General features: G+C 66.2%; 50 protein-coding genes (2 of these 50 cut by a window edge). 27 read left to right on the top strand and 23 right to left on the bottom strand.

Annotation, left to right across the window (positions count from 1 at the left end):
- Positions 1-1277 carry the 5' portion of an AMP-dependent synthetase/ligase gene (locus KVP70_RS00465; RefSeq protein WP_217940064.1) on the bottom strand. It extends 592 nt beyond the left edge of the window, so only the first 1277 of its 1869 coding nucleotides appear in the window; it begins with the start codon at positions 1275-1277; its stop codon lies off the left edge, out of view.
- A 330-nt stretch (positions 1278-1607) separates the two neighbouring features.
- Between KVP70_RS00465 and KVP70_RS00470 the strand changes: the two genes are divergently transcribed.
- The 6 genes from KVP70_RS00470 (at position 1608) to KVP70_RS00495 (ending at position 7316) form a co-directional block, all read left to right on the top strand.
- Entirely contained in the window at positions 1608-2864 is a 1257-nt protein-coding gene (locus KVP70_RS00470; RefSeq protein ID WP_217940488.1) for an ABC transporter substrate-binding protein, read from the top strand.
- Between the two features lie 3 nt (positions 2865-2867).
- Positions 2868-4589, top strand: a complete 1722-nt coding sequence (locus KVP70_RS00475; RefSeq protein ID WP_217940065.1) for a diguanylate cyclase — start codon at positions 2868-2870, stop codon at positions 4587-4589.
- A gap of 180 nt (positions 4590-4769) precedes the next feature.
- A complete protein-coding gene (locus tag KVP70_RS34835; protein ID WP_217940066.1) occupies positions 4770-4994 on the top strand; it encodes a hypothetical protein in 225 nt (74 codons plus the stop codon).
- 117 nt (positions 4995-5111) lie between these two features.
- On the top strand, positions 5112-5504 hold the full coding sequence (locus KVP70_RS00485) for a nuclear transport factor 2 family protein (protein WP_217940067.1): 393 nt from the start codon (positions 5112-5114) through the stop codon (positions 5502-5504).
- A 114-nt stretch (positions 5505-5618) separates the two neighbouring features.
- Positions 5619-6461, top strand: a complete 843-nt coding sequence (locus KVP70_RS00490; protein ID WP_217940068.1) for a universal stress protein — start codon at positions 5619-5621, stop codon at positions 6459-6461.
- A 9-nt stretch (positions 6462-6470) separates the two neighbouring features.
- Complete coding sequence (locus KVP70_RS00495; RefSeq protein WP_217940069.1) at positions 6471-7316, top strand: universal stress protein; 846 nt, start codon at positions 6471-6473, stop codon at positions 7314-7316.
- Positions 7317-7329: 13 nt separating this feature from the next.
- Here KVP70_RS00495 and KVP70_RS00500 read toward each other — a convergent pair whose 3' ends face one another.
- Complete coding sequence (locus tag KVP70_RS00500) at positions 7330-9078, bottom strand: PHA/PHB synthase family protein (RefSeq protein WP_217940070.1); 1749 nt, start codon at positions 9076-9078, stop codon at positions 7330-7332.
- A gap of 127 nt (positions 9079-9205) precedes the next feature.
- On the opposite strand from KVP70_RS00500, the gene KVP70_RS00505 reads away from it, so the two are divergent.
- The 5 genes from KVP70_RS00505 (at position 9206) to KVP70_RS00525 (ending at position 17189) form a co-directional block, all read left to right on the top strand.
- On the top strand, positions 9206-10609 hold the full coding sequence (locus KVP70_RS00505) for a bifunctional enoyl-CoA hydratase/phosphate acetyltransferase (RefSeq protein ID WP_217940071.1): 1404 nt from the start codon (positions 9206-9208) through the stop codon (positions 10607-10609).
- Positions 10610-10757: 148 nt separating this feature from the next.
- Positions 10758-12245 (top strand): efflux transporter outer membrane subunit, encoded by a 1488-nt coding sequence (locus KVP70_RS00510; protein ID WP_217940072.1) that lies wholly within the window; start codon positions 10758-10760, stop codon positions 12243-12245.
- Positions 12242-13315, top strand: coding sequence for an HlyD family secretion protein (locus tag KVP70_RS00515; protein WP_217940073.1), 1074 nt, complete (start codon positions 12242-12244; stop codon positions 13313-13315). The genes KVP70_RS00510 and KVP70_RS00515 overlap by 4 nt, the downstream gene beginning before the upstream one ends.
- Positions 13312-16047, top strand: coding sequence for a ribosome-associated ATPase/putative transporter RbbA (gene rbbA, locus KVP70_RS00520; RefSeq protein ID WP_217940074.1), 2736 nt, complete (start codon positions 13312-13314; stop codon positions 16045-16047). Before KVP70_RS00515 ends, rbbA begins: the two co-directional genes overlap by 4 nt.
- A 2-nt stretch (positions 16048-16049) precedes the next feature.
- Positions 16050-17189 carry an ABC transporter permease gene (locus tag KVP70_RS00525; RefSeq protein ID WP_217940075.1) on the top strand — a complete coding sequence of 380 codons (1140 nt, stop codon included), beginning with the start codon at positions 16050-16052 and terminating at the stop codon, positions 17187-17189.
- Between the two features lie 6 nt (positions 17190-17195).
- On the opposite strand, the gene KVP70_RS00530 is transcribed toward KVP70_RS00525, so the two are convergent.
- The 4 genes from KVP70_RS00530 to KVP70_RS00545 form a co-directional block, all read right to left on the bottom strand.
- Positions 17196-18125 (bottom strand): Gfo/Idh/MocA family protein, encoded by a 930-nt coding sequence (locus tag KVP70_RS00530; protein ID WP_255575690.1) that lies wholly within the window; start codon positions 18123-18125, stop codon positions 17196-17198.
- Between the two features lie 111 nt (positions 18126-18236).
- Positions 18237-19748, bottom strand: coding sequence for an RICIN domain-containing protein (locus KVP70_RS00535; protein ID WP_217940076.1), 1512 nt, complete (start codon positions 19746-19748; stop codon positions 18237-18239).
- Positions 19749-19835: 87 nt separating this feature from the next.
- Positions 19836-22565 carry a TonB-dependent receptor gene (locus KVP70_RS00540; protein WP_217940077.1) on the bottom strand — a complete coding sequence of 910 codons (2730 nt, stop codon included), beginning with the start codon at positions 22563-22565 and terminating at the stop codon, positions 19836-19838.
- Between the two features lie 317 nt (positions 22566-22882).
- Positions 22883-23851 (bottom strand): ArsR/SmtB family transcription factor, encoded by a 969-nt coding sequence (locus tag KVP70_RS00545; RefSeq protein WP_217940078.1) that lies wholly within the window; start codon positions 23849-23851, stop codon positions 22883-22885.
- Positions 23852-24061: 210 nt separating this feature from the next.
- On the opposite strand from KVP70_RS00545, the gene KVP70_RS00550 reads away from it, so the two are divergent.
- Genes KVP70_RS00550 through KVP70_RS00590 form a run of 9 tightly spaced genes read left to right on the top strand, consistent with a single transcriptional unit; the run spans position 24062 to position 34129 of the window.
- Complete coding sequence (locus KVP70_RS00550; protein ID WP_217940079.1) at positions 24062-25087, top strand: galactose-1-epimerase; 1026 nt, start codon at positions 24062-24064, stop codon at positions 25085-25087.
- Positions 25088-25118: 31 nt separating this feature from the next.
- Positions 25119-26360 carry a sialidase family protein gene (locus KVP70_RS00555; RefSeq protein ID WP_217940080.1) on the top strand — a complete coding sequence of 414 codons (1242 nt, stop codon included), beginning with the start codon at positions 25119-25121 and terminating at the stop codon, positions 26358-26360.
- 46 nt (positions 26361-26406) lie between these two features.
- Positions 26407-27504: a glycoside hydrolase 5 family protein gene (locus KVP70_RS00560; protein WP_217940081.1), complete on the top strand. Its 1098-nt coding sequence runs from the start codon at positions 26407-26409 to the stop codon at positions 27502-27504.
- 26 nt (positions 27505-27530) lie between these two features.
- Positions 27531-28607: an ABC transporter ATP-binding protein gene (locus KVP70_RS00565; protein WP_262311690.1), complete on the top strand. Its 1077-nt coding sequence runs from the start codon at positions 27531-27533 to the stop codon at positions 28605-28607.
- The gene (locus tag KVP70_RS00570) at positions 28604-29521 is read left to right on the top strand and encodes a carbohydrate ABC transporter permease (RefSeq protein WP_229224497.1); all 918 of its coding nucleotides are present in this window, start codon (positions 28604-28606) and stop codon (positions 29519-29521) included. The genes KVP70_RS00565 and KVP70_RS00570 overlap by 4 nt, the downstream gene beginning before the upstream one ends.
- A complete protein-coding gene (locus KVP70_RS00575; protein ID WP_217940082.1) occupies positions 29518-30354 on the top strand; it encodes a carbohydrate ABC transporter permease in 837 nt (278 codons plus the stop codon). The genes KVP70_RS00570 and KVP70_RS00575 overlap by 4 nt, the downstream gene beginning before the upstream one ends.
- 2 nt (positions 30355-30356) lie before the next feature.
- The gene (locus KVP70_RS00580; RefSeq protein ID WP_217940083.1) at positions 30357-31724 is read left to right on the top strand and encodes an extracellular solute-binding protein; all 1368 of its coding nucleotides are present in this window, start codon (positions 30357-30359) and stop codon (positions 31722-31724) included.
- 10 nt (positions 31725-31734) lie between these two features.
- Positions 31735-32967, top strand: coding sequence for a glycoside hydrolase family protein (locus tag KVP70_RS00585; RefSeq protein ID WP_217940084.1), 1233 nt, complete (start codon positions 31735-31737; stop codon positions 32965-32967).
- Between the two features lie 52 nt (positions 32968-33019).
- Positions 33020-34129, top strand: coding sequence for an acyl-CoA dehydrogenase family protein (locus KVP70_RS00590; protein ID WP_217940085.1), 1110 nt, complete (start codon positions 33020-33022; stop codon positions 34127-34129).
- Here KVP70_RS00590 and KVP70_RS00595 read toward each other — a convergent pair.
- The 5 genes from KVP70_RS00595 to KVP70_RS00615 all read right to left on the bottom strand — a co-directional run bounded on the left by KVP70_RS00595 (position 34126) and on the right by KVP70_RS00615 (position 38781).
- Positions 34126-34572 carry a hypothetical protein gene (locus KVP70_RS00595; protein ID WP_217940086.1) on the bottom strand — a complete coding sequence of 149 codons (447 nt, stop codon included), beginning with the start codon at positions 34570-34572 and terminating at the stop codon, positions 34126-34128. The genes KVP70_RS00590 and KVP70_RS00595 overlap by 4 nt on opposite strands.
- Positions 34573-34585: 13 nt before the next feature.
- Positions 34586-35878 (bottom strand): ATP-binding protein, encoded by a 1293-nt coding sequence (locus KVP70_RS00600; RefSeq protein ID WP_217940087.1) that lies wholly within the window; start codon positions 35876-35878, stop codon positions 34586-34588.
- On the bottom strand, positions 35875-36537 hold the full coding sequence (locus KVP70_RS00605; RefSeq protein ID WP_217940088.1) for a response regulator: 663 nt from the start codon (positions 36535-36537) through the stop codon (positions 35875-35877). Before KVP70_RS00605 ends, KVP70_RS00600 begins: the two co-directional genes overlap by 4 nt.
- 11 nt (positions 36538-36548) lie before the next feature.
- A complete protein-coding gene (locus KVP70_RS00610) occupies positions 36549-37520 on the bottom strand; it encodes a beta-propeller fold lactonase family protein (RefSeq protein ID WP_217940089.1) in 972 nt (323 codons plus the stop codon).
- Positions 37521-37614: 94 nt separating this feature from the next.
- Positions 37615-38781, bottom strand: coding sequence for a 4-hydroxybenzoate 3-monooxygenase (locus KVP70_RS00615; RefSeq protein ID WP_217940090.1), 1167 nt, complete (start codon positions 38779-38781; stop codon positions 37615-37617).
- Positions 38782-38906: 125 nt separating this feature from the next.
- On the opposite strand from KVP70_RS00615, the gene KVP70_RS00620 reads away from it, so the two are divergent.
- Positions 38907-39788, top strand: a complete 882-nt coding sequence (locus KVP70_RS00620; protein ID WP_217940091.1) for a helix-turn-helix domain-containing protein — start codon at positions 38907-38909, stop codon at positions 39786-39788.
- A 1-nt stretch (position 39789) separates the two neighbouring features.
- On the opposite strand, the gene KVP70_RS00625 is transcribed toward KVP70_RS00620, so the two are convergent.
- Both KVP70_RS00625 and KVP70_RS00630 read right to left on the bottom strand, forming a co-directional pair.
- Positions 39790-42678, bottom strand: a complete 2889-nt coding sequence (locus tag KVP70_RS00625; RefSeq protein WP_217940092.1) for a ligand-binding sensor domain-containing diguanylate cyclase — start codon at positions 42676-42678, stop codon at positions 39790-39792.
- A gap of 91 nt (positions 42679-42769) precedes the next feature.
- Positions 42770-43543 (bottom strand): IclR family transcriptional regulator domain-containing protein, encoded by a 774-nt coding sequence (locus KVP70_RS00630; protein WP_217940093.1) that lies wholly within the window; start codon positions 43541-43543, stop codon positions 42770-42772.
- A gap of 144 nt (positions 43544-43687) precedes the next feature.
- On the opposite strand from KVP70_RS00630, the gene pcaH reads away from it, so the two are divergent.
- Genes pcaH through pcaCD form a run of 4 tightly spaced genes read left to right on the top strand, consistent with a single transcriptional unit; the run spans position 43688 to position 47596 of the window.
- Entirely contained in the window at positions 43688-44380 is a 693-nt protein-coding gene (pcaH, locus tag KVP70_RS00635) for a protocatechuate 3,4-dioxygenase subunit beta (protein WP_416053840.1), read from the top strand.
- Between the two features lie 13 nt (positions 44381-44393).
- Positions 44394-44915 (top strand): peptidase associated/transthyretin-like domain-containing protein, encoded by a 522-nt coding sequence (locus KVP70_RS00640; RefSeq protein WP_217940095.1) that lies wholly within the window; start codon positions 44394-44396, stop codon positions 44913-44915.
- 18 nt (positions 44916-44933) lie between these two features.
- Positions 44934-46337: a lyase family protein gene (locus KVP70_RS00645; RefSeq protein ID WP_217940096.1), complete on the top strand. Its 1404-nt coding sequence runs from the start codon at positions 44934-44936 to the stop codon at positions 46335-46337.
- Positions 46334-47596 carry a bifunctional 4-carboxymuconolactone decarboxylase/3-oxoadipate enol-lactonase PcaCD gene (gene pcaCD / locus KVP70_RS00650; protein WP_217940097.1) on the top strand — a complete coding sequence of 421 codons (1263 nt, stop codon included), beginning with the start codon at positions 46334-46336 and terminating at the stop codon, positions 47594-47596. Before KVP70_RS00645 ends, pcaCD begins: the two co-directional genes overlap by 4 nt.
- An 8-nt stretch (positions 47597-47604) precedes the next feature.
- On the opposite strand, the gene KVP70_RS00655 is transcribed toward pcaCD, so the two are convergent.
- The 3 genes from KVP70_RS00655 to KVP70_RS00665 are packed head-to-tail and all read right to left on the bottom strand — an operon-like array spanning position 47605 to position 50794.
- Entirely contained in the window at positions 47605-48792 is a 1188-nt protein-coding gene (locus KVP70_RS00655) for an ABC transporter substrate-binding protein (protein ID WP_217940098.1), read from the bottom strand.
- Positions 48793-48803: 11 nt separating this feature from the next.
- On the bottom strand, positions 48804-49766 hold the full coding sequence (locus KVP70_RS00660; RefSeq protein WP_217940099.1) for a PDR/VanB family oxidoreductase: 963 nt from the start codon (positions 49764-49766) through the stop codon (positions 48804-48806).
- Positions 49763-50794 (bottom strand): aromatic ring-hydroxylating dioxygenase subunit alpha, encoded by a 1032-nt coding sequence (locus tag KVP70_RS00665; protein WP_217940100.1) that lies wholly within the window; start codon positions 50792-50794, stop codon positions 49763-49765. Before KVP70_RS00665 ends, KVP70_RS00660 begins: the two co-directional genes overlap by 4 nt.
- Positions 50795-50934: 140 nt before the next feature.
- On the opposite strand from KVP70_RS00665, the gene KVP70_RS00670 reads away from it, so the two are divergent.
- A complete protein-coding gene (locus tag KVP70_RS00670) occupies positions 50935-51429 on the top strand; it encodes a MarR family winged helix-turn-helix transcriptional regulator (protein ID WP_217940101.1) in 495 nt (164 codons plus the stop codon).
- Positions 51430-51473: 44 nt separating this feature from the next.
- A complete protein-coding gene (locus KVP70_RS00675) occupies positions 51474-51935 on the top strand; it encodes a cache domain-containing protein (RefSeq protein ID WP_217940102.1) in 462 nt (153 codons plus the stop codon).
- Between the two features lie 6 nt (positions 51936-51941).
- Here the strand turns inward: KVP70_RS00675 and KVP70_RS00680 are convergent, their stop codons facing one another.
- From KVP70_RS00680 to KVP70_RS00710, 7 genes are all read right to left on the bottom strand, one after another.
- On the bottom strand, positions 51942-52643 hold the full coding sequence (locus KVP70_RS00680; RefSeq protein WP_217940103.1) for an ABC transporter ATP-binding protein: 702 nt from the start codon (positions 52641-52643) through the stop codon (positions 51942-51944).
- Positions 52636-53394: an ABC transporter ATP-binding protein gene (locus KVP70_RS00685; RefSeq protein ID WP_217940104.1), complete on the bottom strand. Its 759-nt coding sequence runs from the start codon at positions 53392-53394 to the stop codon at positions 52636-52638. The genes KVP70_RS00680 and KVP70_RS00685 overlap by 8 nt, the downstream gene beginning before the upstream one ends.
- Positions 53391-54362, bottom strand: coding sequence for a branched-chain amino acid ABC transporter permease (locus KVP70_RS00690; RefSeq protein ID WP_416053842.1), 972 nt, complete (start codon positions 54360-54362; stop codon positions 53391-53393). The genes KVP70_RS00685 and KVP70_RS00690 overlap by 4 nt, the downstream gene beginning before the upstream one ends.
- 59 nt (positions 54363-54421) lie before the next feature.
- Complete coding sequence (locus KVP70_RS00695; RefSeq protein WP_217940106.1) at positions 54422-55288, bottom strand: branched-chain amino acid ABC transporter permease; 867 nt, start codon at positions 55286-55288, stop codon at positions 54422-54424.
- 70 nt (positions 55289-55358) lie between these two features.
- A complete protein-coding gene (gene pcaF / locus KVP70_RS00700) occupies positions 55359-56561 on the bottom strand; it encodes a 3-oxoadipyl-CoA thiolase (protein WP_217940107.1) in 1203 nt (400 codons plus the stop codon).
- Between the two features lie 11 nt (positions 56562-56572).
- On the bottom strand, positions 56573-57217 hold the full coding sequence (locus KVP70_RS00705) for a CoA transferase subunit B (protein WP_217940108.1): 645 nt from the start codon (positions 57215-57217) through the stop codon (positions 56573-56575).
- A protein-coding gene (locus tag KVP70_RS00710) for a 3-oxoacid CoA-transferase subunit A (RefSeq protein ID WP_217940109.1) crosses the window boundary here: on the bottom strand, positions 57214-57460 show its final stretch. The gene runs 419 nt beyond the window's last position; the window shows 247 of its 666 coding nt (coding positions 420-666); its start codon lies beyond the right edge, outside the window — the gene reads right to left on this strand; it ends in the stop codon at positions 57214-57216. Before KVP70_RS00710 ends, KVP70_RS00705 begins: the two co-directional genes overlap by 4 nt.

Consider the following 57460-nt stretch of genomic DNA (forward strand, 5'->3'; position numbering starts at 1 on the left):
TCGCGCGCGCCCAGCCGAACCTCGCAACCATGCAGCGCGCGGCCGACGCTGGCCGGCCAGTTGTCGTCGATGCCGTTGGTCGCCACCACCGGCGAGCACTCGGTCATCCCATAGCCCTGCAGCAAAGGCAGTCCCATCGCCAGCAAGCCTTGCGCCGTAGCCTCCGGCAACGGCGCGCCGCCGCAGATGGCCGCGCGCAGGCGCGCGCCGAACCGCTCGCGGACGGCGCGGGCGAGCAGCCGCTCGAGCAACGGCCACAACAGCGCGTCCGCCATCGCCAGGCCGCCGGTGGGCAGGCGCTGGCGGCGGCAAAAACGCCGCCAGCCCACGCCCAGCGTCAGCGCATGGAGCGCGCGCCCGGCGGCGCCGGCGGCGGCACCCCGTTCGATCTGCGCGGCGTGGAATTTTTCGTAGATGCGCGGCACCGCGACCAGCACCGTCGGGCGGATCGCGCTCAGGTCCTCCGCCAGCAGCGCCATCGAACGCGCATAAGCCACGCTGGCGCCGGCCGCCAGCGGCAGGTAATACCCGACCGTGCGTTCGAATGTATGCGACAGCGGCAGCACCGACAGGAAGACATCGTCGGCGCGCACCGGCAGCCGCGCCATCAGCCCGCGCAGATTGGCCAACACATTGGCGTGGCTGAGCATGACGCCCTTGGGCCGGCCAGTGGTGCCGGAGGTGTAGACGATGGCGGCCAGGTCGGCGCCGGCGGCGCGGCAAGCGACGGCACCCGGCTCGCCAGTGCGTTCCAGCCAGGCGCCGAGCGACACCATGCTCGGCCGCTGTTCCGGCGGCGCCGGATCGCAGGCCTGCAGCGTCACCACCTGCCGCAGATGCTCCGGCACCAGACCGCAATCGGCGATGGCGCGCCATTGCAGTTGGCTCTCCACCAGCAGCAGCGCCACCTGGCAATCGTCAAGGATGTAGCGGATGCTGGCCGGATTGTCCAGCGCATGCATGGGCACCGCCACCAGCCCGAGCGACAGCAGCGCCTGGTCGGCACAGACCGCGTCCACGCCGTTGGGCAGCAGGACGCCGACCCGCGCGCCGGCGCCGAGCATCTGCGCACTGAGCGCGCGCTGCCAGCACGCGACCCGCAGCTGGATCTCGCGCCAGCTGTAGCTGCGCCAAGCGCCGGCCACGCTGTCGTACTGCCGGTAAGCCAGCGCCTGCGGCGACTGCCCCACGCGCCAGGCAAACAACTCGCCCAGCGTGCTGATGCCGCGCAGCGCCGTCGCGGCGGCGGTCGCTTCCATCGACGTGCCTGTTTCCATCAAGGTCTCCTGGCGGCGCCGCCCGTGCGGCCACCGTAGCCCCACCTTAACCGCCACGCCGGCGGAAGTCATCGCCGCCACTTGAGCCAGATCAAATAGCGCGTGGATATCCACGTGCGTCCACCTTCCAGCAGCCGAAATTGAGCGAATGTGTGCAATTTCGTGACTACCAAGCAGCAGTTTCACACCATGCGATTCCCTTATGGCAACATTTGTGATCTAATGGTATCTCAACGAAGGCCGATTGCTCACAGCGGCTGTAACGTAATGGAAATGCCAAGCAAGACTGCGACCGGACAATTGTTGAAACGACGTACCCTATGCCTTGCATTGCTGGCCCAAGCCCTGGCGGTCGCCGGCTGCGGCGATGGCAGTCCCGCGTCCGCCACGGCGGCGCCGCCGCCGACCGTCATCACGGCCTTGGTCTGGGCGCCGGACTGGCCGCAGGAAATGCACCACATCGCCGCCGCCTTCACGCGCGCCCATCCCGACATCAAGGTCAACGTCCAGTTCATGATCGGCAATTCGGTCGAAGAAAACCTGAAACCACGGGTCGCCTCGAACCAGCTGCCGGATTTAATCTCGGTCAATCCCAATGCCTACGCCGCCGGCCTCGCCGCGCAGGGCCTGCTGGCCGACGTCAGCGGCACCGCGGCGTGGTCCAATATGCTGGATCTGCTCAAGCCGGACTGGACCACCGCCAACGGCCAGCACTTCGGCATCGCCAGCGGTGTGGCGGCCACGCTGATCTACTACAACAAAGCCATGTTCCAGCAGGCCGGCGTGCACCGGCTGCCGACCAACTTCGACGAGTTCCTGGCCGCCTGCGCGCTGCTCAAGAAAGCCGGCCTGACGCCGCTGATCCTCGACGGCGGTTTTCCCAACATGCTGGGCAACGGGCCCTTCAGCTACGGCTTCGCCAACAATGTCGCGGCGGCCAGGCCGGACTGGCGCCGGCAACTGGCCAGCGGCCAGCTCGACCTTGACACCGCCGAGACCGCCGACATCTTCGCCAAGATCAAGCTGCTGGCCGCGCGCGGCTACGTGCAGCACGGCTATATGAACACCTCCTACGACCAGGGCATACGCCTGTTCGCGGAGGGCAAGGCAGCCATGGCCTTTGAAGGCAGCTGGGCCGCCGGCCGCCTGCTGGGCGGCAAAACGGTCGATGCCGGCGTCTTCATTCCGCCCTGGAACGCGGCCGGCAAGACGGTGGTGCCGGTGGTCGGCAGCGAGACCGGCTTCGCCGTCTGCAATACGCGCAACCGCGCGGCGGCCATGTTGCTGCTGGAGTTTATGGCCAACGCCGGCTATCCGATCCAGCAAAATGCCCGCCACAATATTTCGTCGATGAAGCGCGTCGATGGCCAGCTGCTGACCGACCCGCAACTGAGCGCCTATATGCAGCAAGTCAGCCAGTACGCCAGCGCGGTGCCGCCCTACTATGCCTTCCTGCCCGCCAACAGCATCGAAACGCTGCACCCGCTGCTGCAAGACGTTTTGTCCGGCAAGATCACGCCGCGCCAGGCCGCCCGCAAACTGGATGCCTCGGTGCGCAGCGCGTCCGCGGCGGGCCGCAAGGACTGAGCCATGCCAAAGCGACGCTACCTGCCGGCCGGCCTGCTGCGCCAGATCGCCATCCGCTACCGCCTGTTCGGCGCGCTGATCCTGATCTCGCTGCTGCCGCTGCTGGTGACCGGTTATATTTCCTGGGCCGAATCGAGCAACGCGATCCAGCAAAAGAGCCGCCTGTTCGCCACCGAGATCGTCAAGCAGGTCGCCAAGAATCTGCAGTTGCGCATGGCCGACATCGAGGCCGGCAGCGAAGCGCTGGTGTTGTCGGACCCGGTGCAAGCGGCGCTGGCGCGCTATGCCGGCGACAGCCCAGCCGAGCAAGGCCGCGCGCGCGCCGACCTGACCCACATCCTGCTGGCCAACTACGGCTCGTTCCAGGACGTCGACCAGAAATACTTCCTGACGCCGGACCACCAGGTACTCGATCCGCAGGTGTTCGCCCAGCTCGGCCAGGGCGTCGGCGACTTCAGCCGCGCGGCGGCATCGCGCAAGGGGCGGCCCTACTGGGGCACGCTGGATTTGTGGGACGGCCAGCAAAGCATCGCCATGGCGCGCCAGATTTACTTCAAGAGCGACAACCAGCTGGCCGGCAGCCTGTTCCTCGGCATGCGCTCGACCCGGTTTTCCACCATTTTCGACAACGTCAACCTCGGCGCCGGCAGCGAGATCTTCATCGTCGACCTGCGCGCCGGCCGCCGCCTGATCCAGAGCAACGAAGGCGCCGGCAACAGCGTCGCGCCGGCGCTGCTGAAGCAGATCGCCGCGGCCGCCCGGAACGGCGAGACCACCGGCCACCTGGCCTACAACGCCATCGCGTCCGGCGCCACGCGGGCGTCCGGCTACCTGGCTGTGTACACGCCGGTGCCGCGCACCAACTGGTATGTGGTCAGCACCTTGCCCAACGACCTGCTACTGGCCGAGGCCCAAGCGGTGCGCGACGACATCGTGCTGATCGGCGTGATCTCCTTTCTTTGCGCGCTGCTGATGGGCTATGGCATCGCCCGCAGCATCTCGTCGCCGCTGGAGAGGCTGGCCGGCATCATGCGCGAAATTAAGCCGGGCAACTACGCGCTGCGCATGCATGACGAAGGCAAGGACGAGATCGCGCTGCTGGCGCAAAAGTTCAACGAGATGGCGGCCAACATCGCCCAATCGCACGAACAGCTGGAACAGCGCGTGGCCGAGCGCACCCGCGACCTGGAGCAGGCCAACCTCAAGCTGTCGGCGCTGAGCATGACGGACGGCCTGACCGGCATCGCCAACCGTCGCCGCTTCGACGAAGTGCTGGCCGCGGAACTGGGGGCCACGCTGCAGCGGGCCGCCCAGCCGCTGGCGCTCTTGATGATCGATGTCGACTACTTCAAGGCCTACAACGACCACTACGGCCACCAAGCGGGCGACGCCTGCCTGCGCCAGGTGACAACGATGCTGCACCAGCACGCGCGCCGCGCCAGCGACCTGGCGGCCCGCTACGGCGGCGAGGAATTCGTCATGCTGGCGGCCGACACCGATGAAGCGACGGCGCTGGCCCTGGCCGAATCGATACGCGCCGCGCTGGAACAGCTGCAACTGCCACATGAAGGCTCGCCGCTAGGCCATATCGCCGTCAGCATCGGCGTGGCGGTATTGCCGGCCGGCGCCGCGTCCGGCGCGGAGGACTTTATCCGCGCGGCGGACCAGGCCCTGTACCAGGCCAAGAAGCAGGGCCGCAACCAGGTGGTGCTGGACCAGCACTAATCATCTTGTTTAATATTATTAAAAACGTTTACCTTGTTTTCGGCAATATGCGGTTGACTGGCCTCGGCGGCGCACACGCTCCAAGCCGGAGTAGTCCTACAAGCAGGCCGCAGTTGCGCTGATAGTTCGCGGACTCTGGAATGGCTACGATGAGGTTTGACCCAACCAACGGAGTAAGCTATGAAGCCATACACCCTGACCGGCAAGTTTGCCTTGGCCCTGATCCTGACCGCTGCGGCTATCACCGGATGCAAGAACAAGGATGCGGATGTGGTTCCACGTGACAATAGCGCGCCACCCGCCCCGGCCGCCACGACGCCCGCGCCGGCACCGGATGCGAACCAGTCCGCGCCGGCGCCTGAGCCTTCTACCCAACCGGCGCCTGCGCCTGCGCCGACTCGTTAAGCGGCAAACCAAATACGGGCGGTGCGATATGCGCCGCCCGCTATAAGCGTTATTGCCGTCGCCGCCGCACAGCGGGACAGCCCTCACGTAGGATGCGCTCTCAACAAGGAGACTCCCATGGATAACGCTCAGACGTCCGAACCACGTTTCAACGCCGAACAACTGGCGGTGCTGGAACCGATACAAAACTATTTCCGGGGCCATGCCCAGGACAACGCCGACTTCATGCGCCTGGCCTTCCTGCCGACCGCGCACATCGAATCGATGCGCGAAGGCGTGTTCACGTCGTGGCCGCTGGATGTGTATTGCGAACGTTTCAAGGGCACGCCGGCCGCCGACGAAGCGCAGCGCCGCCGCACCGCCGACTGGATCGAAGTCCATGGCAACGCCGCCTGCGCCCGCATCACGCTGGAGCATGGCGCCATGATCTTCGTTGATTACTTCGTGCTGCTCAAGACCGAACAAGGCTGGAAGATAGCCAACAAGGCCTTCCAGGGTCAGGCCAGCTGAAGCGCGTCAGCTGAGGGCGGGGCCAGCGGTGCAATGGGGTGATTTTGATCCACATCATATATTTTGCGAGGGGCGTTTGTTAGGCTGAGTTTTTCACTTGACCAGGAGAACGTCATGTCCTACAAAACCATACTCGTCCATGTTGACAACTCGGACCACGCCCCGGAACGCATCGATGTCGCAGCCCGTCTGGCCAGCCAGCAGGACGCGCACCTGATCGGCGCGGCCACCACCGGCATCGCGGGCGAGTACTACCGCAACAGCGCCATGATGTACGCAGGCATGGTGCCGCAGGAACAGCTCGATGAACTGATCAGCAACGCCGAGCAGGCGTTGACGAAATTTGAAGCCCAGGGCCGCGCCGCCGACGTGCGCTACGAGCGCCGCATCAGCGACGACGAAACCCAGAACGGCCTGGTGCTTCAGGCCCGCTATGCCGACCTGGTGGTGCTCAGCCAATGCGAACCGGGCGAAGAGGGCCTGCTGATGGGTCCCGGCCTGGCGGCCTACCTGGCGCTGCACGGCGGTCGTCCGGTGCTGGTGGTGCCCTACGCCGGCAGCTACCCGCATATCAACCGCCATGCGCTGATCGCCTGGGACGGCAGCCGTTCCGCCACCCGCGCCGTCACCGACGCGCTGCCGCTGCTGCGCCGCAGCGCCCGCGTGACGCTGGCGGTGTTCGATGCGGAACACCAATACGGCGTGCATGGCGCCGAGCCAGGCGCCGATATCGCGCTGTTCCTGGCCCGCCACGGCGTCAAGGTCGACGTGTCGCAACAGCCGAAACCGGACGGCGCCAGCGTGGGCGAAGCGCTGCTGTCGCTGTCGGCCGATCTCGGCGCCGACCTGCTGGTGATGGGCGCCTACGGCCACCTGCGCTGGCGCGAAACCGTGCTTGGCGGCGTCACCCGCACGCTGCTGGCGTCGATGACGCTGCCCGTACTGATGTCGCACTGAGGCCCGGCCATGAGCTACAAAAACATCGTCGTGCACTGCGACCAGTCGCCGCACGCGGCTGGCCGCTACGCGCTGGCGGCCAAGGTCGCCCTGCTCACCGGCGCCCACCTGACCGGGGTGGCGCTGACCGGCATTTCACGCTACGCCGAGTGGAACGACAGTCTCGGCGCCTGGCCGCTGCCGCCGCATGTGCTGGACCATCTGCGCCACCAGGGCGCCGCCGCGTTGGCCAGTTTCGAACGTGACATGGCGGCAGCGGACGTCAAGCTGTGGTCCAGCAACCTGTATGAGGACGACGCCGAAAGCGGCCTGCTGCTGCATGCCCGCTACGCCGACCTGCTGGTATTGAGCCAGACCGATCCCGACGACATCCAGTTCGGCGTCGGCCGCCCGTTGCCGCCGGAGCTGCTGCTGCAAAGCGGCCGTCCGCTGCTGCTGGCGCCGACCGAGGCCAGGGCCGGCAGTATGCCCGACACGGTCCGTCATCCGCTGCTGGCCTGGGATGGCAGCGCACAGGCGGCGCGGGCCTTCAGCGACGCCCTGCCCTTGCTGCGACTGGCGCAACGCGTGACGCTGCTGGTGCTCAATGCGGACCGCGATCCGGCCCGCCACGGCGCCGAGCCGGGCGCCGACATGGCGCTATTCCTGTCACGCCACGGCGTGCAGGTGGACGTGATGCGCGAGTTCACCACGGTGGAAATCGGCGCGGCGCTGTTGTGCGCCGCGGCCGAGCGCGGCTGCGACCTGCTGGTGATGGGCGGCTACGGCCACCACCGCCTGCGTGAAACCCTGCTCGGCGGCGCCACCCGCAGCATCCTGCGCGAGATGACGCTGCCGGTGCTGATCTCACACTGAGACCAGCCCTGCCTCAATGCTGCAACACGAAGTTGCCTGGCGCCGGACCCAACACCCGGCCCAGGCCCATCGCCGGCGGCGCCACGCGCTCCCGTCCCGCATGACGCACCAGCCATTGCTGCCAATGCGGCCACCATGAACCCTCGGTGCGCTCGGCGCTGTTCAACCACTCGTCCGGACTGCTGTAGCCCGCCGCCTGCGCCTGCGTGCTGGCGGGATGGCTGCGGTAGCTGCGGTTGGCATGCCCCGGTTCGGAAACAATGCCGGCGTTGTGGCCGCCGGACGCCAGCACGAAATCGATCGGCGCACCGCTCAGCAGGTGGATCTTGTACACCGACCGCCATGGCGACACGTGGTCGCGCTCGGTCCCGACGACAAACATCGGCGTGCGGATGTCGGACAGCGCGATCGGCTTGCCTTGCGCCGTGTAGCGTCCCTCCGCCAGGTCGTTGCGCAGGAACAGGCCGTGCAGGTACTCGCTGTGCATGCGGAACGGCAAGCGCGTGCTGTCGGCGTTCCAGGACATCAGGTCGTTCGGCGCGCTGCGCTCGCCCATCAGGTACTCGCGCATCATGCGCGACCACACCAGGTCACGCGCATGCAACAGTTGGAAGGACGCGGCCATCTGGTCGCCGTCCAGATAACCCTGGTCCCACATCAACGCGTCCAGGAAGGCCAGCTCGCTGTCGTCGATAAACAGGCCCAGTTCGCCCGGCTCGCTGAAATCGGTCTGCGCCGCCAGCAGCGAGATGGAGGCCAGCTTGGCGTGCTGGCCGTGCTCGCCCGAATCGATGGCGGCGGCGGCGATCGCCAGCAGCGTGCCGCCCAGGCAATAGCCCACCGCGTGCACCGGCGCGCCCCCGCCCAGCTGGTCGGCCTGCTCGAGCGCGGCAAACACGCCCAGTTGCAGGTAATCGTCCATGCCCATGTTGCGGTCATGCTGGTCGGGATTGCGCCAGGACAGCATCAGCACCGTATGGCCCTGCTGCACCAGATAACGCACCAGCGAATTGTGCGGCGACAGGTCGAGGATGTAGTACTTCATGATCCACGACGGCACGATCAGCACCGGCTCGCGGTAGACCTTTTCGGTTTGCGGCGAGTACTGGATCAGCTCGATCAACTCGTTGCTGTAGATGACCTGGCCCGGCGTGACCGCCACATCCTGCCCTGGCACATAACTGGAGCCGGTCGGTTCCGGCACGGCCATGTCCGGCGGCGCCAGGCGGCGGCACAGGTCGCGGCGCCAGTTGAGAGCGCCGTCGATCAGGCTGCGCCCGCCGCTGGCCGCCGCGGCCCGCAACACCTCCGGATTGGTCCACAGATAATTCGACGGCGAGTACATATCGAGTAGCTGGCGCGCGGTGAAGGCCACCACTTCGGCGTGGTGCGGCGCCACGCCGCGCACGCCGGTGGTGGCCTGGCCCCAAAACTGCTCGGCTTGCTTAAAGCTGTTCACGTACTGCGAAAACGGCCACTGGCGCCAGGCCGCGTTATCGAAGCGGCTATCTTCGACCACCGGCTTGGCGACGCCGGCCAAGGCCGCCAGGCTTTGCGCCGCCAGCTCGCTGCGCTTGCCCGGCGACGCCGCCAAGTGCTGCCACCAATCCTGGAACGCCAGCGACATCGCGATCGGCGACACGCCGCCGGTCAGCCGCGCCATCTGGCTGCGCAGGTACAGGTCGAGCGTATTGCCGGGTTGTTCGGATTCCGGCGACGGCGTCGCGGCGCCCGGAACAACTTTCAACTGTGCAGTCTTCACATACCCTCCCGATTTGACGATGCACCGATTATGGTTGGGGGGCGTCCCCGAAGTATTTGATCTGGATCAAATACTTCCCGGAGCGCGCTCTCTAGACTGCCCTGCATCGCCCAACTAAGCCACTACCATGAACGAATCCGACGACATTATTGAAAACATCACCTACGACGAATTGCAAGTAGGCCAATGCGCGCGCCTGAGCCGCACGCTGAGCAAGGACGATATCGCCGCCTTTGCCGCCGTCTCCGGCGACGTCAACCCGGCCCACGTCGATCCGGAATATGCCGGCCACACCCTGTTCCACGGCGTGATCGCGCACGGCATGTGGGGCGCGGCGCTGATCTCGCGCCTGCTGGGCACCTGCCTGCCCGGCCCCGGCACCATCTACCTGGCGCAAACGCTGCAGTTCCTCAAGCCGGTGCGCATCGGCGACGAGTTGCGCATCACCGCCACCGTGACAGCCAAGGAGCCGGTCAAGAAACACGTGCTGCTCGATTGCGAGATCAAGAACCAGACCGGCGCCGTGGTGCTGACCGGCGTCGCCACGGTGATCGCGCCGAGCGAGAAGGTGCGCCGCCCGCGGGTCCACATGCCGCCGCTGAGTCTGTCACAGGTGCACGCCAATTATGCCAGCCTGATGGAAGCGGCGGCGCCACTGTCGCCGGTGCGCTGCGCCGTGGTCCATCCCTGCGACGAAGCCTCGCTGCGCGGCGCCCTCGACGCCGCCAAACACGGCTTGATCGTGCCGGTGCTGGTCGGCCCGCAGGAGCGCCTGCGGGCGCTGGCCGAGAGCGCCGGCCTGTCGCTGGCCGGCGTCGAACTGGTCGATGTCCCACATAGCCATGCGGCAGCCGCGCGCGCCGCCGCCATGGCCGGCGCCGGCGAAGTGGAGATGCTGATGAAAGGCAGCCTGCATACCGATGAGCTGATGTCCGCCGTGCTGGAGACGCCGGCGCTGCGCACCGCGCGCCGCCTGTCGCACGTGTTCCGGCTCGAAGTGCCGCTGTACGACAAAGTGCTGCTGATTTCGGACGGCGCGCTCAACATCCAGCCGACGCTGGAGCACAAGGTCGACATCGTGCAGAACGCCATCGAACTGGCGCACGCGCTGGGCACGGCCGAACCCAAGGTCGCCATCCTGTCGGCGGTGGAAACGGTGACGCCGAAAATCCCGTCCACGCTGGACGCGGCGGCCCTGTGCAAGATGGCCGAGCGCGGCCAGATCAGCGGCGCGCTGCTGGACGGCCCGCTGGCCTTCGACAACGCCATCTCGCCGATGGCGGCGCGTGCCAAGGGCATCGTCTCGCAGGTGGCCGGCCATGCCGACATCCTGATCGCGCCCGATCTCGAAGCCGGCAACCTGCTGGCCAAGCAGCTCGAATACCTGGCCGGCGCCGCCGTCTGCGGCGTGGTGCTCGGCGCGGCCGTGCCGATCGCCCTGACCAGCCGCGCCGACGACGCCGCCGCCCGCACCGCCTCGGCGGCGCTGGCGCTGATGCTGGCCCATCGCTACCGGCAGCAGCGGCCTTAAGCACCGCTGCTTGGACGGCGGCCCCCGCTTGCCGCCGTCCACTTGTTGATTTTTGATCTACATCAATTACACGCGCTTGACTGTCGCCGTACACTGCGTTCGCCGCTTGACTTTCGGCATCACCCCGCACTTCTCAAGGAGTTTCACCATGTTCCAGCCTGCGCCATTCGCCAGGCCGCGCACCGCCGTGACAGCGGCCGCGCTCGCCGCGTCACTGCTGCTGCCGGGTTGCGGCTCGATGGCGCCCCAGTATGCGCGGCCTCCGCTGCCGGTGGCCGCCGAGTACGGCGCGCCCGCAGCCACCGCCACGGCCTCCGCCGCGCTGCCCGAATGGCGCGGCTATTTCTCGTCGCCGGCGCTGCAGGCGCTGATCGTCGAAGCGCTGGCGCAGAACCGCGACCTGCGCATCGCCGCCCTGCGGGTTGAGCAGGCGCGCGCCGCCTACGGCATCGAACGCGCCGCCCGCCTGCCGCTGCTGGCGGCCCAGGCCGGCGGACAGCGTCAACAGGTACCGGCCGACCTCAGCCTGACCCGCCACGAAATGATCACCAGCCAGTACCAGGCCGGCTTGGGCGTGAGCGCCTGGGAGATCGACCTGTGGGGCCGCCTGGCCAGCCTGCGCGACGCCGCGCTGCAAGACTACCTGGCCAGCGACGCCGCGCGCCGCGCCATCACCATGTCCCTGATCACCCACGTGGCCGAGGGCTATTTCGACGTGCGCGAAATCGACCAGCGCATCGCGCTGGCGCGCCGCACCTTGGCCACACGCCAGGAAAGCTTCCGCATCTACTCGCGCCGGGTGGCGGTGGGTTCGACCTCGCGCCTGAACCTGACGCAGGTCGAAACCCTGCTGTTGCAAGCGCAGGCGCTCACCGGCCAGCTGGAACAGGAACGCGAGCGCAAGCGCCACGCGCTGCAACTGCTGGTCGGCAGCCCCGCCGCGCTGGCGCCGCTGGACGCCGAGGCCGCCGGTTTGCCCGGCAATTTTGCCGAACAGCTGCCCGCGCTGGCCCCCGGCCTGCCGTCCGCGCTGCTGGAGCGGCGCGCCGACATCGTCGCCGCCGAGCACCAGCTCCAGTCCGCCAACGCCAGCATCGGCGCGGCGCGCGCCACCTTCTTCCCGCAGGTCAGCCTGACCGCCGCGCTGGGCACCGCCAGCGCCGAGCTGGGCGGCCTGTTCGCCGGCGGCAGCCGCTCGTGGACCTTCGCCCCCAGCATCACGCTGCCGCTGTTCGACGGCGACCGCCGGCGCCAGAACCTGAGCCTGACCGAAGCACGCCGCGACAGCGCCATCGCCAACTACGAAAAAACCATCCAGGGCGCCTTCCGCGACGTCGCCGACGCGCTGTCGGCGCAAGCCTGGCTGGGCCAGCAGGTGACCATCGCCGAACGCGCCCTGCAGGTGCAGCGCGAACGCGCCCGCCTGTCGCAGCTGCGCTACGACAGCGGCGCCGTCGCCTTCCTCGACGTGCTCGACGCCCAGCGCGACCTGCTCAGCGCCGAACAACAATTGATCCAGCTGCGCCGCGCCCTGCTGGGCGCCGGCATCGCCCTGTACAGCGCACTCGGCGGCGACCCGGTCGTCGCCGCGCCGCCGCTGGCCGCCTTCTCCTACCTGCCCCGACCCCGCACATGACTCCTGACCTGACACGCAAACTCGGCGCCGCCGCCGTCGCCCTGGCCCTGGTGGCCGGTGCAGCCTACGCCTGGCAACGCATGCATCCCACCGGCCCCGGCCCCGGATTCGCCAGCGGCAACGGCCGCATCGAAGCGACCGAAATCGACGTCGCCGCCAAGCTGCCCGGACGCCTGCAAGACATCGCCGTCAACGAAGGCGACTTCGTGACCGCCGGCCAGGTGCTGGCCCATATGCAGGCGACCTCGCTGCAAGCCCAGCGCGACGAAGCGGTGGCGCGCCAGGCGCAGGCGCAAACCGCCGTCGCCAGCGCCGACGCCATGATCGCCGTGCGCCAGAGCGACTACCAGGCCGCGCAAGCGCTGGTGGTGCAACGCGAAAGCGAACTCGACGCGGCCCAGCGCCGCCTCAAACGCTCGGAAACGCTGGTGCTGGAGGGGGCCTCGTCGGAACAGGAGCTGGACGACGACCGCAGCCGCGTGCGCTCCGTCAGCGCCGTGATCCGCGCCGCCAAGGCGCAGGCCGAAGCGGCCCGCAGCGGCATCGAGGCCGCGCGCACCCAGGCCGGCGGCGCCCGCGCCTCGTTGACGGCGGTGCAGGCCACGGTCGACCGCATCGACGTCGACCTGGTTGACAGCGCATTGACGGCCCCGCGCGCCGGCCGGGTGCAGTACCGCATCGCCCAGCCCGGCGAAGTGCTGGGCAGCGGCGGCAAGGTGCTCAACCTGGTCGACCTGGCCGACGTCTACATGACCTTCTTCGTGCCGGAACAGGCGGCCGGCAAGCTGGCGCTGGGCGCGCCGGTGCGCGTGGTGCTCGACGCCGCGCCGCAGTACGTGCTACCGGCGCGCGTGTCCTTCGTCGCCAGCACCGCGCAGTTCACGCCCAAGACGGTGGAAACGGCCAGCGAACGCCAGAAGCTGATGTTCCGCGTCAAGGCGCAGATCGATCCGGCGCTGCTGCAGAAGCACATGAAGCTGGTCAAGACCGGCCTGCCCGGCGTGGCCTGGGTGCAGCTTGACGCCAACACGCCGTGGCCCGCCAACCTGGAAATCAAGGTGCCGCAATGAGCGACACCGCGGCGGCCGGCGTTGCCGGCCTGCGCGGCGTGGCACTGCAATACGGCGACACCCGCGCGCTGCGCGCCATCGACCTGGACCTGCCGGCCGGCTGCATGATCGGTTTGATCGGGCCGGACGGCGTCGGCAAATCCAGCCTGCTGTCGCTGGTGGCCGGCGCCCGCGCGGTGCAGCAAGGCAGCGTGACGGTGCTGGGCGGCGACATGCGCAGCAAGCGCCATCGCGACGCCGTCTGCCCGCGCATCGCCTACATGCCGCAGGGCCTGGGCCGCAACCTGTATCCTACCCTGTCGGTGGAGGAAAACCTGCAATTCTTCGGCCGCCTGTTCGGCCACGACGCCGCCAGCCGCCGCCACCGCATCGACGAACTGACCGCCGGCACCGGCCTGGCGCCATTCCTGCAACGGCCGGCCGGCAAGCTGTCCGGCGGCATGAAGCAGAAGCTGGGCCTGTGCTGCGCGCTGATCCACGACCCCGACCTGCTGATCCTGGACGAGCCGACCACCGGCGTCGATCCGCTGTCGCGCGCGCAGTTCTGGGACCTGATTTCCCACATCCGCGGCCAGCGCCCCACCATGAGCGTGGTGGTGGCCACCGCCTACATGGAGGAAGCCGACCGCTTCGACTGGCTGGTGGCGATGGACGACGGCCAGGTGCTGGCCACCGGCACGCCGCATGAACTGCGCACGCGCACCGCCACGACGACGCTGGAGCAAGCCTTCATCGCGCTGCTGCCGGCCGAGAAGCGCGGCGACCACCAGGCGGTGACGGTGCCGCCGTTCCAGCCGGCCGAAGGCAACGACAGCATCGCCATCGAGGCGCAGGGCTTGACGATGGTGTTCGGCGATTTCACCGCGGTCGATCATGTGGACTTCCGCATCCGCCGCGGCGAGATCTTTGGCTTCCTCGGCTCCAACGGCTGCGGCAAGTCGACCACGATGAAAATGCTGACCGGCCTGCTGCCGGCCACCGAGGGCAGCGCCCTGCTGTTCGGCGGCGCTGTCGATGCCAACGACATGGCGACCCGGCGCCGCGTCGGCTACATGTCGCAGGCGTTCTCGCTGTACGGCGAGCTGACGGTGGAACAAAACCTGGTGCTGCACGCGCGCATGTTCAGCGTGCCGGAGGCCGAGATAGCGGGCCGCGTGGCCGACATGGCGCAGCGCTTCGGCTTGGCCGGCGCGCTCGACACGCTGCCCGAACAGCTGCCGCTGGGCGTTCGCCAGCGCCTGTCGCTGGCGGTGGCCATGGTGCACAAGCCGGAACTGCTGATCCTCGACGAACCGACTTCCGGCGTCGATCCGGTGGCGCGCGACCTGTTCTGGCGCCTGATGATCGACCTGGCCCGCAACGACCAGGTCACCATCTTCATCTCGACCCACTTCATGAACGAGGCCGAACGCTGCGACCGCATCTCGCTGATGCACGCGGGCCGCGTGCTGGTGAGCGCCGCGCCGGCGCAGCTGCCGGCCTTGCGCGGCGTCGCCACCCTGGAGCAGGCCTTCATCTCCTACCTGGAAGGAGCGGCCGGCAATGTCGCGCCGCCGCCCGAGGCGCCGGCGCCGCCCGCAGTGGCCGCCGCGCCGCGCGCCGGCTGGCGCCGCAGCCTGCAGCGGGCCTACAGCTACACGCTGCGCGAAACGCTGGAACTGCGACGCGACCCGGTGCGCGCCACGCTCGCGCTGCTGGGCACGGCGATCCTGATGTTCATCATCGGCTACGGCATCAACATGGACGTCGAGAACCTGTCCTACGCGGTGCTCGACCGCGACCAGAGCGGCCTGAGTCAAAACTATGCGCTCAACCTGTCGGGCTCGCGCTACTTCATCGAGCGCGCTCCGCTGGCCGACTACGACGACCTGGACCGCCGCATGCGCAGCGGCGAACTGGCGCTGGCGATCGAGATCCCGCCCGGCTTCGGCCGCGACCTGCAACGCGGCGCCCCGGTGACGGTCGGCGCCTGGGTCGACGGCGCCATGCCGATGCGCGCCGAGACCACGCGCGGCTATGTGCAGGCCATGCACATGGGCTGGCTGGCCGACATGGCGCAGCACCGGCTGGGCATGAAGCTGGCGGGTTCCGGCACGCTGGAAACGCGCTACCGCTACAACCCCGACGTCAAGAGCCTGCCGGCCATGATCCCGGCCGTGATCCCGATGCTGCTGATGATGATCCCGGCCATGCTCAGCGCGCTGTCGGTGGTGCGCGAAAAGGAACTGGGCTCCATCCTCAACCTGTACGTGACGCCGGTGACGCGGCTGGAATTCTTGCTCGGCAAGCAGGTGCCCTACGTCGCGCTGGGCATGCTCAACTTCGCGCTGCTGACGGTGCTGGCGGCCACCGTGTTCGGCGTTCCCGTCAAAGGCAGCCTGCTGGCGCTGACGCTGGCGGCGCTGGTGTACGTGATCTGCGCCACCGGGCTTGGCCTGCTGGTCTCGACCTTCACCCGAAGCCAGATCGCCGCGCTGTTCGTGACCATGATAGGCACCATCATCCCCTGCGTGCAGTTCGCCGGTCTGCTCAATCCGGTGTCCGGCCTGACCGGCATCGGCGCGCTGATCGGCCGCATCTACCCGGCCACCCATTTCCTGACCATCAGCCGGGGCGTGTTCAACAAGGCGCTGGGGCTCGCTGAGCTGGGCGGCTCGTTGTGGCCGCTGCTGCTGGCGGTGCCGGTGATCCTCACCTTGTCGGCGCTGCTGCTCGACAAACAGGAGCGTTGAACATGCGCATCTCACTTCACACGCGCGTGGCGCACATCTACCGGCTCGGCATCAAGGAGTTGTGGAGCCTGCTGCGCGACCCGGCCATGCTGGTGCTGATCGTCTACACCTTCTCGCTGTCGATTTATGTGGCGGCGACGGCGATGCCGGAAAGCCTGAACAACGCCGCCATCGCCATCGTCGACCTGGATGGTTCGCCCTTGTCGGCGCGGATCGCGGCCGGCTTCTATCCGCCGCACTTCCGCACGCCGTCGCTGGTGAGCGCCGCCCAGGCCGACGCTGGCCTGGACAGCGGCAACTACACCTTCGTGCTGGCCATCCCGCCCGACTACCAGCGCGACACGCTGGCGGGGCGGGCGCCGACGATACAGCTCAACATCGACGCCACGCGCATGAGCCAGGCCTTCACCGGCAACGGCTACATCCAGCAGATCGTCGGCGCCGAGGTGGGCGACTTCCTGCGCCGCCAGCAGGAAGCGGCCGCGCCGCCGGTCGCGCTGGACCTGCGCATGCGCTTCAATCCCAACCTGGAGCAGTCGTGGTTTGGATCGCTGATGGAGATCATCAACAACGTCACCATGCTGTCCATCATCCTGACCGGCGCCGCGCTGATACGCGAGCGCGAACACGGCACCATCGAGCACCTGCTGGTGATGCCGGTGACGCCAATGGAGATCATGCTGGCCAAGGTGTGGGCTATGGGGACGGTGGTGGTGCTGGCGGCGTTGGCGTCGCTGGTGTTCATCGTGCAGGGGGCGCTGCACGTGCCGATCAGCGGCTCGATCGCGCTGTTCGTGCTGGTGACGGCGCTGCACCTGTTCGCCACGACGTCGATGGGGATCTTCCTCGCCACGCTGGCGCGCAGCATGCCGCAATTTGGCATGCTGCTGGTGCTGGTGCTGCTGCCGCTGCAATTGCTGTCGGGCGGCTCGACGCCGCGCGAAAGCATGCCGGTGCTGGTGCAGGACATCATGCTGGCCGCGCCGACCACGCACTTCGTGGCGGCCGCCCAGGCCATCCTGTACCGGGGCGCCGGCTTCAGCGTGATCTGGCCGCAGATGCTGGCCCTGGTGGCGATCGGCGCGGTGCTGTTCGCGCTGTCGCTGCGGCGCTTCCGCAAGACCATCGGGCAGATGGCCTGAACGGCGTCAGTCGTGGAAGGCGTCGACCACCTTGCGTTGGCCGAGCATGAAGGCGTCGGCCACATGGCGCAGCGGGGCCACGTCGACGTCCGAGCGCCCTTCCCGGACCAGGCCCGCGAAGCGGCGGTACAGCGACGGGTACTCGGCTTCCTTGGTTAGTGGCTGTTCGACGCCGTGCACCCACAGGCGCGCACCGCCGTCGCCCAGTTTAAGCTCTCCATCCGACGTTTGGACCACGATGTCCCAGCTTTGCTTGCCGGTCTGGCGCCAGTCGAAGACGGCGTGCACCGGCATCCCGCCGCCATCCTGGAAGTGCAGTTCGGCGGCGATGGGCGCGTCGCGGTTGTCGGGGAACTCCAAGGTGGCGCGGTTCAGGAAGATCAGCGACGGCAGGATCTCGGTGACGATGGACAGCGCATTGATGCCAGGATCGAACACACCCAGACCGCCGGCCTGCCAGATCCATTCCTGGTTCGGGTGCCACTGGCGCACGTCTTCCTTCCAGATGACCTGCATGGCGGTCGGCGCGTGCGCGGCCAGGTGAGCCTTGGCCGGCTGCACCGCCGGCGCGTAGCGCGAGTGCCAGCTGGTGAACAGGGTCAGGCTCTTGGCGGCGGCCAGCGCCTCCAGGTCGGCTACTTCGGACAGCGTCGCACCCGGCGGCTTTTCCAGGAACACGTGCTTGCCGGCGGCCAGCGCCACGCGGGCAGCCTGGTAGCGGTACTGCGGCGGCATGCACAGCGACACGGCGTCGATCCCAGGCACGGCCGCCAGCATCTCCTCGATCGACTTGAAACCGGGCAGGCCGTCGACGATGTTATGCCGGCTGGCCGAGGCCACCAGCTGGAAATCGGGGTTGGCCGCGATGGCGGGCAGGTGCTGGTCGTGGACGATCTTGCCGACGCCTACGATCGCGAGTTTAATTGCTGACATCATCTGTCTTTCATAAAGTGGGGGCTTGTTCGCCACCATGCTACGACGAACGAGGCCAGCTTAACCAATCATTTTTATCGCCACAAACATACCGAAATGGAATGTCCGATGACTTTATGGCGACGGTTGCAGCTTCCAGCGCTGGCAATCCCCGCCCAGCCATTGCCATTGTTGCACGTTGGCGCCGGCATCGACCGAGCAGGCGTTGACGTCCAGCACCAGACCGCTGTTCTTGGAGACGAAGCGGAAATAACCGTCGCCGACCGGTTCCGGACGCCATGCCTGGCAGGCGGCGCCGTTCGGCGTCCATTGCTGGACATTGGCGCCGTTGGCCGTCGCGCAGGCGTCCACATCGAGCGCCAGGCCGCTCTGCATCGCGGTCAATACATAGTCGCCATTGCCATTGTTCTGCACATTCCAGCGCTGGCAGTTGGCGCCGTTCGGAGTCCATTGCTGCACGTTTGCGCCGGCCGCGGTCGAGCAGGCGTTGACGTCCAGCGCCAGGCCGCTGTTTTTCGAGATGACCGTATAGACGCCGCTGGCGACCGGGTTGTCCATCGGCCCGCTGGCGAACTTGATCGAACAGCCGACGTTGACCAGCTCGTACAACTGGCTGCCATCGGTGGATGGCAGCAGCTGGCTGGTGTAACCATTGCAAACGTCGCTGCCGCCGGTGGTGGCGGCCTTCTGCGGCGTCGCGCCCTCGGTCCAGACGCCGTTGCCGTTGTTGGTGTTGTACATGAAGGTCTGGCCGTTGCCGGCGGCGATGCTGTTGTCGGCGTTGCGGCGCAGGACCATGGCGGTGACCAGCAGGCGGCCGTTGGTGCTGCCGTCGTTGTACCAGCGCACCGTCGGCGTCTGGGTGAAGTGGTTGCCGGAGCTGGACTCGATGCGCGTGCCCAGGTTGGACGGCGTGCCCCAGTTAACGCCATCGCTAGAGCTGCGGATGAAGGCCTCGCAATTGGACGCGCCGCACACCTCATAGGTCATCACATAGCTGCCGTTGGGCAGGCGCGCGACCAGCGGCATGCCGGGCCGCTGCACATTGCCGTCGCTGATGCCGACGTCGATGGTGTCGCCGCTCCAGCTGACGCCGCCGTCGTTCGAGATGCGGTGCGCGATCAGCTGGTTGTAGCCGCTGCCCTTGTACTCCTCGCTGGAGTAGTACATCACCAGCCGGCCGCTGCTGTCGACCGCGAACTCGGCCTCCCAGACGCCGGTGCCGCCGGTGACCGGCGTCGACAGCAGGCTCCAGCTATGGCCCTGGTCGGTGCTGCGGTACAGCTTGATCGTGTGGGTGCCGCCGTTGGTGGTGGAGGTGCTCCACAGCAGCGCGCCCTTGGGCGTGCCGCCGACCGCCTGCGGCATTTCATACAGGCCGCTGCAGCAATGGCCGGGGTCCGACAGGCTGAGCGTGCCGATCTGGGTCCAGCTGGCGCCGTTGTTGCTGCTATCCCAGATGGTGCTCTGGGTGGTGCCATAGTCGAAGCTGGCCAGCAGATGGCCGTTGGAAGCGAGCCGCAACATGCGCGGGTAGAATGAGGTCTGGTTGCCGAGCGTGACGGCGGCGCCGGCGTCCAGCCAGCAGAACAAGGTGAGCAGCAAAGCGAGAATGCGGGTCTTCATGTGCGGGTCTCCATCTTTTTGTGCATGCGAAAAAAGCAGGGAGCGAGCTCCCTGCGAAAGTACTACACTGGATGAGTCGGAACAGGATTACAGCTTGAAGCGCAGGCCGAGCGAGTACACGGCCGGATCGTAACGGATGTCGCGCGGGAAGCTCTCGTAGCCGCTATAGCTTTCATACGAGGCTTTCAGCAGGTTCCAGGCGTTGAACTGGATCGACAGGTGCGGAGTGATCTCGTAGCCCAGCGACAGGTCCAGCTGGTTACGCGGACGCACCACGTTGGTCGGCGGCAGCTGGATGCCGCCGTTGTTGAGCGACTCGACATAGCTGTCGCGATGCGTGTAAGCCAGGCGGCCGTTGACGCCGAACTTTTCGTAGATCAGCGCCACGTTGGCGTTCTTCTTGGCCACGTTGATCAGCGGCGTCACCGTGAAGTCGCTGCCGCCGAGGGTGTTGGCGGTCTCGGTGGTGCCGGTGATGTAAGTGTAGTTGGCCTGCACGCCGAGCCCGTTCAAGGCGCCCGGCAGGAAGTCCAGGAACTTCTGCGCCGACAGTTCATAGCCGTGCAGCTTGCCCTTGCCGGCATTCTGCGGGCGGGTCACCGTGTACGGCAGGCCGTTGATGTTCTCCACCTGCTGGAACGGTTGCAGATAGCCATCGATGCGGCGGTCGAAGTACGCCACCGAGACGTAGCCGTTGTTGTCGAAATAGCGCTCCAGCGTGATGTCGAAGGACTTCGATTCCACCGGCTTCAGGTTGGGATTGCCGGCGCTGCCGTAGCCGGGACGGTTGATCGACGGCGGCGTCAGCGACAGGGCCGGGTTCAGCGAGGCGAAGTCGGGACGGGTCACGGTCTTGCCCCAGCCGATGTGCGACATCCAGTCGGTGGCCCAATCCACCTTGGCGCTTATGCTTGGCAACACATCGGTGTGCGTGGTGCTGATGTCGACATTGCTGATCGCATCGCCGATGCGGTTGTTGCCATTGATATCACGCTGCACGCGGCTGACCCGCACACCCGCCAAGCCGGACACGCCGACGCTGCCGATATCGAAGCCGTAGTTGGCCATGCCGTAGGCGCTGAGGTTTTTCTCGGTCTGCTTGAACAGGCGGTTCGGATCGTCCGCCAGGCGGCCGGCCGCCTGGCCGTAGTATTTGCGCACCTGGTCGCGGCTATCCAGCAGGAAGTTCTGCGACGGCGTAGCGAAGGCGCCGCCCAGGCGCTCGACGCCCGGCACCACATCGTTGAACGACGGGCCGAACACGCTGACCGGCACCGGACGCGCACCACCCGGCGTATCGGCTCCGCCTTCGTTGCCGTGGTACTCGGCATCACGCGAGGACAGACGGATGCCGGCGGCCAGTTTGTTGATGAAGCCCTGCCCGACCTTGTAGCTGACGTCGTTGCGCCACTGGACCTGGCGGCCCGAGCTCTCGCCCCACGACTGGAAGAAGCCGCGCAGCACATACTGGCTAGGATCGTTGAGGGCGTTGGCGTGGCCGGGCGTCGACGCGGTGAAGCCGCCGTGGCCGCCGCTGTCGAGGCCCACCACATGCACGGTGGCGAACGGCAAACTCTGATCGACGATGATGCGGTCGTCGGTGAACTTGGAGTACGTGAACGCCAGGTCGGACGTCACCTGCCAGTCGCCATCCTTGTATTTTCCGCCGAGGCTCCAATAGGCGGTATCGGTTTTCTGCTGGTGGGCCTGGGTGCTGCTGGCCGTGTACGGCGCGGTGCCGTCGCCATACGGCAGCACGTCGGCCGAAGCGATCGGGCAAGCCTGGCCGCGGCTGGTGGCGCAGTATGGACCGCTGGGCGCGATCACCACATTGGTGGCTTTGTTACCTTCCCGCGCCACCGAGAACAGATAATCTTCGGCGCTGCGGCTGCGATAGCCCATGTACATGGCCTGGCTGTCCAGCTCCAGCTTGTCGCTCGGTTTCCATTGCAACGCGCCGTGCAGTTGCTGGCGCTCGCGCTCGCCGGAGTTGTAGACGCCGCCGGGGAAAGGCATCACTGCCGCCGTGGTGGCGCCGCCCTTGGCCTGCTCGGCGGCGAGGTCTGGATTGCCCGGATCGTTGCGGTAGGCGGTGCCGTCGGCGCGCACCGCCCACAGGCCGGGGCCACCGGGTTCGGCGAACCACTGCACCGGATTGACGAAGCGGTCCTTGACGTAGGAAGCATCAAGCAATGCGCCGACATCGCCGTACGAGGTTTTCCAACGGTTGGAGACCAGGCCGCCCAGCGACGGATCGGTAAAGGCCTTGGCGCCGCTGCCGCGCGGATGCGTGTTGACGCCGTCGACGAAGCCGGAAGCGCTCAGGCCCTTGAAGTCGAACGGCTTGCGCAGCCGGACGTCCATCAGGCCGGCGATGCCGCCCTCCTGCTGGTTCGGCGTGGCCGACTTGAACACGTCCAGGCCGGCCACGCCTTCGATGCGCAGATCCTGGTACGACAGGCGGCGGCCGTCGCCGGTGAAGATCTCGTTGCCGTTGACGGTGGTGGCCAGGTCCGGCAAGCCACGTATCAGGACGCTGTCAACCTGGCTGGCGCTGCGGCCGACCTGCACGCCGGGAATGCGCTGCAGCGCTTCGCCGACCGAACGATCCGGGAATTTGCCGATGTCTTCGGCGTTGATGGAATCGACCACCTGGTCGGCGGTGCGCTTGATGTCCTCGGCCTTGCGCACGCTTTGACGGATGCCCGAAACGACGACGGTATTGTCGGCCGCAGCCTGTTCCTGTGCCAGCGCCGGCGTTGCTGCCAGTACGCTCAGCAGTGCAGCGGCGATCGGGGTCCTCTTGAACTGATGCATATCATTGTCTCCACTATTTGGAATCGGATGACTGCGTCCGTGCTGATCCGGTATGCCCTTGGTTGAGCTACCGATACCGGATGCCTTGCTGCCAGGCACGGCGCGTCATCGCTTTAATATTCGTTAAGGGCGGGCAATTACAACAAGTATCTTTGCGATTAAGCGGCATTTGCCCCAAGTAACGTTGTAATAGTGAAGGGATTTCAGCTTTATATCAACTATTTTTGCGACAAATATGGAAACAACATGAAATAAAGGGGCCGAAGCCCCTTAGCAACAACAAAAGTTGTTGGATAAACGTTACGGATCGGCTCGCATTAGCCCAGGGTACCCGGCGGCGGCACCGGCGCGCCGGCCGGGAATTCAAATCCCAGGCGCATCACGATGTCCTGCGGGTAGTTGCCGAACTTGCGGCCGAACAGATTCAGGCCGCCCTTGTTGCGCGCATCTTCCTTGATGCCGATGCGCACCCGGATGTGGTTGGCCTGCGCCAGGTTCAAGTCGGCGATCGAGGTCGAACCCAGCGAGACGCCGTCGATCATCGAACCGCGCTCGTTGACGCTCCATTGTTTCAGCACGCCGTAGGTCGTGCCTTCGATCTGCCACCACGACGGCGTCAGCAGCGCCGGCTTGCCGCCGAAGTCGCCGGGCGAGGTCCAGGTGCCGACTTCGACATCGTTAATCCACAGCGTGATATCGGACGGCCAGTCGGGATTGTAGTTAGGCGCCTCCGAGCAAACCTCCATCGACAGCGACAGCTCGGTGGTGACCGCGCCGTACGGCACATTATTAGGGAAGGCATAGTCCACATGGCCTGCGCCAAACCACAGCAACTGGGCGTTGACGTGCTCCGGCTCGAAGAAGGAGCGCGGATCGTCGAGCATGCCGATGATCTTGGTCTCGCTGACCAGGCCGCAGGTGGGGCTGGCCTCGACGCTGCGGTAGCTGCCGATCGGCATGCTGATCTGGACCGTGTTCTGCTCCGCCTCGACCGCCGCGCCGGGCAGGCGGATGCGCACTTCGTCGTAGCGTTTGGAACACAGCTTCTGGATGCCGCGCGTGCCGGGTTCGGTCTCCACCACCACCAGGCCGACCGCCTCCAGTTGATTGACGTTGAAGCTCACCGTCGAATGCGGCAGGTTCATCGTCGCCGCCAGCTCCGACAAGTTCAGCACCTTGTGGGTTAACAAAGCCAGCATCGCCTGCCGGGTTTCCGACGACAAGGCTTTCACCAGCGGCAAAACCGCATCTCCTTCGACCAGCAAGGCCCGACTTACAACATCCATGTTGCACCCTCTTGTTATGAATTGTTATGAATTGCTTTGTTGGTTCAACGCGTCCCGAAGGGCCCGCGTGAGCGATATCGCATGATACCGCGTCGTGAAAATGCCAGCATGGCAAAATTTCTCACCAATTTTGTTGTCAGTAACAAGAATTGTTGCGATAATTAATCCAACAAGAAACTTCGTGACTTTGAGACTACCGCAATCCTACCCATGATGCCAGACCAAACCGCACCGCCAACCTATCTGACGCTCGACAGTGGCGCCGGCCACTTCGCGACCGTGATGGACATCGGCGCCACCTTGCTGTCGTGCCGCGTGCCGATGGCCGACGGCGGCAGCCGCGAGACCGTGTTGGGCCACCCCGCCGCGCTGAACAACGACCCGGCGCGTGGCTACGCCGGCGCCATCGTCGGCCGCTACGCCAACCGCATCGCCGGCGCCGCCTTCGAACTGGATGGCCAACGCCACCCATTGCAGGCCAATGAGAACGGCAACCAGCTGCACGGCGGCGCGGACGGTTTCCATCGCCGCCGCTGGAATCTCGACCAGACCGCGGCCAACCGTGTGCAGCTGACGCTGTGCTCACCCGACGGCGATCAGGGCTTTCCCGGCGAAGTGCAGGCCAGCGTGAGCTACACCTTCAGCGCGCACGGCGTGTTGCGCATCGACTTGCGCGCCCGCAGCAGCGTGCCCTGCCCCGTCAGCCTGAGCAACCATGCCTATTTCAATCTCGACGCCGACCACGGCGACGCCCGCGAGCACTTGCTGCAATTGCAGGCGCCATCCTACCTACCGGTCGACGCTGCGCTGATCCCGTTGGACGCGCTGCTGCCGGTTGAGCGGACAGGCTACGACTTCCGCGCCGCCCGCAGCATCCGCGGCGGCCTCGATGCGGTCGCCGCCGCCGGCGCGACAGGCTACGACCATGCCTGGCTGTTGTCGCGCGCCTGTGCCGGCGGCGCCTTGCCGGCCGCGCGCCTGCAATCGTCGGACCGCAAGCTGGCGATGACGATCAGCACCAGCCTTCCGGCGATCCAGTTTTACGACGGCCGCCACTTGCATACATTGCAGGACCGCGATGGCAGGCCCTACCCCTCCTACGCCGGTTTTGCATTGGAACCGGAGTTTTTGCCGGACAGTCCCAACCGGCCAGAATGGCCGCAGCCCTCGTGCATACTGCGGCCAGGGACATCAATGCACCACTTTATAGAACTGGCATTCCAGGCAAACGCCTGAGAACAGACCGGTCAAACCAAAGGAGACAAGCATGACAACCCACACCGGCAAACTGGCCGCAACCCTGCTTTGCGCGGGCCTCGCTCTGAGCGCCTGCGGCGGGTCCGGCAGCATAGCCGCCACGCCGCCCATCGCCACGCCACCGCCGCCGACATCAGGCGCGCCACGCGGCACCTTGCTGGCCGACGTCTTCGGCGCCTACCCGCGCCTGATACGCCAGAACCACCACCAGAACGCGGCGCTCAACGGCCGGCTGGTGGCCAGCATGTCGTCCACCGAGAACGGCCAGCCGATCGGCGCCATCTATGCCAGCAGCGACGACGGCAAGAGCTTCAGCCGTGTCGGCGCCATCGCCGATCCGGGCTTCAAGCAGGGCCAATGCTGCGGCACCTTGTATGAACTGCCGGTGAAAATCGGTGCGATGCCGGCCGGGACCCTGCTCTATGCCACGTCCTGGGGCGCGGACCAGGACGGCGCCGCGATGGAAAACCGTATATATCAAAGCGCCGACGGTGGCGCCAGCTGGAACTACCTTTCTCTGTGCGGCAAAGGCCGCATAGCGAAGAATCACAAGGACCCGTCGGGCATCTGGGAACCGGAGTTCGGCATCGCCAAGAGCGGTGAGCTGGTGTGCTACTACTCGGACGAGACCCTGGCCGGCCATTCGCAGATCCTGGCCGAAGTCACCAGCCGCGATGGCGTGACCTGGAGCGCGCCGCAGACCATCGTCGCCGGCGACGATTTCAACGCCCGACCCGGCATGCCCATCGTGCGCCAGCTGCCTTCCGGCGCCTACCTGCTGACCTTCGAGAACTGCTACGGCGGCCCGCTCGACTGCGCGCTGCGCGCCAAGCGCTCCGCCGACGGCCTGAATTGGGGCGCGCCGAACGATCCCGGCTTCCGCCTCGAAACCGCCAGCGGCCAGTTCTTCCGCCACGCGCCGACCTTCACCTGGACGCCGGTCGCCGGCCAAGCCAACGGCATGCTGGTCGCCATCGGCCAGATCCTGGTCGACAAGAACGGCATTCCGGACGCCAGCGGCAACGGCAAGGTCATGTTCACCAATACGAGCGCCGACGGCAGCGGTCCATGGAAAGTGGTGCCGGCCCCGCTGGCGCTGCCCGCAGCGCCGCTGGTGACCAACTGGTGCCAGAACTATTCCAGCCCCCTGCTGCCTTCGGCGGACGGCAAGACGCTGGCCATGCTGCAAACCGACGGCGGCGAGAACAATACCTGCCGCACGCGTTTCGGCAGCGCCGCATTGACGCCGTAAGCGGCGCAGCAACCAACAAACCCACCCTGACCAAGAAAGATTCAAGATGACTAACGCAATCGCCACGCCCACCGTTCCGCAAGCACCGACGTGGAGCGCGCAGCGCGCGCAAGCCTGGTTTGCCGCGCAGCCGCGCATCCTGGGCGCCAACTTCATACCGGCCAGCGCCATCAACCAGCTGGAGATGTGGCAGGCCGAGACCTTCGACGCCGAACGCATCGACCTCGAACTGGGCTGGGCCGCCGCGCTGGGCATGAACACCATGCGCGTATTCCTGCACGACTTGCTGTGGGCGCAGGATGCCGAAGGCTTCAAGCAGCGCATCGACAGCTACCTGGCGATCGCCGCCCGTCATGGCATCCGCACCATGCTGGTATTATTCGATTCATGCTGGGACCCGCGTCCAGCGCTGGGCACCCAGCGCGCGCCTATGCCCGGCATCCACAACTCCGGCTGGGTGCAAAGTCCCGGCGCGAAGCAGCTGGCCGACCAGTCCAGCTACCCGGCGCTGCGCGCCTACGTCGAGGACATCGTCACCAGCTACGGCGGCGACGACCGCGTATGGTGCTGGGATTTGTGGAACGAACCGGATAACCAAGGCGGCGGCATGGGCTACTACCTGCAGTTCGAAGCAAAGGACAAGATCGCCCTGGTGGCGCAATTGCTGCCGCAGGTGTTCGGCTGGGCGCAGGCGTGCTCGCCTAGCCAGCCGCTGACCAGCGGCGTGTGGATAGGCGAGGACTGGACTCCGGAATCGGCCACGCTCAACGCGGTGCAGCAGGCGCAGCTCGCGCTGTCGGACATCCTCACCTTCCACGACTACAGCTGGCCGGAGAAATTCCTGGCCCGCATCCAGCAACTGCAGGCTTATGAGCGCCCGCTGGTTTGCACCGAATACATGGCGCGCGGCATGGGCTCGACCTTCGACGCGGACCTGGTCATCGCCCGCGTCGAGAACGTGGGCCTGATCAACTGGGGCTTCGTCTGCGGCAAGAGCCAGACCAACATGCCGTGGGACTCGTGGAAGAACCCCTACACGTTCAACCCGCCGTCGGTCTGGTTCCACGACGTCTTGCACACCGACGGCAAGCCATACCGCGAACACGAGGCCGAGCTGCTGCGCCAGCACGTCAAGGCGTCATGAAGATGGAACATGAGGTGGCCGACAAGATAGGCGGCATCGAGTGGCGCGATGTCAGCAAACGCTATGGCCAGAACACCGTGATCCCGAGCTTCAACCTGACCATCGAGGCGGGCGAGTTCATCGCCCTGCTCGGCCCTTCCGGCTGCGGCAAGTCCACGCTGCTGCGCATGCTGGCGGGACTGGAGCCGGTGTCCGGCGGCCGCATCGCCATCGGCGGGCGCGACGTCACGGAGCTGGCGCCGGGCCAGCGCGGCATCGCCATGGTGTTCCAGCAGTACGCGCTCTACCCGCATATGACGGTGCGCGACAACATGGCCTTCGGCCTGCGCAACATCCGCATGGATGAAGCGGAGATCGAGCGCCGCGTGGCGGGCGCCGCGCAGATGCTGGAGCTGGGCGCCCTGCTGGAACGCAAGCCCGGCCAGCTCTCCGGCGGACAGCGCCAGCGGGTGGCCATCGGCCGCGCGGTGGTCAAGGAGCCGCAGGCCTTCCTGTTCGACGAACCCTTGTCCAACCTGGACGCGGCGCTGCGCACCCGCACCCGCCTGGAACTGGCGCGGCTGCACAAACGCCTCAAGGCCACGATGCTGTTCGTCACCCACGACCAGGTCGAGGCGATGACGCTGGCCAACCGCATCGCGGTGATGAACCAGGGCCGCATCGAGCAGTTCGCGGCGCCGATGGAGCTGTACGACCGTCCCGCCACACGCTTCGTGGCCGGCTTCGTCGGCAGCCCGGCGATGAACTTCCTGCCGGTGCGGCGCGCACCCGACCAGAACGGCCGCTGCGCGGTGGTGCTGGCCAACGGCGCCGTGCTGCACACCAGCGTTCCCGCGTTCGAATCCAACGAGCCGCTGGAGCTGGGACTGCGTCCCGACGCGCTGACACCGGCCGACGAAGGTCCACTGCGCGGCGTGGTCGAAGTGATCGAGCGTCTTGGCGATCGCACCCTGCTGCACGTGATGCTGCCGGACGGCGTGCTGGTGGTGGCCGACGCGCCGCGCCGGCGCGAGCCCGCCATCGGCGCCACCATCAGCCTGCACATGGACCTGCAGCGCGCCCACCTCTTCGACGCGGCCGGCAAGGCCCATCATCCATCATGATGCGCGACCACTTATCTTCCCTCGCCAAGCCGCTGCGCCGCTCGGGCGCCACCAACTGGAGCGGGCTGCTGTTCGTCGCGCCGTTCGTGCTGTGCTACCTGGCGCTGCTGGTCTGGCCGCTGTTGAGCGGCATCTGGCTCAGCCTGCACGCGATCGACCTGCTCTCCAATCTGGGCCGCATGGCCGGGGTCCTGAACTTTATCGACCTGCTGCGCGACGAGATGTTTATCCGCTCGCTGCGCAACACCCTGCTGTTCGCGGCCCTGTGCACGCCGGCCATGGTCATCACCGGCCTGGCGCTGGCGTTGGCGCTGAACCGGCCCGGCCGCACCACGGCGATACTGCGCGGCGTGTTCTTCGGCGCCGGCGTGCTGTCGGTCACCATCGTTACGCTGATCTGGCGCCTGGTGCTGATGCCGGACCGCGGCATGCTGGCCAACGTGCTGCATGGCGCCGGCCTGGCCTCGGTGGCGCCGCTGCAGAACGAATGGCTGGCACTGCCGGCGGTGGCGCTGGCCACGGTCTGGTGGGGCATCGGCATGCCGATGATGCTGTTCCTCGCATCGCTGCAGCAGATCCCGCACGACGTCTACGAGGCGGCGGCGCTGGACAACACCAGCCGCTGGCGCAGCTTCCGCCACATCACGCTGCCGGCCATCCGCCACAGCGTGATCCTGGTGGCGGTGACGCAGATGATCGCCCAGATGCAGGTGTTCGGCCAGGTCCAGCTGCTGACGCAGGGTGGTCCCAACAACAGCACCCGCTCGCTGGTGATGTTCATCTTCGAAGCCATGTTCGAACAATGGCAGCTTGGCTATGCGGCCGCCGGCGCGCAGGCGCTGTTCCTGCTGATGCTGGCCGGGATGTCGCTGCAAGGCTGGCTGGAACGCCGCGAAAGAAAGGCCCTCGCATGAATCCGACCCTGAATAACCGCTGGGGCAACCGCTTGATCCTTGGCGCCACGATACTGGCCGCCATCGCCTGGGTGGCGCCGCTGATCTGGGTATTGGCGCTGTCGTTCAAACCGAACGAACTGCTGGCGCAGCGCACCGACATCCTGTTCGCACCGCCGTACACGCTGAAGAACTACAGCGACATCCTGGGCACCTCGCTGGTGTTCCGCTGGATCGCCAATTCCTGCGTGGTGGCGTTCGGCCAGACGGTGCTGGTGCTGGTGCTGTCGTCGCTGGCCGGCTATGGCTTCGCCCGCACCGAGTTCCCCGGCAAGACCTGGATCTACCGCCTGGTGCTGGCCGGGCTGGCGGTGCCGCAGACCGCCGTGGTGATCCCGCTGCACCGCATGTTCGCCGACTGGGGCCTGCACAACAGCCACACGGGCCTGATCCTGCCAGGACTGGCGGCGCCGTTCGGCGTGTTCCTGATGACGCAGTACTTCAAGGCCATTCCGCGCGATCTTGAGGAAGCGGCCTTGCTGGACAACGCCTCGCGCTGGACCGTGTTCACCCGCGTGATCCTGCCGTTGTCGCTGCCGGTGCAGGCCACACTGGGCATCGTCACCTTCCTCAGCGCGTGGAACGACTATTTGTGGCCGTTGATCTCGGCGACGCAGTCGGCCCAGTACACGCTGACGCTCGGCCTGGCCTCGACGCAGACCAACTTCGCGCAGTCCGAAGGCCTGGGCTTCCTGATGGCGCAAGCGGTGTTCGCCGCCGTGCCGGTGCTGCTGCTGTACGCATTCTTCCAACAATATATCGTCGCCGCGGTTGCCGGCACCAAGGTACGTTAAGCATGAGACTCATCTCTTTAGCAGCGGCGCTGGCGCTGCTGATGGCGGCCGCGCAGGCGGCGACGCCGGCGCCCGCTGTGGCTCCGGTCGAAATCTCGTTCGCGCGCTTCTTCGGCTCCTGCGAGGCCGACTATGGCAAATCCACCGATCCCGCCAACGCCACCGGTGAATGCGGCATCATCACGGCGCTGGTCAACAAGTTCAATGCCACCAACCGCGAACAGATCGTCGTGCGCACGCAAGTGGTGGAGCATGGCTCGTACTATAGCCAACTGGGTGCGCGCATTGTCGGGCGGGACGTGCCGGCGGTCGCCATCCTGCACAGCTCCGCGCTGAACGACTTCGTCAAGCGCGGGCTGGTCGCGCCGCTGGACGACGAGTTCCGAGGGGCTGGCATCGCCGTCGCCGACTTCACGCCGCAGGCGGAAACGGCGGTGACGGTGGACGGCCATCACTACGCCCTGCCGTTCGACACGCATTCCTGGCTGTGGCACCTGAACCTGAACCTGATGCGCCGCGCCGGACTGCTGACCAAGGACGGCAAACCGGTGCTGCCGCAATCGCCGCAGCAGCTATTGGAGCAGGCACGCCGGCTCAAGGCCGCCACCGGCAAACCATACTTCATCTGGATGACCGACAACGACCCGTCGTTCTTCCCGCGCACCATGCTGTCGCTGATACGCCAGCAAGGCGGCACGCTGTTCCCGAAGGACGACTTCCACATCGACCTGCACAGCACCGCCGTGCGTTCCGCGGTCCAACTGCTGAAAACCATGTACGAAGAAGGCCTGACCACGCGCGGCAACGACTACGGCGCGGCCTTGCAGAACTTTGCGGCGGGCGAAGGCGCGGTCATGGTCAACGGCACCTGGATCATCGGCGACATGCTGCGCCAGGCCGCACGCCCCGGTGGCGCCACCACCGGCGGCTACACGGCCGTGCCGTTTCCCCGGCTCTACGGCAACAACGCGGTGTGGGCGGATAACCACATCATGGTGCTGCTGAAAGGGGGCACCAGCGATGCCCGCAGCCGCCACGCGGTGATTACCTTCCTCAAGTTCCTGTATGACGAAGGCGGCGTGTGGGCACGCACCGGCCAGCTGCCGACGCGCCGCTCGGTGATCGACTCGGCGACGTTCCGGCAGCTGCCGCTGCGCAGCGAGATCGCCACCATCTCGCGCGACGGCGTGGCGCTGCCGATCGAAGTGGCGCGACAGGCCATCGTCTCCAAAACGCTGGGCGACGCCATGACGGCGGCAATCGCCTACGGTGCGGACATCGACCAGGCGATGTCCCACGCCGAGACCAACATCAACCGCATGTTGGAGCGAGACGCTCAATTCAAAGGCGGCGCGGCCCCTACACCATAAGGACTTTCAGATGACTGCATTCACCATACGCCGCCGAGCCGGCGCGCTGGCGGCCGCGCTGCGATTCGTGCTGCCCGTTGCCTTGGTTGTATTGACGGCTTGCGTTGCCACACCAACCGCCCCGCCACACGGAACGCTGCTGGAGGATGTCTATTCCAGCTACCCGCGCCTGTTGCGTCAGACGCGCCACGGCGACGCCGCCCTGAACGGTCGCCTTCTGGCCAGCGTGACGGCGACCGAGAACGGCCAGCCGGCCGCCGCCTTCTACGCCAGCGATGACCAGGGCGGCAGTTTTAAGCGCATCAGTGCGATCGTCGATGCCGAATTTGCCAAAGGTCCCAAGGGCCGTTGCTGCGGCACGCTGTATGAGTTGCCGGTGCGGATAGGCGCCCTGCCGGCGGGCACCCTGCTGTATTCCGCGTCGGTCGGCGAATCGCGCTACGGCGTCGCCATGGAAAACCGCATCTACCAGAGCGGCGACGGGGGCGCGCACTGGCGCTACCTGTCCGCGTGCGGCACCGCGCGGATTCCAAAGAACCAGCAGACGTCGGGAATCTGGGAGCCGGAATTCGCCATCGCCCAAAGCGGTGAGCTGGTGTGCTACTACTCGGACGAGACGCTGGCCGGCCACTCGCAGGTGCTGGTGCAGATCACCAGCCGCGACGCCGTCCATTGGAGCGCGCCGAAGATCATCGTCGCCGGCGACGATCCCAATGCCCGCCCCGGCATGGCGGTCGTGCGCCGGTTGCCGAACGGCGGCTACCTGATGACCTACGAGAATTGCTACCTCGGCCCGTTGGACTGCTCGCTGCACATCAAGCGCTCGCCCGATGGCTTGGACTGGGGCGACCCGAACGATCCTGGCGACCGGCCGCAAACAGTCGCTGGTCAGTTTTTCCGCCACGCGCCGTCGCTCACCTGGATGCCTGTGGACGGCCGGCCACAGGGCATGGTTGTCGCCCTCGGCCAAATCCTGGTGGGCAGGGACGGCCAGCCGGATGCCGACGGCAACGGCAAGACCATGTTCGTCAATTCCGATCCGGATGTGCGTGGAACTTGGACTGCGGTGCCAACGCCCGTCGCATTGCAGCGGCCAGTTTTGCTGAGCAACGGCTGCCAGAACTACTCAAGCCCGTTACTTCCATCGGTAGACGGCAAACGCCTGGCGATGCTGCAAAGCGACGGTGCGGAAGACCCGACCTGTCGCACGCGCTTCGGCAGCGCAGCCATATCTCCGCGATGACAAGCTGTATTAATGCGAAAATGCTGGGAATCGACCTCTCCAGAAGCCCAGCATGCCCCAAACTTCCGCTCCCCCCCTCCTCGCGCGCGACGCCCGCCGCATCGAACGCTATGCGGCCATGGCCGATACCGCCCGTTTCCTGCACCCGATCCAGCAAGCCTTGCTACACCGGCGCGGCTGGCTCAGGATGCTGGCGCCGCGCGCCAGCGGTGGCGCCGAGCTGCCTTTGCCGCAAGCTGTGCGGCTGGAGGAAGCGGTTGCCGCCGTCGACGGCAGCATGGGCTGGGTGCTCACGCTGTGCGCGGGCGCGGGATGGTTCGCCGGCTTCCTGCCGCCGGCCCTGGCGCGCGACATCATCGGCGGCAAGCGTGTTTGCCTGGGTGGCAGCGGCGCGCCGACCGGCTACGCCGACCTGGATGGCGATGGGGAAGCCGCAGGGTTCCGCATCACCGGCCGCTGGGATTACGCCAGCGGCGCGCCCATCGCCACCCACTTCACCTTGAACGCTATCCTGCGCGAGGACGGCCAGCCGCTGCTGGACGAGCAAGGCGCGCCGCGCATCCGCGCTTTCCTGGTGCCGGCGGAACTGGTACAGATCGTGCCGTCCTGGGCCAGCATCGGCATGCGCGCCAGCGCCTCGCACAGCTACCGCATCGACGGCGTATGGGTGAGCAAGGAGCACGGCTTCACGATCAGCCCAGCCTCCGCCACGGCAGATGGTCCGCTGTATCGTTTTCCGTTTTATTCGCTGGCCTTCGTCACGCTAGCGGCCAATGTGGCCGGCATGGCGAGCCATTTCATGCAGTTGGCGCGGCCTTGCATCGGCCGCCGCCGTCACGCCCTCAAGAACATGCCACTGCTGGAGGTCCCCGAAGTCGCCGCACTACTATGCGACAAGGAGCTGGCCCACGCCAACGCGCGCGGGCACTTCTACGACGTGCTCGATCGCAGCTGGGCGCTGGTGGAAAACTGCACGCCGCTGACGGCCGACGACATGGAGGCGCTGCAGGCCAGCTCACTGGCGCTGGTGGCCGCGTCGCGCGCGGCGGTCGATGAACTGTATCCCTATTGCGGCCTGTACGCCGCTCACGAAGACAGCGCCATCAACCGCGTCTGGCGCGACTTCCACACCGCCAGCCAGCATTCGCTGTTGCTGCCCTAAACCAGCAGCAAAATAGCCGGTAGCAGCATGCCCGCGGCCAGCGTCAGTCCAACCGGGAGACGCACCCGCGGATTGCTGAACGCGATGTACAGTCCTGCCAGCGAGGATGCGCACAGGCCTATCGCCAAGGCCACCACGAACAGCTTCAGCGGCATGCTGGAATGCTCTTCCTCTTGCTTGGCTTCCGATTTCGGTTTGGCGTTTTCAGCCGGAGCGGCGTTCGCCGCCTTGCTGGCCTGCGGCTTCGGCGCAGGCGCTTCGTACAGCTCCTGATCCTGATGCAGCGACGCCATTGCCGCGATCCACGGATAGGTCGGCGGATCGCCGCGGTGCGCCCCCTTATGCAGATTGAAGGTCTGCAGCGCGCCAGAAAAAGCGAAAAACACTATGGCCGGTGTGAAGAACACACCAAGGTAACGGTGCAGTTGTCGTATCGTCGGCATTTCTCTATCCTCATCAAAAATAAACACTTACCACCAAACCTGCGCCGCCATTGCTAGTCAACTCAATCTCGGCGCCGTGGCCATCGACCACGTTCCTGACGATGGACAAGCCCAGCCCGCAGCCCCATACGGCATTTCCATCCGGGCGATAGAAGCGGTCGAACAGGCGCCCGCGCTCCGCCTCCGGCACGCCGGGACCGTTATCGGCCACCCGCAGATATGCCCTGCCGCGTTCCACGCCCGCGCTCACGTCCACTTGTCCGCCCCGCTGCGTGTAGCGCACCGCATTGTCGACCAGATTGCTGAGCATGACCGACAAGCCTTCGGGATGAACCGGCACCAACAGCGGATCGCCACTACCCGCCACGCCCAGGTCTATCCCGCGATTCTCCGCGAGGATGCTGTGATCGGCGACCACCTGCCGGGCCAGCGCCAGGACATCGGTCGGCACCAGCGTTGGCAAAGCCTGATGCTGCTCGTGGCGCGCCAATGTCAACAGCTGGTGCACCAGATGGGTCGAGCGGTCCAACCGCTCGTGCAATCGTTGGAAGGCAACGTTGCGCTGCTCATCGCTATCAGCTCGTTCGGCCAGTTGCAACTGCAATTTGAGCGCGGTCAGCGGCGAGCGCAGTTCATGCGCCGCGTCGGCGATGAAGCTGCGTTGGGCCGCCATCGCACTGTCTATCTTTTCCAGCAAGCCGTTTAACGCGACCACGATGGGCAGCAGTTCGGGCGGCATGCCGCCAGTCTCCAGCGGCTGCAACACGCCGGGCGAGCGGCCATGCACCGCCTGCGCCACCTGCTCCAACGGCCGCAGCGCCATTCCCACTACGATCCAGATCAGCGCCGCCAGCGCCGGCAACAGCAGCAACAAGGGCGGCACGATGCGCAGCGCCATCTTGGCCGCGATGCGCTGCCGCACCTTGAACGGCTGGGCGATCTGCATAAAGTAATCCGAGCGCGATTCGCTGTACACGCGCCAGCGCTCCCCTTGATAGGAGATGGTGCGGTAGCCCGACAACGACTGCCGTGGCAAGGCCTGCGCCGGTTCCGACATATACGCCGGCCTGCCGGTGCGGTCCCATACCTGGACCATTACCGCATCGTCCTGGTCATCGTCGCCGGGCAGTTGCACACCGTCGCCCAGATGCGGCGGCAAGGCCCACGCCACTTGGCGCAGGCGCAGGTCGGATTGTTCGTCGGCCTCGTGATCGGCGCGCTGGTAGACCATCAGGCCAGCGACCAGGGTGAAACAGAGCGTGCCAAACATCAGCCCCGCCAGCAGGCGTGCGCGGATCGACGTCATGCGACGCTGGCCAGCTTATAGCCGACGCCGCGTACGTTTTTGATAAATTCGCTGCCCAGCTTCTTGCGCAGATGGTGGATGTAGACGTCGATGGTATTGCTCTCGATTTCCTCGCCCCAGCCGTAAATTTTTTCCTCCAGCTGGGCCTTGGAAACCACGCTACCCGGCACATCGAGCAAGGCGCGCAATAGGGCGAACTCGCGCGAGGACAGGTGCAGCGCCGCGCCGTTGAACGTGGTCTCGTGCGCGGCCAGGTTGACACTGAGCGCGCCATGCGTGACCAGGGAATGAAGATGGCCGCCGCGCCGGCGCAACACGGCGCGGATGCGGGCCAGCAGTTCGTCCAGGTCGAAGGGTTTGACCAGATAGTCGTCGGCGCCGGCATCCAGGCCTTCCACGCGCGACGCCGTGGCATCGCGCGCGGTGACAATCAACACCGGCGTCTGGCCGCCCTGCGCCCGCAGGCGCTTCAGCACATCCATCCCCTGCCGCCGCGGCAGGCCCAGGTCCAGCACCAGCAAGTCGTAGATATCCTGACGCATCGACAACTCGGCAGCCACGCCGTCACGCACCCAGTCGACCGCATAGCGTTCGCCGCGCAGCGCTTCGAGCATGCTCTCGCCGATCATCGGATCGTCTTCCACCAATAGCAGGCGCATGGTCAGTCAGCTCAGGGAGTGGCCACGACAACCGTGTAGTGTTTGTCCACCACGGTCGGTAGATACAGCGTGCCGCTTTCATGGTCCATGGCCATGGTGCGCGCGCCTTTTTCGGTGTGCAGCGTCACCGCCTTGGCGTAATGGTCGGCGTTGTCCTGGTGGATGACGCTGAGCGTGCCGTCGCCATTGGAAGAAAACACGGTGGCGCTGGCGGCGTCGAACACCACCGCATCGGAATGCTGGCCGATGGCGGCGCGCGCCACCGCCTTGCCGTTGCTGGCGTCGGTGATTGCCAACACGCCGTTCTGGCAGGCCGAGAACAGGCGCTGGTGTGCGGCATCGAGCGCCAGGCCGGTTGGTTCCTCGCATCCGATCAACGGCCAGCGCGCAACCTGGCGGTCGCCGGCGATGTCGATCACCGCGACCTCGCCCTTGTCCTCGATGTTGACGTAGATACGCTTGCCGTCGGTGACCGCGAATTCCGGCTTGCCGCCGACGGCAATGGTCGCCTTCAATGTCATCGTCGCAGCGTCGAACACTGAGATGTTGTTGGTTTTGCCGTTGAAGGCGTAAAGCTTGCCGCTGCCCTCATCGAACAGGATGGCGTCGGGATTGGCGCCCGACACCTTCACTTCCTGGCGGGTTTGCAGCGTCGCCAGGTCGAACACGACGATGCTGTTGCCGCCGCCGCTGCTAGCAAAGCCCAGGTTGAGCTTTTGCGCAAACGCCACGCCGTGCGCGCTTTGCAGGCCGCTGATCTGGCCGGCCACTTTGCCCGACGGCAGATCGAGCACCTGCACGCGATCGCCACGCGTCATGAACAGGCGATGGCGCACAGGATCGACTTCAAGATAGTCCCAGCGGCCTGCCTGGTCCAGCGTCCAGGTCTGCCGTACGCTGTAATCGGCCGCATGGGCGGAAGGCAGGGTTGCGGCCAGCAGCAGGCCAAGTGACAGCAGCATGCTCGATATCGTTGTTTTCATTGCATTTTGCCGAAGTGAGTGAGAGTCGCAGTGTATTGCAGCCTTTATTAAGCGACTATTAACCCCGGCATTTTCGCACGAATGGCGTGGCCCCTCAGAATGCGCCGACGTAGTTTTCCGCCAGCGCCGTCGCCATCGCCCGTGAGCTGACCACGCATTCCAGTTCGGCGCGCTGCACCTCGCGCTGGAACGGCGTGGCGTCGGCGAAAGTGTGCAACAGGCTGGTCATCCACCACGAGAAGTATTCGGCGCGCCAGACGCGCTTCAACGCCGCCGCCGTGTAGCCTTGCAACCGCTCCTCGCTGCCCTGGCGGTAGAACTGCTCCAGCCCCTGCGCCAGCAACGCCACGTCCGACACGGCCAGGTTCATGCCCTTGGCGCCGGTGGGTGGCACGATGTGCGCAGCGTCGCCAGCCAGGAACAGGCGGCCCGACTGCATCGGCGTCGATACGAAGCTGCGCATGCCGATGATATTTTTCTGAAAGATGTGGCCTTCGTTGACGCGCCAGCCTTCGTTGTTCTCCAGGCGCGCGTGCAGCTCGGCCCAGATGCGGTCATCCGACCAGTTGTCGACGTGGTCGGCCGGATCGCACTGGAAGTACAACCGCTGCACGGTCGGCGTGCGCGTGCTGACCAGCGCGAAGCCGCGCTCGTGGCGCGCATAAATCAGTTCGTCCGACGATGGCGCCGATTCCACCAGCACGCCAAACCACCCGAACCCGTAATCGCGCTTGAAGTCCTGCCGTCCTTGTCCCGGCATCGCCGGCCGCGCCACGCCGTGATAGCCATCGCAACCGATGACGAAATCCGCCTCGATGCGCGCCGCCTCGCCGCGATGGATGAAGTTCACCGATGGCGCGGCGGTGTCGACGCCATGCAACTCGACGCCGTTGACTTCGAACAGCAACTGCCCCTGCGCCGCCAGCCGCGCCGCCACCAGGTCCTTGATCACTTCATGCTGCGGGTAGACGGTGATGGCCTTGCCCGTCAATTCGGTCAGGTCGATCCGGTGGCGCCGGCCGCCGAATGCCAGCTCTATGCCGTGGTGCAGCGCGCCTTCGGCCTGCATGCGGGCGCCGACGCCGGCGTTGTTGAGTATGTCCATGGTGCCTTGTTCCAGCACGCCGGCCCGGATGGTCGCTTCGATCTCGGCCTGGGTGCGCGATTCCAGCACGATCGATTCGATGCCGTTCAGATGCAGCAGATGGGATAGCAGCAGGCCCGCTGGGCCGGCGCCGATGATGGCTACCTGGGTACGCATGGTGTCTCCGTTATGGTGTTAGTGTGCAGCCATCGTAGCGCCGGCCCGCCGCAAAAAAAATGGATGAAACTTCCTAAAACTTGTACTATTTCGACACTCCATCCTTTTCATCCGAACCCGCCTCCATGCCACGCCACGCTAAACCCGCACTGCCCGACGTCCCGCAATTTGGCCTGTACGGCGAGCAAACAAGGGGTGACAATGCCGAATTCGTGCACATCGAGCTGATCGAAACCCGTAGCCGGGTACACCACTGGCATATCGAAAAACACACGCACAGCGGACTGTTTCAGGTACTTTTCCTCTACGGCGGCGAGGTCCGCGCCAGCGTCGACGACGCCGTCTGGGAATGCAGCGCGCCGACCGCCATCACGCTTCATCCGTCGGTGGTGCACGGCTTCGACTTCTCGGCGGAGGCGCACGGCTATGTGCTGACGGTGGACCAGAACGTGATGTACGCGGGCCACGGCGACCTGTATTCCTCGCTGTTTGTGGAGCCCTTGGCGATCGACCTCTCGGGCCAGCCGGAGCTGCATGCGCGCCTGGAATCGCTGCTGCAAAACCTGTTGACGGAGGCGGCCTGGCCGCAGTACGGTCACAATCTGATGTTGGAGTGGCTGGCGCGCAGCGCCTTGCTGCTGCTGGTGCGCCTGCATGCGGAACGCCGCCTGGCCGACCAGTCGGGCCGCAGCGATTTTGAATTGTTCAGCCGCTTTCGCGCGGAGGTGGAGCGGCGCTACAAGGAGCAGTGGCAGGTCGGCCAGTATGCCGAAGCGCTAAGGGCCACGCCGACACGGCTCAATCGGTTGTGCCTCAAGTTGTCCGGCAAATCGGCGTTCGACATCACCCAGGACCGGCTGATGCTGGAAGCCTGCCGCAAGTTGACCTATCTGCCGGCCAGCATCGCCAGCATCGCCTACGAGCTGGGATTCCAGGACCCGGCCTACTTCAGCCGCCTGTTCAAGAAGCGCATGGGCCTGACACCCAAGGCCTTCCGCGGCGGCTGACTCAGGCCCCGCCGCCGTCGAAGACGACGCGGTTGCGGCCCAGAGCCTTGGCGCGGTACAAGGCCGCGTCGGCGCGCCCGATCAGCTCCAACGGCGCCAGCGGCTTGGCCGGATCGAATTCCGCCACGCCGAAGCTGGCCGTGACATCGATGGCCTGGCCGTCGTCCAGCGGCACCGGCGCCGCTTCGATCACGCGCCGCAGGCGCTCAAGCTGCGCCACGCCGCGCGCCTGGTCCAGCTCCGGCAAAAGCAGCAGGAACTCCTCGCCGCCGTAGCGCCCCACCAGGTCGCTGGAACGCACGGCGCCGCCGAGACGCGCCACCACTTCGCGCAGCACGCTGTCGCCGGCCAGGTGGCCGTAGGTATCGTTAACGCGCTTGAAGTGGTCCAGGTCCAGCAGGACCACCAGGAAAGGCCGCCGCAACTGGCTGCCGCGCAGCACCGCCTCCTCCAGGTATTCCATCATCGCGGCGCGGTTCCATGCCTTGGTCAGGCCGTCCTGCGTGGCCTGCAACCGCAGCGCGTCCTGCGACTGTTCCAGCTCCTGCGTGCGTTCCCGCACCAGTTCCCGCACCAGCTTCTCCATGCGCGCATTCCTGCGAGTCAGCGCCCGTATGCGATAGCGGTGGAAAGTGACGATGGCACCCGTCAAAGCCAAGATGCACAGCAGATAGAACGTCGTAGTCCGCCACCATGGCGGGGTGACCGTGAAGCCGATCTCGCGCAAGGCGGGCGTCGTTCCCGTGTCCACGTCCGTCACCCCGAACTGCAGGCGGTAGCTGCCCGGCGCCAGCGAGGCATAGCGGATATCGGGCGTCGCCGACAGCGACCATCCCTGTTCCAGTCCTTCCAGCCGGTAGCGGAAGCGCAACCCGCCACGGTGCTGATACGTCAGGCTGGCCAGGCTGAAATTCAACGCCTTGTCGGTCCACGGCAAGGACGCCCCATCTTGCAAGCCGATATGCTGGCCGTCGCGCATGACTTTTTCCAGCACGGCGTCCACGGCCGGCAGCGGAAACAGGCGCTCCGGGTGCAGGATGTGCGATACGCCGTTGCTGGTGGCAACCCACATGGAACCGTCGGCGTCCTCATAAAACCCGCGTCCGTTCACGTCGTTCCAGACCAGGCCATCCTCCTGGTCCAGCCGGCGCAACTGCTCGCCGTTGCGCACCACGATGCCGGCGTCGGTGCCTACCCACAGCCAGCCGCGGCGATCGACGTGCAGGGCCATGGCGGCCAGGCCCTTCAAGCGCGCCGCCGGCTGCCGCTCCAACCCGCGCTTGCCCAACCAGGCCTGCCATACGCCGCTCCCGGAGCTACCTATCCAGAGCCTGCCATCGGGCGCGCAGCCGATCGACCAGAAAGCGTCGGTGCCGTTCGCCTCCAGCAGCTTGTAGCGCTCCCACCGCTGCCGGTCATAACGCAGCAACAGATGTTCGCTGACAAACCACTGTTCACCCTTGGCGTTCTGGCAGCTGTCGGCGACGGCCTCGTCGGACAGATCGCCCACGGCGGCCAAGCCTGGCGCCAGTTTGGGCTGGCCGCCCAGTTCGGGGTGCTCCAGCATATACACGCCGTTGTTCGTGCCGATCCACAGCACGCCATCGCGGTCCGTGCGCAGGTGCAGGATCGGCGGCAGCGTCGCCACCAGCACCTCGGTCCCGGCCGAGGCATCATGACGGTACAGCAGACCGGGATAAGTTCCAGACCAAACCCGGCCGCCACGATCCACCGCCTGATCGGCCCACTGGTGATCGGCATGCGCGGCGATCGGGCGCAGCGCACCCTGCTCCATCAACGCCGGCCCGGAACGGGTGCCGACATGCACGCGCCCCTGGCCGTCGCGCGCGAACGACAGGATGACGTCGTCCTGCAAGCCCTGGACGGAGCTCCAGTTTTCCCATTGGCCGTAGCCGCGCCACTGGGCCAGGCCCCGGCCGCGCGTGCCTATCCACAGGCCGCCGTCGCGATCGGCCAGCGTGACATCGACCCCGCCCGCGCTTTGCAGGCCATTGCGTGGGCCGAACAGCTCCCAGCGGCCGTCGCGCCAGCGCGCCAGGCCGGCATCGGTACTGGTGAGCACAGCCTGCGCGGCGTCGCTGTGCAGCGCCGACATCTGGGACATCTTGTGCATCACGTCACCCGGCGGCGCACGGTCGGCGAACCGGGGCGCGCCAGGCGCCAGCGCGATGACGGCATGTTCGCCCCTGCTCCACAGCGTGCCGTCGGCGGCCTGCAGGATGTTCCACCAGACGCTGGCCGGCACACCGGACGCGCCGTCCCATACCGTGACGCCGGCGGCGGCACTGCGGCATAGCGATGTGCCGCATCCCAGCCAGACGCCCTTGGCGTCCGCGCTGACGCTGGCAATATCCCCCAACATGGGCTGGCGCTCGATCTGCTGCTCTGAGAAATAGGGTTCGATGACAGTGTCGCCCTGCTTGTCCGTCAGCCGGTACAGATGCCGGGCGCTGACGAACAGCAGCGCGCCGTCATGCGCGATGGCGAACATCTGGCCGGGCCAGATCGACAGGTGCTTGCCCTGATACTGCAGCGGCACCAGGCGCGCGCCGTCCCGCCGGTACAGGCCTTCATTGGTCCCCACCCATAGCCGCTCGCCTTGCACCAGCAGGGCCGTGATCCCGGTTTGCAGCAATCCCTGCTCTCGCCCGAAGCGCTCGAAGCGGGCGCCGTTGTAGCGGAACAGGCCATTCTCGGTGCCCACCCAAAGGTAGCCGGTGCTGTCCTGGGCCAGCGCGGTGACGCTCAGATTACCCAGGCCATCCTGCTGCCCGAAGTACCGCAGCGGCAGTTGCTGCGCGCGCGCCGTGCCGAGACACAGCAGGCAGACCAGCGTCCTGCCCAAGGCGAGGCGCGTCCATTGGTTCAATATCATTTCGGCATAGGTGTGGTCGGTCGATGAATCTATCCTAAACAGTATTGCCGATTTGCAATGACGACGCAACTGCGCATGCACCGCTTTACAACAGCGCGTTCAATTCCACCTGCATCTTGATCAGCGCCGGCAGGCAGCGCTCCACCATCTGCTCGCGCGGCATGCGGCCCGCATGCACGCTGATGTTCATCGCCGCCACCACCTCGCCCCGGAAATTTTTCAGCGGCACGGCGATGGTGCGCAAGCCCAGTTCCAGCTCCTGGTCCACCAGCGCGTAGCCTTGCGCGCGGGCGCGGGCGATCTCCAGTGCCAGGCGCTCCTTGCCGACGATGGTGTGCTCGGTGATCCGCTCCGGCTGCGCGCGTTCGAGGAAGGCGTCGATCTGCGGCTGCGGCAGGTACGCCAGCAGCACGCGGCCGTTGGCGGTGCAGTAGGCCGGCACGCGGGTCCCCGGCTGCAGCGTCACCGACACCAACTGCCCGGCGCTGACCGCCGCCACGCACACCAGCTGATCGTGATCGAGCACGCCGACCGACGCCGCCTCGCCCAACGCGTAGGCCAGCCGGTACAACAGCGGCTGCACAATGCGCGGCAGGCGCGCCGAATGCAGGTAGGACTGGCCGAGCCGCAGCACCATCGGCGTCAGCGCGAACAGCTTGTTCTCATGCCGCATATAGCCCAGATGCGTGAGCGTGATCAGGTAGCGGCGCGCCGCCGCCCGTGTCAGGCCGGTGCGCTCGGCGACTTCGGCGATGCTCAGGCGGCTGCGTTCCTGGTCGAAGGCGGCGATCACCAGCAGGCCTTTTTCAAGGCCGGCCACCAGGTCGCGCTGGGCCGGCACGTCGTCTTCGGCTGTCATAAGGAAGAAATTGAGTGATTTGTGCGAGTATCGCACAAAATGTGCGGATAGCGGAGATCACCCGCCTGGCACGTATTGTGACGCGCGGCCGCCTTCCCTACCATGGTCTCCATTCAAACGACAACAACCATCAGGAGACCAGCCTTGAACTTCGATGTCATCCCGTCCGGCGTCTACCCGGAACTGATCTATCCGCCCTACAAGTCCACGCTCAAGCGCGGCCCCACCCGGCCGCTGCTGCGCATCCACGCAGACCAGCCGGTGCAGGACAATGTGATCGCGTCACCACGCATCCTGCTGCCGAACGATATGGACCTGACGGCGCACGGCCACGGCGCACCGCTGGGCGAGAAGATCGTCGTCACCGGCCGCGTGGTCGACGAGGGCGGCAAACCGGTACGCAATTCGCTGCTGGAAGTCTGGCAGTGCAATTCGGCCGGCCGCTACTGGCACAAGAAGGACCAGCACGACGCGCCGCTCGACCCGAATTTCTATGGCATCGGCAAGATGATGACCGACGACGACGGCCGCTACCGCTTCGTCACCATCAAGCCCGGCCCCTACCCGTGGGGCAATCACGAGAAAGCCTGGCGCCCGGCACACATCCACTTCTCCTTGTTCGGCAACGTGTATGCGCAGCGCCTGGTCACGCAGATGTACTTCCCCAGCGATCCGCTGTTCGACTACGATCCGATTTTCCAGAGCATCCCGGACCTGGCCGCGCGCCAGCGCCTGATTTCCCGCTACAGCCTGGAACACACCGACAGCGACAAGATGCTGGGCTATGAATTCGATATCGTGCTGCGCGGCCGCGACGCCACGCCCATGGGCATTTAAAGGAGCTATCCGCATGAGCCACATCACCACCTCACAGACCATCGGACCGTTCTCGCATGCAGCCTGGCAGTGGGCGGTCGACGCCAGCGCCGCCGGCCAGCTGGAAACCAGCGCCGCCACCATCACCATCAGCGGCATCATCTACGACGGCGACGGCACGCCGATCAACGACGCCCAGATCGAAGCCTGGCAACCGGAAGCCGCCGGCGCGGAAGCGGCGCAGGCGCTGCCCGGCTTCCGCCGCGTGCCCAGTGGCGAGCAGGGAGAATTCAGCCTGCGCTTGTCGCAGTGCGCGCCGCCGGCCAACGGCACGCCGGCCACTTTCATCACCGTGTTCGCGCGCGGCCTGGTCAAGCACCAGTTCACCGCCGTGTTCCTTGAAGACGATGCCGGCCTGGCCACGTCGGCGATACTGCAGCAGGTGCCGGCCGCGCGCCGCCCAACGCTGATCGCCCGCAAGACGGCGCCGGGGGTCTATTATTGGGACATCTGGATGCAGTCCGATAAAGAGACCGTGTTCTTCGACTATGCCTGACCTGCCAGCGGAGTTCTCTTGAGCGTATCCATCTTCGACAGTTTTCTCACCACGCCGGACATGATCGCCGTCTTCGATGACGCCGCGATCGTCCAGGCCATGCTGCGTTTCGAGCAAGCCTTGGCGGAAGCCCAATCCCGGCAAGGCATGCTGCCGCCCGAGTCGGCGCGCGCCATCGCCGGCGTCTGCAACGCGCAGCTGTACGACATCCCGGCCATCGTCAGCGCCGGCCGGCGCGCCGGCAGCCTGGCCATCCCGCTGGTGCGTGAACTGACGCGCACCGTGGCGCTGTACGACGCCGAGGCGGCCGCGCGCGTCCATTGGGGCAGCACCAGCCAGGACGTGATCGACACCGCCATGGTGCTGGCCACGCGCGACGCGCTGCAACTGCTGGACGACGGCCTGCACGACCTGACCGGGCGCCTGCTGGTCTTGGCGGACCAGCATGCGGCAACGCCGGTGCTGGCGCGCACGCTGATGCAGCCGGCGCAGGTAAGCAGTTTCGGTTTCAAGATCGCCGGCTGGCTGGCGCCGCTGGTGCGGGCGCGTGCGCGTCTGCGCGAGTGCGCCGCGCGCGCGCTGCAGCTGCAGCTGGGTGGTGCGGTCGGCACCCTGGCCGTGATGGGCGAACAAGGCGCAGCCGTGGCGGCGCTGGTGGCGGCCGGTCTGGGCCTGAAGCTGGCGGATGCGGCCTGGCACACGCAGCGCGACGAGTGGGTGCGGCTTGGATTGGAGGTGGCGGTACTAACCGGCAGCATGGGCAAGATCGCCACCGACATCAGCCTGATGGCGCAAGGCGAGATCGCCGAACTGGCCGAGCCATCCGGCAATGGCCGTGGCGGTTCTTCCGCCATGCCCCATAAACGCAATCCAGTTTCGGCCATGATCGCGCTGGCCGCCGCAACGCGCACGCCGCAGCACGCCGCAGCGCTGCTGGCCAGCATGGGACAACAGCATGAACGCGGCCTGGGTAACTGGCAGGCCGAACTCGCCGAATGGCCAGGCCTGTTCCTCAGCGCGCACGGCGCGTTGCAGGCGCTGAACGACGCCTTCGCCGGCCTGCACGTTGATGCCGCGCGCATGCTGCGCAATATCGACGCCTTGCAGGGACTGGTGTTTGCGGAGGCGGCGTCGGCCTGGCTGGCTGCCGCCATCGGCCGTCCGGCAGCCCACAGTCTGCTGGAAGAAATGAGCGCCGAGGCGCTGGCCGGAGGACGCAATCTGGCCGAGGTGCTGTCCGAAGCGGTGCAGGCAGACAAACATCTGCGCGCACAGGTAAACCAGGCCGCACTGGCATCGATCTTCGATCCGGCCACCGCCGCCGGCCCGGCCCAGCGCCTGGCGTTGCGGCAGCTGCAGGCCCTGCGCAAGGAGATCGCCGCACTGAACTCCACCCCATTCCATCACAAGGCATCCACATGAGCTTCGATCCCATCGACCACGACTTCGAGCGTGGACTGAACAACCGCCGCGCCATCCTCGGCGACACCTGGGTGGATAAATCCCTCGCCAATGCCAACAGATTCAACGCAGAGTTCCAAAACATGATCACGCGCTTCGCGTGGAACGATATCTGGGGCCGTCCCGGCCTGGAGCAAAAGACCCGGCGGGCGATGGTCCTCGCCACCACCATCGCGCTGGGCCGGTGGGAAGAATTCGAACTGCACACACGCGCCGCGCTGCTAGGCGATGCCGCGAACCGCCTGTCACCCGACGAACTGAAGGAAGTGCTGATGCAGTCGGCGATCTACGCCGGCGTCCCAGCCGCCAACACCGCTTTCGCGCATGCGCTGGCGATACTGCGCGAGGTCGGGCCGCAGATCGGCTACACGCTGGAGCCGATGGCGCCGGCCGCAGCGAGCCATCCCGGCATCGGCCGCGAGGGCCGCAGCAACGGCCAGCCTGCGCTGCACTACACGGTGCGCGAGCCGCGCAACTGCAAGGCTCCGCGTCACACGCTGGTGCTGAGCCACGCCCTGGGCTGCGACCTGACGATGTGGGACAGTCTGGCAAACCAGCTGGCGGCGGACTGCCGCGTGATCGCCTATGACCACCGCGGCCATGGCGGCTCGGCCGCGCCGCAAGGCTTGTACAGCACGGCCGACCTGGCCGACGACGCTGCCGCCCTGCTGCGCGAACTCGATACCGGACCAGTGGTTTGGGTGGGCCTGTCGATGGGCGGCATGGTCGGCCAGGAGCTGGCGCTGCGCCATCCGTCGCTGGTGCGCGCCCTGGTGCTGGGCAATACCACTTCCCGCTATCCCGAGGCGGCGCGCGAAGCGTGGCAGCAGCGCATCGTCACCGTGCGCGAACAAGGCATCGCGGCGATTGCCGACGCGGTGATGGGACGCTACTTCCACGACGCCTTCCGCGCCGACCATGCAGCCACCGTCGCTCGCTTCCGTCGCCGCCTGCTCAGCACAGACAGCACCGGCTATATGGGCTGCTGCAATGCGGTCGGCACGATCGACACCACCGAACGACTCGGCGCCATCGCCGTGCCGACGCTGGTCCTCGCCGGTGAGCTGGACCAGGGCACGCCGGTCAGCATGTCCGAGACCGTAAAAGAAGCCATCCCAGGTGCGGAGCTGGTCGTACTGCCCAACGCGTCGCACCTGGGCGCGGTCGAACAGCCGGCGCTGTTCGCGTCGGCCGTCGCCAGCTTCATCGCCGGCTTGTAGATCCGCCGCTACACGCCCGGGTCGCGCACCTTGTCGGCCTGGTCGAACTCGATGTTGTAGAAGGAGCCGGCGCTGGCTTCGGCCTTGCGGATGTACACGGTCTGCACGATATCGCGGCTGGCGGCATCGATGCTGACCGGGCCGCGCACGCTGGTCCACGCCATGCCCTTCATCGCCGCCAGCAGCTTGTCGCTGTCGCTGTCGCCGTGGGTCTGCTTGAGCGCCTGATACAGCAAGTGCATGCCGTCGTAGGCGCCCACCGAATGGAAGTTGGGCCGCATGCCCGGGTTGGCCTTGCCGAAGGCTTCCACATACGCCTTGTTCTCGGCCGATGGATGCGCTGCCGAGTAGTGATGGCTGCTGACCACACCAGCGGCGGCCGGGCCGATGCTGGCCATCAGGTCGTCGTCCAGCACATCGCCGGTGCAGATCAGCCGTATGCCGGCGGCGGCCAGCCCGCGTTCAGTGAACTGCTTGAGCACTGCGGCGCCCTCGCCCGACGGCACAAACACGAACAGCGCATCCGGCTTCAGGTCGCGCACCCGCGCCAGGAACGGCGCGTAGTCCGGGTTGCGCAGGGGTGCGCGCAGGCTGTCGACCACCTTGCCGCCGCCTTCGAGCAAACCTTTGACGAATACCTTTTCCGCATCCAGCCCCGGACCGTAGTCGCTGACCAGCGTCACCGCGCTCTTGATCTTGTTCTTGACCGCCCATTGCGCCATCGGCGCCGTCACCTGCGCCAGCGTGAAGCCGGTACGCACGATGTACGGGGATCGTTGCGGCACGGCCGACGCAGCGGCGGCCATCACGATCATCGGCACCCTGGCCTGCGTGGCAACCGGCGCGGCGGCGAAGGCCAGCGGCGTCAGGCCGAAGCCGGCCAGCACCTGCACCTTGTCACGCGAAACCAGTTCCTGCGCCAGCCGCTTGGTCACGTCCGGGGCGACGCCGCCATCGTCCTTGAGGATGATCTCGATCTGGCGGCCGGCGACGCTGGCGCCGTTCTGCCGCATGAACAGCTTGACCGCCGCCTCGATCTGGCGGCCGGTGGAAGCGAACGGGCCTGACATCGGCACGATCAAACCGACTTTCAGCGGCTCGGCGGCGGCCGTGGCGACATTGGGCAGTACGCCGGCCGACAGGGCGGCGGCGCCCAGCAACAACTGGCGGCGTTGGTGATTGATATGTCCTGACATGGTGTCTCCTTTTATAGGTCCAGCAACAGCGTGCCGGTTTTGGAACGTGAACAACAAGGGGTGAACTGGTCGTTGGCGGCTTGTTCCGATTCGTCCAGGTACAAGTCACGGTGGTCCGGCACGCCGTCCAGCACGCGCGTCAGGCAGGTGCCGCACACGCCCTGCTCGCAGGAAGCGGGGATGAACACGCCGGCCTCAGCCAATACACGCAATACGGTGCTGTCGGAGGGGATGGCGTAGACCTTGCCGCTGGAGGCCAGCTTCACCTCGAACGGCTGGTCGCCGCCGGCGGCCGGCGCAGCGGCGGCGCCGAAGTATTCGAGATGCAGCTGGTCCTGCGGCCATAGCTGCGCCTTGGCCGTGGCCTTGACATGGGCGATGAATCCGGCCGGCCCGCACAGGTAGATGTGAGTCTTGCGGTCCAGTTGCGCCAGCAGCGCCGGCAAGTCCAGCTTCTGCGCCGCGTCACCGCTGTCGTAGTGAAAGTGCACCTGCGGCGCAAACGGCGCGGCCGTGATGCGCTGACGGAACGCGGTGCGTTCGGGCGAGCGCGCACAGTAGTGCATCTCGAACGCGGCGCCGCGAGCCGACAACGCTTCGGCCATCGCCAGGATGGGCGTGACGCCGATACCGCCAGCCAGCAGCAGGCTGCACTCGGCTTCGACCAGCGGAAAATGATTTTTCGGTGCGCTGATCTGCAGCGTGGCGCCGGCCTGCACTTCGTCGTGCATGGCCTTGGAGCCGCCGCGTGACGACGGGTCGCGCAGCACGCCGATCAGGTAGCGATGCCGTTCCTGTGGCGGATTGCACAGCGAATACTGCCGCACCAGGCCAGCGCCAACGTGGACGTCGATGTGCGCGCCCGCCGTGAAGGGCGGCAGCGGCGCGCCGTCGGCACTGACCAGTTCATAGGAGCAGATATCCTCAGCTTCCACTTGACGGCGTTCGACCCGCACTTGCAACAAGCCGGTCATGCGCCCTGCTCCTTCGCCAGCCACTGGTCCAGCACGCGGCGCGACTGCACACCGCCGGCGTCGATATTCAGCATCAGCAGCTTGCGGTCGGGATGGCGCAGGATGTTGGCCTGCTGTAGCTCCAGCATCTCCCGGTCCTCGCCGAAGATCTTGCCCTGGCCGGTGCGGATGGTATCGGTCAGCTCCCGGTCTTCCGGCTTGAAATTGCGGGCCATGCCCCAGAAGTACCAGTGCGAGGTCTCGGTTTCCGGCGTGATGAAATCGACCACGATGCTCGACGCCTTGTGCTCAGGCGCGGCGTCGTAGCCTCCCTTGCCGGCATGCGCCACGCCGACCTCGATCATCACATGGCTGGGCGCCGTGAAGCGGCAGATCTGCCAGCGGTCCACCGGCACGTCGTCGGCCAGGCCGTTACCGCGCAAGGCCGCACGCCAGAACGGCGGCGCCATGATGTTCTCCATATAGCGGCTGGTGATCACCTCCTCACCTTCGACCTTGGTGCTGACCGGCGCCTCATCGATCTCCTTCTGGCCGATGCTCGACGCGTGCACATAGGTCTCATGCGTCAGGTCCATCAGGTTGTCGATCATCAGGCGGTATTCGCAGTTGATGTGATACAGGCCGCCGCCGTAGGCCCAGGCGGGATTGTCCGCCCATTCCAGATGATGGATCAGCGCCGGATCGGCCAGTTCGCGTTCGCCGGTCCAGACCCAGATAAAGCCGTAGCGCTCCTCCACCGGATAGCTGCGGATGCAAGGGAAGCCGCGCACGCGCTGGCCCGGCATGCTGACCACCTTGCCGTCGCAGCCCATCTCCAGGCCGTGATAGCCGCACACCAGCTGGCCGTCGCGGACAAAGCCCAGCGACAGCGGCGCGCCGCGGTGCGGGCAAAAGTCCTCCACGGCCGCCACCTTGCCCTCCGCGCCGCGATAGAACACGATCTTCTCGCCGCAGATCTGCCGCCCCAGCGGCTTGCCATCGATTTCATCCGGCGTGCAGGCCACATACCAGGTATTTTTTGGGTACATCTCGTCTCCTTGTTCCATTTTCAGTTTATATTCAGTGTACTGAATGTTGTAAAGTATAGACCGGAAATCCACAAAGTAAACGCCCCGACCAGATTCTTTTTACGTTGCACCGCAACGGCAACAACCGCAGAGGCCATGCAATGCCAGACACAGAGAGCAAATTGATCAACCTGTACGAACATCCCGGCCACTTGCTGCGCCGCGCGCAACAGATCTCGGTGTCGATTTTTTACGATGAGATGGGAGAAGAGCTGACGCCAGTGCAGTACGCGATGCTACGTAACCTGGAAAGCCACGCGGGCATCGACCAGGTATCGCTATCGGCCATCAGCGGCATCGACACCTCGACCGGCGCCACCGTCTGCGCCCGGCTGGAGGAAAAGGGACTGCTGACACGGACTGTGATTCCGACCAACCGCCGTCAGCGCTCCCTCACCATCACCGGCGCCGGCGAGCAGTTGCTGAGCGACCTGATACCCGGCTCCCAGCGTTTGCGGCGCCGTTTGCTGGCGCCGTTGTCCAGCACAGAGCAGCTGCAATTCATGGCGCTGCTGACCAAGCTTGTGCGGGAAAACAACGAGCAAAGCCGCGCACCGCTCACGGATGGCGTGCCGGCCCCGCGCGAGGTAAGCTAATCGTGGCACACATGAATGCCACGATCATCAAAACAGGAGACGCAATGAAACGCTACGTAATCGCCGGCTTGACCGCCATGCTGCTTGCCCCCGCCCTGCCCGTCCTCGCGCAAACCGCCACCAAGGCCGACGCCATTGCGCTGGTCGACAAGGCCGTCGCGAATATTCAGAAAAAAGGGATAGAACAGGCGTGCAAAGACTTCGCCGATCCAAAGGGCGGCTTTATGCAGGGCGACCTGTATGTGTTCGTGCAGGACGCGCAGATGATGATGGTCTGCCACGCCGCCACGCCCAAGATGAACGGCAAGGACATGTCGCAACTGAAGGACGCCAACGGCAAGAAGTTCGTGCAGGACATGCGGGATGTGGCCCAGTCGAAGAAACCCGGCTGGGTCGATTACGTCTGGGTCAATCCCGTCACCAAGGCGCTTGAAGACAAGACCTCGTATATCCGCCAGGCCGAGGATAAATACACCGTCGGCGCCGGCATCTACAAGCCTAAATAAAGCGCATCAGGCCACGGCGACCAGGCGATCCAGCTTGTCGCCGTCGGCCAGCAGGCTGGCGCTGTCCGAGTCATGCACGATGCGGCCGCGTTCGAGCACGATCGCGCGCTGGGTCAGCGACAACGCCAGCCGCGCATGCTGCTCCACCACGATCACCGACATGCCCTCCTCCTGCACCAACCGCCGTATCACCCGCACCAGTTCCTGCACGATGATCGGGGCCAGGCCCTCCATCGGTTCGTCCAGCAGCAGGATGCGCGGATTGGTCATCAGCGCGCGGGCGATCGCCACCATCTGCTGCTCGCCGCCGGACAACTGGTTGCCCATGTTGGCGCGGCGTTCGTGCAGGCGCGGGAAGATCTCGTAGACCTTTTGCAGGGTCCAGCGGCCGGGCCGCGCCACCACCGTCAGATGCTCCTCCACCGTCAATGATGGGAACATGAACCGTTCCTGCGGCACCCAGCCCAGCCCCGCGCGCGAGCGCCGGTGCGTGGGCATGCGCGCGATGTCGCTGCCGGCCCAGCGGATGCCGCCGCCGTGCAGGCGTGTCAATCCCATCAGCGTCACCAGCAGGCTGGTTTTGCCGACGCCGTTGCGGCCCAACAGCGCCAGGCTGTCGCCCTCGTTCAGCGCGAACGACACATCTTCCAGCACGATGGACTCGCCATAGCCGGCGGTGACTTTATCGAGCGCCAGTAATTCAGCCATGTTCGGCCTCCCCCAGATAGACTTCCTTGACGCGCGGGTCGGCCGCGATCTCCGCCGGCGTGCCCTCGGTCAGCACTTTGCCGCCCACCAGCACCGTGATGCGGTCGGCGAAGCGGAACACCAGTCCCATATCGTGCTCGATGAACAGCACCGTCACATCGCGCGGCAGCTGCGCCAATACTTCGAACAGCTCCTTGCTCTCCGCCTGCGGAATGCCGGCGGCCGGTTCGTCCAGCAGCAGGATGCGTGGTTTGGTGGCCAACGCCAGTGCGATTTCCACCAGCCGCTGCTTACCGTAAGCCATGCTACGCGTGACGCTGTTGGCCTGGTCGGTGAGCTTGAGCGTGGCCAGCAAGGCCATCGCCTCGTCGATCACGTCGACGTGCTTTGCCACCGTCTTGTACCAGACCGATTGCAGGCCGCGCCGCTCGCAGATCGCCAGCGCCACCGATTCCAGCACCGTCATGCCGGCGAACAGGGTGTTGAGCTGGAAGGTGCGCGTCATGCCGCGCCGTACCCGCTGGTGCTGCGGCAGGTGCGTGATGTCCTCGCCGCCGAGGTAGACCTTGCCGCTGCTGGGCATGAAGCCGCCGGTCAGCAGATTGATGAAGGTGGTCTTGCCGGCGCCATTGGGGCCGATCAGCGCATGGCGCGCGCCCGGCTCGAAGGTCAGGCTCACATCGCTGTTGGCGACGAACGGCCCCCAGCGCTTGGTCAGGCCTTCGGTGCGCAGTGTAATGTCCTGGCTCATGCCTGCTCCTTCCGTTTGAAACGCGATGCCATTTTTTCCAGTCCGCCCAGGATGCCGCCGCGCGCGAACAGCACGATCACCATCAACAGCAGGCCGATATAGAACTGCCAGTAAGCCGGATTGAGGCCGGCGATGTAATCCTGCGCCAGCATGAACACGGCGGCGCCGACCAGCGCGCCGTACAGGCGACCCGTCCCGCCCAGCACCAGCATGATCAACAGCTCGGCCGAACGCGGAAAGCCCAGCGAATCCAGCCCGACGAACTGGGTGGTCTGCGCCAGCAGCGCGCCCGCCAGGCCGGCCACCGTGGCGGCCAGCGTGAACACAGCCACCAGGCGGCGGTTGACGTCCACGCCCAGCGCGGGCATGCGGCGCGCGCCTTCGCGGATGCCGACCAGGCTCAGGCCGAACGGCGACTTCACCACCCGGCGCAGCACCACGAACACGATGAACAGCACGGCGAAGCTGTAGCAATAGGCCACGTTGCCGTTCAAATCGAACTCGAAGGCGCCGAACAATTTACCGACCATCATGCCGGACAAGCCATCGACGCCGCCGGTGAGGAAGGACGCCTTGTTGGCCGCCTCGAACAGCATCAGGCCTATGCCCAGCGTGACCATCAGGCGTGTCAAGTCCTGGCCGCGCACCACCAGGAAGGACATGATGAAGCCGAACAGGCCCGCCACCACGGCGCCGGCCAGCAGGCCGCTAAACGGCTCGCTCCAGCCATGCACCGACAGCAGCCCTGCCGTGTAGGCGCCCAGGCCGAAGAAGGCGGCATGGCCCAGCGAAACGATGCCGGCGTAGCCCAGCATCAAATCCAGCGACAGCGCGAACAGGCCGACGATCATGATCTGGCTGATCAAGACCAGATAGCCGGGGAAGGCGAAATACGCTGCCACCGGCAGCAGCCAGAAGGCGATTTCCAGCGGCGACCAGCGGTCGTCGGGCAAACGGAGAAGACTCATGCTCGGCACCTTGTTGACGGCGACGGGCGCCGGTTTGACTTCCGCTTCGGCGAAGGCGTTCATGCTTTCCTCCTGATCAGGCCTGCCGGGAACAGGATCAGCAGCACTACCATCAAGCCATAGATGACGAAGGCGCCAATCTGCGGCACATAGTATTTGCCCGCGACGTCGAACACGCCCAGTATCAGCGCCGCCAGCAGCGGGCCCTTGATGGTGCCGGCGCCGCCCACGGCGACCACCAGCAGGAAGTAGACCATGTACTTGATCGGGAAGGTCGGGTCCAGTCCCAGCACGTCGATACCCAGGCCTCCGCCCAGGCCGGCCAGGCCGGAACCGAGCGCGAAGGTCAGGCTGAACACCAGGCCGACGTTGATGCCCAGGCCGGCGGAGGCGGTTTGATTGTCCACCGACGCGCGGATCTGCGCACCGAAGCGGGTGCGCTCGATCAGCAGTCCCAAGGCCAGCGTGACCAGCACCACCACGCCTATCAGGAACAGGCGATAGGCGCCCACCTCAAGGCCAAACAGCGATACCTGTCCACGCAGCCAGTCCGGCAGCGTGACCGGCTGCTGCGACGGCCCAAACAGCCAGGTCGCACCGGCCACCGACATGAAGGTCAGGCCGATCGAGAACAGCACCTGATCCAGGTGGCTGGCGCGGTACAGGCGGCGGTACAGCAAGCGCTCCAGCACCAGCCCGGCCGCGGCGGAGGCCAGGAAAGCCAGCGGCAGCGAAGCCAGGAACGGCACGCCGAGCCGCGACAGCACCGTCACGCTGACATAGCCGCCCAACATGGCAAAGGCGCCGTGGGCGAGGTTAATGAAGTTCATCATGCCCATCGTGACCGACAGGCCGACGCTGATCAGGAACAGCAGGCTGCCGTAGGCGATGCCGTCGAACAGCACACCGGCGAAATTGGCTAGCATTTCCGCCTCCTCGTTTGAATTGTTTTATACATTTTTTTGTCTCCACTGCTACTCTACAAACTACATTGAATCACACTCTTTCGATAATCATCGCAATGCCCTGCCCCACGCCTATGCACATCGTGCAAAGTGCGTAGCGACCGCCGCTGCGATGCAGCTGGTAGGTCGCGGTGGTTACCAGGCGCGCGCCGCTCATGCCCAGCGGATGGCCCAGCGCGATGGCGCCGCCGTTGGGATTGATGCGGGCATCGTCGTCCCGCAGGCCGAGTTGGCGCAGCACGGCCAATCCCTGCGCGGCGAAGGCTTCATTCAGTTCGATGACGTCCATCTGCTCCAGCGTCAGGCCGGTCTGGCGCAACAGCTTTTGCACCGCAGGCACCGGGCCTATGCCCATCACGCGCGGCGCCACGCCGGCCGTCGCCATGCCGACGATGCGCGCCAGCGGTTTCAGGCCATGCCGCTTGGCCGCCTCGCCGCTGGCAATCAGCAGCGCGCAGGCGCCATCGTTGATGCCGGATGCATTGCCGGCGGTGACGCTGCCCTCGGGCCGCACCACGCCTTTCAGCTTGGCCAGCGCCTCGATGGTGGTGGCGCGCGGATGCTCGTCCTGCGCGAACACCAGAGGGTCGCCTTTCTTTTGTGGCAGCGACACCGGCACGATCTCGCGCTCGAAGATGCCTTCGGCGATGGCGATGGCGGTCTTGTTCTGGCTTGCCAGCGCAAACGCATCCTGGTCGACGCGGCTGACGCCATAATCCTGCGCGACGTTTTCCGCAGTCTCCGGCATGGTCTCGACGCCGTAGGCTTCCTTCAGCGCCTTGTTGATGAAGCGCCAGCCCATCGTCGTGTCCTGCAACGCCGCGTTGCGCGAGAACGCCGTATCGGGCTTGCCCATGACGAAAGGCGCGCGCGTCATCGATTCAACGCCGCCGGCGATCATCAGGCAGGCGTCGCCCGCCTGGATCGCCCGCGCCGCCGTGCCGATGGCGTCCATGCCGGAGCCGCATAGGCGGTTGACGGTGGAACCCGGCACCTCCTGCGGCAGTCCGGCCAGCAGCGCCGACATGCGCGCAACGTTGCGATTGTCTTCGCCGGCCTGGTTGGCGCAGCCATAGATCACGTCATCCACCTGATCCCACTGCACGTCGGGATTGCGGCGCATCAGTTCCCGCAGCGGCACCGCGCCCAGGTCATCGGCGCGCACGTCCTTCAGCGCGCCGCCGTAGCGGCCTATCGGTGTGCGCACGGCGTCGCAGATATATGCTTCGTTCATGTTGTCTCCTCTTATTTCAGCGGCAGCAAAGGCGCGCCGGTGGCGGCTTGCAGCTCTTCAAAACTCAACCCCGGCGCCATCTCGCGCACGACCAGCCCGGCCGGTGTCACATCCAGCACGGCCAGGTCGGTGTAGATGCGGTTGACGCAGGCCACGCCCGTCAGCGGATAGCTGCACTGGCTGACGACTTTGCTTTCACCGGTCTTGGTCTGGTGCTCCATCATGACGAACACCTGCTTGGCGCCGATCGCCAGGTCCATGGCGCCGCCGACGGCGGGTATCGCATCCGGCGCGCCGGTGTGCCAGTTGGCCAGGTCGCCGTTGGCCGCCACCTGGAAGGCGCCCAGCACGCACACGTCCAGGTGGCCGCCGCGCATCATGGCGAAGGAATCGCCGTGGTGGAAGTAGGCGCCGCCCGTCAGCAGCGTCACCGGCTGCTTGCCGGCGTTGATCAGGTCTTCGTCTTCCTCGCCAGGCGCCGGCGCCGGGCCCATGCCCAGCAGGCCGTTCTCGCTATGCAGGAATACTTCGCGCTCGGCCGGCAGGTGGTCCGCCACCTTGGTCGGCAGGCCGATGCCCAGGTTGACGTAGGCGCCTTCAGGGATGTCCTGTGCCACGCGGGCGGCCATCTGGTCGCGGGAATATTTGTTTGTCATGCCGCCTCCTGCACTACGCGCTGCACAAAGATGCCGGGAGTGATGATCGCTTCGGGATCGAGCTCGCCCAGCGCCACCACCTGCCGCACCTGGGCGATGGTGGTCTTGGCCGCCATCGCCATGATGGGGCCGAAGTTGCGCGCCGTCTTGCGGTACACCAGGTTGCCCCAGCGGTCGCCGCGCAAGGCCTTGATCAGCGCGAAGTCCGCATGGATCGGCGATTCCAGCACATAGTGGCGGCCG

This window comes from Duganella violaceipulchra (assembly GCF_019166075.1).
GTDB classification, from domain to species: domain Bacteria; phylum Pseudomonadota; class Gammaproteobacteria; order Burkholderiales; family Burkholderiaceae_D; genus Rugamonas; species Rugamonas violaceipulchra.

What these genes read in the sequence shown, in the direction of transcription:
- KVP70_RS00475 (WP_217940065.1), top strand. Translation starts at nt 2,868, where the DNA reads ATGCCAAAGCGACGCTACCTGCCGGCCGGCCTGCTGCGCCAGATCGCC.
- KVP70_RS34835 (WP_217940066.1), top strand. Translation starts at nt 4,770, where the DNA reads ATGAAGCCATACACCCTGACCGGCAAGTTTGCCTTGGCCCTGATCCTG.
- KVP70_RS00485 (WP_217940067.1), top strand. Translation starts at nt 5,112, where the DNA reads ATGGATAACGCTCAGACGTCCGAACCACGTTTCAACGCCGAACAACTG.
- KVP70_RS00490 (WP_217940068.1), top strand. Translation starts at nt 5,619, where the DNA reads ATGTCCTACAAAACCATACTCGTCCATGTTGACAACTCGGACCACGCC.
- KVP70_RS00495 (WP_217940069.1), top strand. Translation starts at nt 6,471, where the DNA reads ATGAGCTACAAAAACATCGTCGTGCACTGCGACCAGTCGCCGCACGCG.
- KVP70_RS00505 (WP_217940071.1), top strand. Translation starts at nt 9,206, where the DNA reads ATGAACGAATCCGACGACATTATTGAAAACATCACCTACGACGAATTG.
- KVP70_RS00510 (WP_217940072.1), top strand. Translation starts at nt 10,758, where the DNA reads ATGTTCCAGCCTGCGCCATTCGCCAGGCCGCGCACCGCCGTGACAGCG.
- KVP70_RS00515 (WP_217940073.1), top strand. Translation starts at nt 12,242, where the DNA reads ATGACTCCTGACCTGACACGCAAACTCGGCGCCGCCGCCGTCGCCCTG.
- rbbA (WP_217940074.1), top strand. Translation starts at nt 13,312, where the DNA reads ATGAGCGACACCGCGGCGGCCGGCGTTGCCGGCCTGCGCGGCGTGGCA.
- KVP70_RS00525 (WP_217940075.1), top strand. Translation starts at nt 16,050, where the DNA reads ATGCGCATCTCACTTCACACGCGCGTGGCGCACATCTACCGGCTCGGC.
- KVP70_RS00530 (WP_255575690.1), bottom strand. Translation starts at nt 18,125, where the DNA reads ATGATGTCAGCAATTAAACTCGCGATCGTAGGCGTCGGCAAGATCGTC.
- KVP70_RS00535 (WP_217940076.1), bottom strand. Translation starts at nt 19,748, where the DNA reads ATGAAGACCCGCATTCTCGCTTTGCTGCTCACCTTGTTCTGCTGGCTG.
- KVP70_RS00540 (WP_217940077.1), bottom strand. Translation starts at nt 22,565, where the DNA reads ATGCATCAGTTCAAGAGGACCCCGATCGCCGCTGCACTGCTGAGCGTA.
- KVP70_RS00545 (WP_217940078.1), bottom strand. Translation starts at nt 23,851, where the DNA reads ATGGATGTTGTAAGTCGGGCCTTGCTGGTCGAAGGAGATGCGGTTTTG.
- KVP70_RS00550 (WP_217940079.1), top strand. Translation starts at nt 24,062, where the DNA reads ATGATGCCAGACCAAACCGCACCGCCAACCTATCTGACGCTCGACAGT.
- KVP70_RS00555 (WP_217940080.1), top strand. Translation starts at nt 25,119, where the DNA reads ATGACAACCCACACCGGCAAACTGGCCGCAACCCTGCTTTGCGCGGGC.
- KVP70_RS00560 (WP_217940081.1), top strand. Translation starts at nt 26,407, where the DNA reads ATGACTAACGCAATCGCCACGCCCACCGTTCCGCAAGCACCGACGTGG.
- KVP70_RS00570 (WP_229224497.1), top strand. Translation starts at nt 28,604, where the DNA reads ATGATGCGCGACCACTTATCTTCCCTCGCCAAGCCGCTGCGCCGCTCG.
- KVP70_RS00575 (WP_217940082.1), top strand. Translation starts at nt 29,518, where the DNA reads ATGAATCCGACCCTGAATAACCGCTGGGGCAACCGCTTGATCCTTGGC.
- KVP70_RS00580 (WP_217940083.1), top strand. Translation starts at nt 30,357, where the DNA reads ATGAGACTCATCTCTTTAGCAGCGGCGCTGGCGCTGCTGATGGCGGCC.
- KVP70_RS00585 (WP_217940084.1), top strand. Translation starts at nt 31,735, where the DNA reads ATGACTGCATTCACCATACGCCGCCGAGCCGGCGCGCTGGCGGCCGCG.
- KVP70_RS00590 (WP_217940085.1), top strand. Translation starts at nt 33,020, where the DNA reads ATGCCCCAAACTTCCGCTCCCCCCCTCCTCGCGCGCGACGCCCGCCGC.
- KVP70_RS00595 (WP_217940086.1), bottom strand. Translation starts at nt 34,572, where the DNA reads ATGCCGACGATACGACAACTGCACCGTTACCTTGGTGTGTTCTTCACA.
- KVP70_RS00600 (WP_217940087.1), bottom strand. Translation starts at nt 35,878, where the DNA reads ATGACGTCGATCCGCGCACGCCTGCTGGCGGGGCTGATGTTTGGCACG.
- KVP70_RS00605 (WP_217940088.1), bottom strand. Translation starts at nt 36,537, where the DNA reads ATGCGCCTGCTATTGGTGGAAGACGATCCGATGATCGGCGAGAGCATG.
- KVP70_RS00610 (WP_217940089.1), bottom strand. Translation starts at nt 37,520, where the DNA reads ATGAAAACAACGATATCGAGCATGCTGCTGTCACTTGGCCTGCTGCTG.
- KVP70_RS00615 (WP_217940090.1), bottom strand. Translation starts at nt 38,781, where the DNA reads ATGCGTACCCAGGTAGCCATCATCGGCGCCGGCCCAGCGGGCCTGCTG.
- KVP70_RS00620 (WP_217940091.1), top strand. Translation starts at nt 38,907, where the DNA reads ATGCCACGCCACGCTAAACCCGCACTGCCCGACGTCCCGCAATTTGGC.
- KVP70_RS00630 (WP_217940093.1), bottom strand. Translation starts at nt 43,543, where the DNA reads ATGACAGCCGAAGACGACGTGCCGGCCCAGCGCGACCTGGTGGCCGGC.
- KVP70_RS00640 (WP_217940095.1), top strand. Translation starts at nt 44,394, where the DNA reads ATGAGCCACATCACCACCTCACAGACCATCGGACCGTTCTCGCATGCA.
- pcaCD (WP_217940097.1), top strand. Translation starts at nt 46,334, where the DNA reads ATGAGCTTCGATCCCATCGACCACGACTTCGAGCGTGGACTGAACAAC.
- KVP70_RS00655 (WP_217940098.1), bottom strand. Translation starts at nt 48,792, where the DNA reads ATGTCAGGACATATCAATCACCAACGCCGCCAGTTGTTGCTGGGCGCC.
- KVP70_RS00660 (WP_217940099.1), bottom strand. Translation starts at nt 49,766, where the DNA reads ATGACCGGCTTGTTGCAAGTGCGGGTCGAACGCCGTCAAGTGGAAGCT.
- KVP70_RS00665 (WP_217940100.1), bottom strand. Translation starts at nt 50,794, where the DNA reads ATGTACCCAAAAAATACCTGGTATGTGGCCTGCACGCCGGATGAAATC.
- KVP70_RS00670 (WP_217940101.1), top strand. Translation starts at nt 50,935, where the DNA reads ATGCCAGACACAGAGAGCAAATTGATCAACCTGTACGAACATCCCGGC.
- KVP70_RS00675 (WP_217940102.1), top strand. Translation starts at nt 51,474, where the DNA reads ATGAAACGCTACGTAATCGCCGGCTTGACCGCCATGCTGCTTGCCCCC.
- KVP70_RS00680 (WP_217940103.1), bottom strand. Translation starts at nt 52,643, where the DNA reads ATGGCTGAATTACTGGCGCTCGATAAAGTCACCGCCGGCTATGGCGAG.
- KVP70_RS00685 (WP_217940104.1), bottom strand. Translation starts at nt 53,394, where the DNA reads ATGAGCCAGGACATTACACTGCGCACCGAAGGCCTGACCAAGCGCTGG.
- KVP70_RS00690 (WP_416053842.1), bottom strand. Translation starts at nt 54,362, where the DNA reads ATGAGTCTTCTCCGTTTGCCCGACGACCGCTGGTCGCCGCTGGAAATC.
- KVP70_RS00695 (WP_217940106.1), bottom strand. Translation starts at nt 55,288, where the DNA reads ATGCTAGCCAATTTCGCCGGTGTGCTGTTCGACGGCATCGCCTACGGC.
- pcaF (WP_217940107.1), bottom strand. Translation starts at nt 56,561, where the DNA reads ATGAACGAAGCATATATCTGCGACGCCGTGCGCACACCGATAGGCCGC.
- KVP70_RS00705 (WP_217940108.1), bottom strand. Translation starts at nt 57,217, where the DNA reads ATGACAAACAAATATTCCCGCGACCAGATGGCCGCCCGCGTGGCACAG.